This is a genomic window from Chamaesiphon sp. VAR_48_metabat_135_sub (assembly GCF_031418915.1).
In the GTDB taxonomy this organism is placed as follows: domain Bacteria; phylum Cyanobacteriota; class Cyanobacteriia; order Cyanobacteriales; family Chamaesiphonaceae; genus Chamaesiphon.
This window is the reverse complement of sequence record NZ_JANOJV010000039.1, coordinates 1-51,424: the sequence shown is the minus strand read 5'-3', so window position 1 is coordinate 51,424 and position 51,424 is coordinate 1. Positions and strand designations below refer to the sequence as shown.

Sequence of the window (51,424 nt, the reverse complement as noted above, 5' to 3'; positions counted from 1 at the left end):
AATTTAACAATTACACTAGCCTTTTTATTGTTATGCGACCACACCCATTCTTGAGGCGCAATATAATAAATAATTGGCACATCAGGAAACTCCTTCCTAGCATAATTACCGATCACCACATTCGGACTCATATAATCGATTAACACAATTACATCTGGTGGCGTGGTTTTTAAATACTTTTTGGCAACATTCTGAACTTTCACAGTTGGGGCAATATAAGCCACAGCCTCTAGTATCCCGATCGAACTGATCCGAGTAGTGTCAGCTAGGATTGTCGCGCCTGCTGCGGCCATTTTACTACCACCAAGGGCAACAATATTCAGGTCGATCCCTGACTTTTCGCCGAGTTGTTTGAGTGCAGTGACAAGTAATGCTCCTTGAAGATCGCCAGATACGTCTCCAGTGCTGATGAAGATGGTTTTTGAGGAAGGGGAGAGGGGAGACACTGATTAGGGAATAGGGAATAGTTGTAGGTTGGGTTGAACGAAGGCGATACCCAACATCATGCCAGCATAATTGAGAAGATTGTTGGGTTTCGTTCCTTCAACCCAACCTACGAATTTTAATTAATTACTCGCTTTTATTATCGATCGATTTGCCAGGAATAGGGCCTCTACGTTTATGATCTTTCTTACCATCGATCGATTGTTTGAGGAATCTTTGAAGATATTGAACTCTTTCGTAACTAGGGAATAAATCCAAATTGTCTAAAGCTTGGCTGAGAGTTTTGTCGGAGTGGTAAATAGTACGATAAGCTTTTTTGAGAACCGCTAGTTCTTCTGGAGTACAGCCAGAACGTTCTAGCCCAACAAAATTGAGCGAACGAACTCGCGCAGGAGTGCCTTCAACGATTGTAAATGGTGGTACGTCTCTCTGAATCCTAGTCATGCCACCAATCATCGATAATCTACCCACGCGGACGAATTGATGGATACCCAATACACCACTAATTACCGCTTCTGATTCTACATAGACATCGCCAGCTAAAGACGTAGCGTTAGCAATTTTAACATTATCCTCGATCGTGCAATTGTGGGCGATATGGACATAAGCCATCAACAGATTATGATTGCCGATGACAGTAGCTTCGCCGATACCTGTGGCGCGGTTGATGGTTACATATTCCCGAATCCGATTGTAATCGCCAATTTTGACCCAAGTTTCGCCACCTTTATATTTTAAATCCTGACTGTCTAGTCCGATCGCCGCACCCGGGAAAATTTGATTGCCAACACCGATAATCGTCGGCCCTTCAATTATGGCATGGGCACCAACTGTCGTCCCAGCACCAATTTTGACATTTTCGCCAATAATTGCATAGGGACCAATCTGCACAGTCGGGTCGAGATCCGCACTGGGATGCACCACAGCGGTAGGATGAATTCGTGTCATTAACATTGCTACTCCAGCCATCTTGTCATTTTCCTACAGTTGGGTTATCGGTGATGCAGATGCTAGCTGAATCATTTTACAGATGTGAGTCCAATTTTGGAGATCGTATCTGTAGAGGCGATGATACAAGCCTTGTTCAAAGGTTGGGCTGTTGTAAGTCAGTTTTCACCAGTAGACTAGTTCTGTACTTACTATTGTGCCCACGATTGAAGGAGGCTGATACTTTCATCTGCTGTTATCATCGATGACCAACATTTCAATTACACTTCTACTAGAGCAAAGGTGAGATCTCCAGCAGCAGCAAGTTGACCATCGACTTCAGCGCGCGCGTGCATCTTTGCAAATCGACGACGTTTAAACGATTGGAGTTCCACTGTCATGATTAATTGGTCGCCAGGAACCACTTGTTGGCGGAATTTGGCTCCGTCGATACCTGTAAACACGAATAAACCCCCATTATATTCGGGAAGTTGGGTGAGAATAATCCCACCGACTTGAGCCATCGCTTCAATAATCATCACTCCAGGCATTAATGGATGCCCAGGAAAGTGTCCTTGAAAGAAGGGTTCGTTGAAGGTGACATTTTTTAGGCCAACCGCTTTTTCTCCAGGTACAAAGTCGATAATTTTATCGACGAGGGCAAAAGGATAGCGATGGGGTAAGAGTTTGTGAATCTCTTGAAGATTAAAGGTGGTTTTCACTGGCTCTGATGTGTTTGGATGTGCTGGCTCGGCCATAACAGCAACAGTCTCTTGAGATCGATCGAGTGTAGTGGACATTAGACCTAATATTTGTAAATTGGTTGTCTAGTGATAATTGCTAACTTTAACTGTCAACTGTCAACTGTTAACTGTCAACTGAATTTAATATCCCATTTCATGCAACCGTTGCGCCAATCGAACGTGTAATTGATGACTGGCTTTGTATGCGAGGAAATGTGCTTGGGGAAATTTGCCGAGCAGACTCAGATCGCCGATTAAGTCTAATAGTTTATGACGACATGGCTCATTTGGGAATCGTAAGGGCGGATTTAACCACTGACGCTCGTCGCAAACGAGGGCATTATCTAAACTACCACCTTTAATCAAGCCTGCCGATCGCAATTGTTCGATCTGGTGCGCCAAAGCAAATGTCCGCGCGGGAGCAATTTCGGTGCTAAAGTCATCTTTGCCTGGTTGCCAACTATGCCACTGATTGCCAATCGCCGCGACATCAAAATCAATCCCATAGGTAAATCGCAGTACGCTCGATGGTAATGCCATCACAAAGGCATCACCTTGTTGAATCGAGACTGGCTCAATTAGCACTCCAGATCTAGCTAAATTGCCCGTTAGCGGCTCAGTTCTCGATCGAACTATCTCTTCTACCCAAACCTGTGCCGAACCATCTAGCAGCGGCAATTCAGCCCCATCGATTTCAATCCGCGCATCCTCAATTCCCAGTGCGGCTAAAGTGGCGAGTAAATGCTCTACAGTCCTCACCGACGCACCATTTGCGCTCAATTCGGTAGACAAGGTGGTTTGACTTACATTGGCAATGTGCGCGGGAATCTGGGGCGCATCGGGCAAATCTACCCGCACGAAATAACGTCCCGTACCAGGATCTGTCGGCACAATTGTGACGGTGGTAGTTACTCCCGAATGAAGTCCAATTCCTCGAACCTCACAAATATTTGAGACTGTAGACATTGCACTATCGGAACATCCATAAGCGATCGGTGTCAATTATGACACAACCCGCTCGTATTTCGATCTTTTCTACTCACGATCGATGCCAAACTTGCCTTTGTCTGAGGAGAACTGGTATTAGATCGATAATCTCGATCGAGTCAAACGTTAAATATCTATTTGAGTCAAGTGGTGTTTGTGAATGATTCACCACGCAATTTTCATCAACTCCGTTATCATCATGTCAAAGTCTACTCTTGCTAAAATTTCACTAGCTATTATTGCAAATCTATTATTAATAAATTATTCAGCTCTGGCAGCTATAAAAGTCGATCGGACCGATCGATATTGGCATCGAATAAATGCTACTCATCTGCGCGTAGATCGATCGTCTCAGCCAATTGAAGCATCGGTAGATGAGGTACTTGATGATATTGTCATAAATCGAGTCGAGAAATTAAAGAAGTTTGTCGATCGCGGTGGTAGTCCAAATCGTTATCTTCATGCTGCGATTAATTCAGGTTCGATCGATTGTGTGGAATTGATGTTAGCTCGCGGTGCAAATGTCAATCTAGTTGGTGAAGAAGGTTTGACTCCGGTGATGATTTCAGCTAGAGTGACCTATCGTGGTGGTGTGGAAATGACAAAGCTCTTAATTAATAAAGGTGCGAATGTTAATGCCAGAGCTGGCAAAGGCAGTACAGCTTTAATATTCGCCGCTTGGGGTGTAGCCAACCATTATCAAGATGAGTATGTCGAGGTAGTGAAACTATTAATTAAACATGGTGCAAAGGTAAATGTTAAAAATAAAATGGGCGATACGCCTTTGACTATTGCCAAGAGTGGCAACTGGAAGAAAATAGTCGCAACACTAAAGAATGCAGGCGCAAAATCGTAGACTAGAACCAGAATGTACTCCTACAGGTAAATTGTGAGGGTGCCCCTTGTGGGTAGCATCAGATCTACGATATTAATAATGTCCATGTATTTGTGCAAGATATGCATAAAATGATGAACAGATTGAGATTTTAACAGATCGCGGTAGTAAACTATTTTTTATATCGATCGAGTGATTAAGGTGAAACAGCGTTCTAATTATTGGCAGATTATTCCCTATCTCCGTCCCCATTGGCAGATAATTAGTGTGGGTTTATTATGTGTAATTATCTTTAGCCTATTTTCGCCATTGATGGCATCTTTGGCAGGGGATATTTCCAAACATCTGGGAGATGGTAATCTCCAATTATTGATTAAATTTGCCCTGATTGGTGGGTTGGTTTATATCCTACGCGGTATCGCCCAGTATGGGCAAGATGCACTGATGGCCAAGGTCGCATTTACAGTTACATTAGATTTGCGCAAACGGGTTTATGCACATTTGCTGCAAGTAGGTTCGGCATATACACAAACTGTTCAAACTGGTGATTTAGCATATAGATTAACTGAAGATGTCGATCGAGTCGCCGAAGTCATCTACAAGATTTTTCATCAATTTATTCCTTGTGTTTTACAACTAATCCTGATTTTGGGGTATTTGGTATGGGTGAATTGGCAATTAACGATTACGGTATTTATTCTCGTACCCATTATTGCCATCATCGTCGGGTGGTTCGGCGAAAAGTTACAGAAATTTTCGCTCCGTAGTCAAAATCGCACGTCCGATTTAGCTTCATTGATTACCGAATTTACTGGTAATATGCGATCAATTCAAGCATTTGCCGCAGAAGATTATGCAAACTTTAGATTCGGACAGGAAGCGGAATTAAATTATCAAGCAAAATATGGTACGGAACATCTCAAAGCTTTCCAATTTCCGATTATTAGCTTTATTCAAGCAGCAAGTATTCTTTTTCTCTTCGTACTGGCTGGCTGGCAGATTTCACTGGGAAATCTAACTAGCAGTGTTTTTGTCAGCTATTTAATTGCGATCGCTTTATTAATCGATCCGATCGCCATTACCACGGGTAATTTTAATGATATCAAACAAGCAGAAGCTTCAGTCGATCGAGTGTTTGAATTATTTACGATTCCAGTCACAATTACTGAAAAAGCTAACGCGATCGAATTGCCCCGTATTACCGGAAAGATTGACTATCATCATGTCAGTTTTGGTTATACGCCCGACAAACCGATTCTGAAATCATTCGACTTAAATATCAAACCAGGAGAAACAATCGCCCTTGTCGGGGCTTCTGGCGCAGGTAAAAGCACGATTCTGAGTCTATTAAATCGCTTTCACGACGTATCATCTGGTAGCATCTCGATCGATGACATTGATATCCGTGATGTCACGCTTAAAAGTCTCCGTCGTCAAATTGGGATCGTCCCACAGGATACAGTATTATTATCGGGACATATCGCTCAAAATATCGCTTTTGGACAAACTGACTTCGATATTCAAGCAGTAGAAGCAGCGGCTAAAATTGCCAATGCTCATCAATTTATCTCCCAACTTTCACAAGGTTACTATACATACGTCGGCGAGAAAGGAACGACATTATCCGGCGGACAAAAACAACGAATCGCGATCGCCAGAGCAGTGTTATTCAATCCTCGCATTCTCATTCTCGACGAAGCGACTTCAGCGTTAGATTCCGAATCGGAAGCCTTAGTACAAGAAGCACTAGAACGAATCATGGCAGATCGAACGGTATTTATTATCGCCCATCGTTTAGCAACAGTCAGAAAAGCAGATCGAATTTTGGTCATCGAAAATGGCGAAATTATTGAAGCAGGTACACATCCCGAACTACTCGAAAAAACTGGACGCTACGCTCAGTTTTATGCTCGACAATTTAACGAATAAGATGAGGAGATGATAATCTTAGTGTTCCAGCACTCAATTCGATCGATATTCTGTTCGAGTGATGTGGTAATTATTCCTGACTCTACTTACTACAAGTAGGTTTTTAAAAATAGATCGCTGAAAACCCTCGCCATTGCGTCGCCACCACCCGCATTTCCAATTCGCTCCAAGCCATTCTCTCGACATTGTGCGAGATATTCTTTATCCTCTAGTGTGCGATGGATAGCTTGCGCCGCTTGAGTAATCGTCTCGGCGTTAGCTGGTTTGGTACCGATAGTTTGCACTGACGATCCGAGTAGGCGCATTTGCGCTTCAGCGAAAATATAGGTAAACTGAGGCCCAGCACTAGGAATTTGAATAATCGGTTTACCTAAACCCACCGCTTGCTCGATCGCGGTACCAGCCATGCCAGCAACGAGATCGCACTGCTGTAAAATATCTGCAAAGGCATCATAAATGCACCGTAGCCTAATCTGATGTTCGGGATGTGTCAAATAACCTGCGGGGTGATACTCCCACCCTCGTTGCTCGGCTAGCTGTTGCAGAGGAATCGCACCTATGGAATCTGACAAACATAAATTCGGTGTGACGGCGGCGCAAAATTGAATCCCTTCAGGAAATAGGGAAGTTGTCGCAATCGCCAGATCTAAAAGTAACTGTAAATTAGTTCCGGCTTCGGGTAATCTACTCCCTGGTAATAGTGCAACCAAGGGTAGATTGGGTAATAACTGTAAATCTTTCCCTGTCAATTCCAACGCATCCATCGCGGGAAAACCGACAAAGATCGCCTTACCATAACCCTGATTATTTAACATCTGGGCAGTATATCGATCGCGTGTAAATATCTGGCGACAGCGATCGGATTTTAGTAGCCAATCGGTAAGCAGGGGAAACTTCATCCGATGTTCGTAATATGCCGAACTCGACACCATAAATGAGATGTAGGGTTTACCTGTTAGATAGGCACCCAACAATACAACCACATCGCCAACGGCTAAAATTGCCATACAGTCCCGACCGTATTTGCGAATAGCTTGAATCTGTCGCCAGAGTAGGGTAAATAAACCTGATCGAACATCGTCTAGTAACTTTAATCGATCGCCATAAACAAATCCACCTGATGGTAATGCTTCCGTCGGGCCGATAATATTTACATCTAAATTGCGATAAGCATTCCCATATCCAACGATGGGCATTGCACCGATTTCTAGCTGCGGTTGTTGTTGGCGCAATGCTTTTAATATTTGAATGGCGTTGAGATCTTCTCCATGTCCATTACTTAGGAATAAAACTTTTTTTGGTTTTTTGTGTGGATCTAAATCGATCATTTTTTTAACCGCAGCGGTGCAGAGGACGCAGAGAGTTAGAATAATGTAGTGGCAGGTGATTGGTTCGCTTCCATGGTCGGGAAACCCAGCCGGAGCGTATCCGCTTTATGCTAGGGATTAAATACCTGAAAATAAGTCTAAAACGAACCTGCCCTAACCACCCTAGCAAAGATTGCATGTTTCAATTGAGGAGTTTAGCATATAAATCTTCTGTCTTACTTAACATGCAATCGAGTGCAAAATATTCTTCATATCTTTTGCGTCCATTCTGGGCAAATTCATCGACTAGTTCGGGTCGATCGAGTAAATATTGAATCTTATCACCTAAACTATCAACATCCTGAGGTGGAACTATAAAGCCAGTCTCATCATCTGCTACCTGTTCGACAATTCCACCGATACTAGTGCCAATAACTGCCTTTTGTTGCGCCATTGCTTCAGCGCAAGCTAAACTACAGGCTTCTTGTAAGGAGGGCAAAACAAAGAAGTTGAATAAACTCATTAACTCTGGTAAATTATCCATATATCCTGCAAAGATCGTGCGATCGGCAATATCTAAGTCTTGAGACTGTTGTTTGAGTTGTTGTTCTAATTCTCCCACGCCAGCGATAACTAAACGCAAATTTGCTTTGTCCTGCGCCACTCGTGCGAATGCTTGTAATAAGTAAGTCAATCCTTTTGCTTCAGATAGTCTAGCCGCTGTACCGATAATTGTTTGAGTAGTCGGATCTAAATTAAACCGTGTGGCTAAAGATGCGACAATCGATCGATCGATTGTTGGTGTCGCGACACCATTATAGATCATCTCCAGCTTTGCCCGATTCATCCCAAACTTGACTAAGATATCGTACTCAGTTTGACAGACACAAATTACCCTAGTCGCCCACAGATTGGCAAATAAACAGGCTAGCCGATAGCTAATTTCAGCACTAGCTTCATGATAACCATGTACCGTAAACACGATCGGCAAATTGGGAAATAATAGCCGCAGCGGAATCATCAATTCATGTGCGCCATGAACATGAATTAGATCGATCGATTGACGTTTATGAGCAGCTTTAATTCCAGTAATTAATTCTCTCAATCCACTAAAGAAATTTCGATCCCATGATGTAAATTCACAGTAGTTGAGCTGCTTTTCTAGAAACATGGGCAAAGTTTTACCCGTCGGTGCGAATAGTGAAATCTCATATCGATCCTGAAATTCTTCAATCAGACTTAAAGCCTGTTTTTCAGTACCACCCTGTTCTAGATAAGGTAAAATATAAACTAAATGTTTGGTATTTTCCATAATAATACAGCCATATTTTTCTTCTATCTACTTACTATCTTTCTTACTAGAAGAATGATACTTAAATATAATAATGGGCGCATACCCTTAGTCCAGATAATTTCCATCATCATCTGCTAGTAGATCGGCAATCAGATTTTCAACACTTCCTCTTTTTGCTGTACCGTCAGTTGCTCCAATATAGACACTATGCGATCAAATTCGCTGAGATTCAAGATCGATCGAGTGTCAATTAAACATGCGATCGAATGAACAGTATGGATGATATGATAGTTCAATTACAAAGATGTAATGCTAATGACAAAAAATCTATCTCAGCGAAATTCAAGCTTTTAGTCAATAAATTGTTAAAAGACAGAATTTTCCTTACCAACAAACAACTGTAGCGATGATTCGCTGTCCGTAGCAGCCGACGTGTCCACAGTTTTACATACCTCCACCAGATTCGTTTTTATTTTCAGCTTAATTGTGTGGGAATGCCCTGTCTTGTCGTTCTTTTATTCGGGGGGAACCCCCGAATAAAAACGCTGTTTTATGGGTATCCTGGGCATATGCTGCTAATATTTTTCTACTGGTGTGAGCTGTGAGATTGTGCTAGTTTGATTGCAGCACACCTAAACTAGTTTGAATCGGTACGATATTTAGCGTGTCGGGAGTCGCACAGAATTTGAGATCGTCAAAACATTCCAATCGAACTAAACGTTGCCCGTGATTGGCAAGGTAAAATAATTCTAAAAGATTGTCTTTCCACTGTCGATATAAGGCGATCGAAGCTACCAATTCATCATTACCCGCTATTTCTGCTAACGGTACATCTAACTTCGTAATAATACTATCGGCGATCGCGCCCGCACAGACGGTATCCTCTAAAGAGTAATCACCTTCCCATCCCGATCCTACCATCCAGACTGTCTCTGGCCGCTGGGATACGACATAATCGACGATCGCTTGACGATTGATTAGAGCTGCGGCGAGAACGATTTTCGCGTCTTGTACACGCTGCAAGGTGCGAGTACCATTGGTAGTACTGATAAATAACCGTTTGCCTTTGACTACTGCTGGGGTGCAGTCTAGGGGAGAATTGCCCAGATCGCAACCAGCGACCTTCGCACCGCCCCGCTCGCCACCGCGCAAACGTAATTCAGATGGCCACTTGTCACTCACTCGCATCAGTGTATCCATGTCGCTAAATGCTTGAATTGCCTCGGCTCCAGAATTCAGTGCCGCAGCGATCGTCGAGGTAGCTCGTAGTACGTCGATCGCGATCGCGCACACTGGCAATTCGTCTGAGGGGGTTCGTTCGGGAGTATGGTAGGTATATAATTTCACAGTTAAGACAGAAATATTTCTTGATTCGCACGGGTATTATCCACCCTAAGTCAATCTTAATCCTAGTCGCTACACTTTTTACCTGCGATGGGAGAGAGTCAAAATTTTGTCGATCGTTTTCAATTACTTACCAATCGTTCAAATTGAGATTTAGTTCCACTAAAAACGTTTAGATCTACTAAGGTAGAAATCCCCGCAATTCTACCACGTTCGCTATATTGCCAAAACAACCAATGTTTACTGTCTGACAAAGTTGGTAATTTATTAAAGCTATAGAAATCACTAATCCAGATTGAATTATTTGGATATTTATGCTGTAAGTATCGATCGTAAAACTCATAAGTAACGTATAAAATTGGATTCTTATGATAATATTTTTCGACGATCGCCATGAAGGTATTTAGCTCTTTGTCTAAAGTCACTGGAGTAGGTATGGACTTACAATTACCACTAAATTCTAAATCGATAACTGGTGGTAGTGATTGCTTAGATCGAGGTACTGTTTCAATATAATTCTGTGCTTGTTCTCGTCCCGATTTACAAAAAGTGAAGAAATGATATGCTCCAGTAATCGCACCTTTTTGCCGTACATTTCGCCAATTATTTTCAAACAGAGGGTCTTTAAAGTCTCCGCCTTCGGTTGCTTTAATTAGGACGAAATTAATTTGGGATTGATCGAACTTTGCCCAGTCAATTTGCTTTTGGTGATTGGAGATATCAATTCCTCGAATGGGAAACCTTTGGCGATCTGGATCGTTGACATAAATCAGCCCAAAATTAAATAAAATTCCGCTAATTCCAGCAATTGTTGTTGTGATGATACCAATCGATAGCATGATCGATCTGATATTTATTTTGCCATCTTGACGTAGAAATAAATTCCGATTTTTCACAAGTTGTCTGTAGATTGAACTAAGCTGTTAGTCATTTAATTTACTTGTCTTCTCCCCGCTCCCCGCTTTCAAGAAATGAAATCTAGTATGTGATTTAAATGTAAGGGCAGCTTATGAATTGCGAATTACGCGATGATTTTTAATCTGAACGCCACATTCCTGCAGTCTTCGTTCCCATCCTTGTCGATTGCCGATAGTTTTGGTTTCGCTAAATAGTCCAGCTTTTTCTTCGGATTTAGTGAATTTGGCAAACTTTGCGTATAGCGGATGATGCTCGCTCAGAAAAGTTTCTTTGCGATGGAGGATCGGTGGATTCTCTTGTTGAGAGTAGTCGCGGAGTCGCAGGCTTAAATCTCGTAAGTCGATAAGCATTGCCCATTGTAAGGCTGGATGGGCGATCGATTCAAAGTCGGGATAATATAGATAGGAGATACATGGTTTTTCGGTATGAAACTTGATAATGTTCGCATCTTCAGTACCACCAATATTTCGACTAGCACAACCTTCATAGAGTCGGAGTTTTGGATCGATTTCGTTTAGCGCAGAAATGTGCACGTAAAGAGCAGCAGGCAATAGTTTACCGATTTTACTCTGTTGACAAGCTTGTTTGATTATACCTGGTTCGCCAATCTTAAACAGCAATCGATCGGCAACTTCACAGGCTTCATCATAGCTACCAAAAAAGGCTTTAATATCTGCACGAATTGATGGAGATAGCTTCTTGATACTGCGTCCTTTTCCAAAATGAGCCAGAGCTAAATAAACTTGTAAATCTAACGATCGCTGGTAAGCAATTACATCCCATTCTTCCTCGTCAGTAGCAGTTAAAATAATCTGAAATGCGCGTTTTAAACTGCCAAATTCTTGATTCAATTCAGCTTCTACGTCTAGTTCTCCTTTAACTGGAATTCGTCCCCGCTCGCTGACGAATTCCATCAAGGGTGCGAGTTGTTCTTGATAGTCTTCAAATCGCTTACTCTCAACCCGCACGCACGGTGTAGACATGCGAGTATAAAGTCTCACTGCTCGAAAAGTCTCGGCTTGAGCTTCATCCCGAAATACTAGAAAAACCCCTAACCCAATCGGCACTGCATCGACAGTCAGAACGCGATCGATATACTCCTTTAATTCTACTTGCTGATAGTATTTTTGAAACGTATTCCGCTTAGTTAAAATTCCATCCCCATAAGCCAACACACCGCGTAAATCGTTGACTAAAATCTGCGCCGCAACGATTAATACTTGCCCCGTCAATTGCCACGCCTGGATTAATGCTCGATCGCGTTCGTTAGGATCTTCAATGACATTAATGATATAACTTAAATTGACTATATCTGCCGATCGAATCTCAACATCAGGAAAATAATATGGGTCCCAACCCTCACAATTATAACCCGATGACTTTAATCTTTGAACATCCCCACCAATGCCACAACCATAGTCAAAAATAGTTGTTTCCGTCGTAATAATACCAGACTCGATCGCTAATCTCACCGGACGAGATAATTCAATCCGTGTCATAGCAGCGCGATGTCTTTCAACTTCTAATCCAATTGGTATTTGCATAAGTCGATCCTCCTCAACTAATTACTAGTGGGGTTTGGGCGGGTTTGAATTAAATTTTTTGTGCAATCTATATTTTTGGCATAAACCCGCCCCTACGAATCTCGATATTATTTCCCTGTTTGAATTAATTCAATTTTATAGCCATTTGGATCTTCGACAAAAGCAATTATCGTCGTTCCGTGTTTCATCGCACCTGGAGCGCGAGTAACCTTCCCGCCCTTAGCCGTAATTTCATCACAGGTAGCATAGATATCATCTACCCCAAGTGCGATATGACCATAGGCATCGCCGATCGTGTAGGCTGAGGTATCCCAATTGTGGGTTAGTTCGATGACAGTATGGTCGGATTCATCCCCATAACCGACAAAAGCAAGAGTAAACCTACCCTCTGGAAAGTCCTCTCGGCGGAGTAACTGCATCCCCAACACCTCACAATAGAAGCGGATAGATGTATCTAAATCGCCGACTCGCAACATTGTATGTAGAAAACGCATAGCTTTATTTGAATAATTTTTAAAATTTGGTGACGAAAATTGCTATTTAGGGTGTCTTCAGGACGTATGATAACGTGTTGGCAGCAGTTGTTGCCGAGGAACGGATAATTGGGGTGTTACGTTACATTAGTTTAAGGAAGGATCGATCGCGATCGAAGGATGAGGGAATAACTATGAATATGCCAGATATGGCGATTGCGGAAATTAGAGCTAGAGAGATTCTCGATTCTCGCGGTCGCCCGACAGTAGAAGCCGAAGTATACTTAGCCAATGGTGGATTTGGGCTAGCTCAAGTTCCCAGTGGCGCATCGACAGGTAGTTTTGAAGCCCACGAGTTGCGGGATGACGATCCCAGTCGCTATGGCGGTAAAGGTGTTCTGAAAGCTGTTGCTAATATTCAGGACAAAATCGCACCAGCACTAGAAGGAATGGATGCTTTCGATCAAATGGCGATCGATCGATCGATGATTGAGTTAGATGGTACGCCCACTAAGTCTAAATTAGGGGCTAATGCTATTTTAGCGGTATCTTTAGCTAATTCTAAAGCTGTCGCGAATGCCCTAGGAGTCCCACTCTACCGCTATTTGGGTGGCCCTTTAGCAAATCTGTTGCCCGTACCACTGATGAATGTCATCAATGGTGGTTCTCACGCGGCAAATAACATCGACTTCCAAGAATTTATGATCGTGCCTGTGGGTGCGACTTCCTTCAAGGAAGCTCTCCGCTGGGGAGCCGAAGTATTTGCCGCTCTGAGCAAAGTATTGGATGAAAAGGGTCTTCTGACTGGAGTAGGCGATGAAGGCGGCTTCGCGCCTAATTTAGCCTCCAATCAAGCATCATTAGAACTGCTAATGGCAGCGATCGAATCCGCAGGCTACAAACCTGGGGAACAAGTCGCCCTCGCGCTCGATGTAGCTGCGAGTGAATTCTACAAAGATGGCAACTATATCTACGACGGTAGCAGCCATACCCCTGGAGAATTTATCGATTACTTAGCCGATCTTACTACCAAGTATCCGATTATCTCGATCGAAGATGGATTGCATGAAGATGATTGGGCAAACTGGCAATTACTCACCCAAAAAATTGGCTCGAAAGTCCAATTAGTCGGCGACGATTTATTCGTGACTAATTCGGTTCGTTTGCGTCAGGGGATTAAGGAGAAATCGGCAAATGCCATTTTGATCAAACTCAATCAAATCGGTACCCTCACGGAAACGCTCCAAACGATCGATCTCGGTACCCGCAATGGTTTCAAATCGATTATCAGTCATCGTTCTGGTGAAACTGAAGATACCACGATCGCGGACTTAGCAGTCGCGACTCGGGCGGGACAAATTAAAACTGGTTCTCTGTGTCGGAGCGAACGGGTGGCAAAATACAACCGTCTGTTGCGGATTGAAGATGAACTAGGCGATCTCGCTGTCTATGCTGGTTTGGAATAATCGACTAGAGTATTCTTTGATTTTGCAAAAAGCAGTAGGGGTAACTCATAAATTACCCCTACTGCTTTTGAATTTTGCCGAGAGTTCAGCCTCGATATACCAACGTGGCAATTCAATAATTCCTAACTGCTGGAATGCCTCTTCGTAGCTGAAACTAGAAAAACTTTTCTGGCGTTCTGGCGTTGATTGAATCATCAGAATATTGCTCTATCATTGTAGCTATAAGTAGGTGGCAAATAATTGTATCAACCTACGTTACTTAGATTCAGGGTGAGCATCAAGACAAGTACTGTCGCCCATTTGATTAATCCTGTCAATCATCCGATCCAATCTGCCAAAATCGCGCCTGTCAAATTTGAATACCAGCCGAGGCAAATCTATAATAGTAGGATCGTCTAATTCATCATCTAAAGCAGTTGTTTGCACGATCTTCCCACTAGCGACGAGATCGCTAAACTCTCGATTGAGCAGATCGAGATCTCGATCGCAAATTGCCACCTTCAATCGCATGACAAACTCATCACCCACATACCGACTAGAGTGATATACCCGATAAAAATTCCGAATTATCTCAGTCGCCACCTGAATATCGTCGGTAATCGTATACAAATTCAGATCCTCTGGACTGATCAAACCAGTTGTGGCTAGATTTTTGCGCAAATAACTGTCCCAGTCATGCCAATAAGAACCACCTGGTCGATCGATTAGCACCATCGGTACGGGGCCATATCGACCAGTTTGACACAGTGTCAGCGTCTCTAAAGCCTCATCCTGAGTACCGAATCCACCTGGGAAAAGGGCAACGGCATCGCTCTCGCGGAGGAAAAATAACTTGCGCGTAAAGAAATACTTAAACGCGATCGATTTTGGATCGCCAGCGATATATTTATTTGCCCCCTGCTCGTAGGGGAGTTGAATATTCAAACCAAATGAATTCTCGGCACCAGCACCAGCATTCGCTGCAGCCATAATCCCCCCACCAGCACCCGTAATCGCCATAAATCCCTGCTGGGCGATCAGGTGGGCGAAGTCATAGGCAAGTTGATATTCTGGCGCGCTGTCATTCGTCCGCGCCGAACCAAATATGGCTACCTTGCGAATATGTCGATAGGGATGAAATACTTGGAATGCTCTTTCCATATCGCCGACAGCAGCACTGAGAATCTTCCAGTCTAACCTGTCGATCTCTGCTTCAGACAGTCGTAAAATCGCCTCTAAAGCACGTTGAATCCACTTACCATTATTCATGGTCGGCAGACGATCGATCGTGGCGATTAGGTCATTTTTTAGGGTAGATAGAACATCCATAGATTTATTTCAAAATTACTTGGCACTTAGCTAATATGCCCTGTTCGCCAGTTACTAACCATACATTTATGTAAAAAGCGTCTCTAGACTAATCTAGTCTGAGACGCTCCCCAATCGGGCAAAAATCTTGATTTAGTCGATTGCCTTACGATTAGGACTCGTTGGACAAAATGAACATGATCGGCACTGCCCACCATTTAGGTTTTAGACAGTGCAACCGAACCCAGCAGATGTTTTAAATAATATTTATGCTCTTCTGCTGATGTAAATAGTAGTTTTAGAGATACTTTTCTACGGTATTAGAAAGAGTTGCTTTGGGAACTGCACCAACAACAGTATCAACTTTCTGACCACCCTTGAAAATCATCAATGTCGGGATACTCCGAATGCCATACTGACTGGCAACATTTGGATTATTATCAGTATTTAGCTTAAATACTTTAATTTTGCCTTCATATTGAGCCGCGATTTCATCAACTACAGGCCCGACCATTCTACAAGGCCCGCACCAAGGTGCCCAAAAATCTACCAAAACTGGAATTTCACTATCAAGGACATCCTCTTTAAAAGAACCGTCTGTAACTTCTACTGCTGACGACATGGCTCTAATCCTTCTCTTTTCGTAGGTTTGCTGGGTTTGTATGCAATTTTACCATATGAGTTAGAGGGTAGAGGGTAGGAGGTAGAGGGTAGCAAAACAATTCGTAATTATTAGCTACCTTTTACTCTCTACTATCTACTGTCTACCCTCTACCCTCTAATTTAGTAGGTTTCAACGTGCCAACGACCAGCACGTTTCATTTGGCTGCGGTATTCAGCCCATTTCACATCAGACTTGATAGCTGCATTAGTCAGTGCAGCATCGATGCCTGTTTCCATGCCTTTGAGTCCACAGATGTAGACATGAGTTTTCTCTTGTTGAATCAACGACCATAGTTCGTCAGCGTTTTCAGCGATGCGGTCTTGGATGTACATTTTGCCACCCTCAGCATTTTTCTGTTCGCGACTAACAGCATAAGTGAGTTTGAAGTTGTCGGGATATTTCTCCTGAATTTCTTCAAGTTCGCCTTTGTAGAGGATGTTGGGAGTTGTGGCGACCCCAAATACCAGCCAAGCTAAACCTTTGAATTGATAATCGGGGTTAGCATGACGTTCGTTGTCTTTAAACATCCGCCAAAGGTAGGCGCGGAATGGTGCGATGCCAGTACCCGTTGCCATCATAATAACGGTAGATTCAGGATCTTCTGGCAGCAGCATTTCTTTCCCCGTCGGTCCAGTAATTTGGACATCATCACCGGGTTTGATATTGCAGAGGAAGGTGGAGCAAACGCCTTCGACTTCTTTGCCAGTTTTCTCGTCTTTGTACTCTAGTTTGCGGACGCACAGGGAGACAGTTTTGTCATCGACATCATCGCCGTGACGAGTGCTGGCGATCGAGTACAGCCGAATTTTGTGATTTTTACCTTTACCATCTTTACCAGGGGGAATAATCCCGATACTTTGTCCTTCAAAGTACCGTAGATCGCCAGCAGAGATATCAAATTTGACATGTTGAACCATGCCAATCCCGCCTTCAGCGAGAAGTCCATCGTTGGATACGCATTTACCTACGAATGGTGCATTCGGGCGATAGATATTGACCGGAACATCTGCATGTTTTTTCGCCGCAGATACGGGCGCGGCTGGTGTAGCTGCCACTGGTATGGGGGTTTCGCTACTTGCAACTGGAGTTGGTTCGGCGGTGGACATCAGCGGGCGAATGCTGAGAATTTTGCCACCTAAGTTGGCAATGCGGCGCATTTCCTGATTCATCCGCTGGTAAGGTACGGTAATGAATTTACTACCGCTATTACGGATTGTCTCGCTGGTGGAACCTGACGATCGATCGTCTCTCAACCCGATAACTTCATAAACAAACAGACGATTATTAGCTGATGAACTACCAGCATTACCGCTCAGACTTGGATTGTACATTGGTATTTTATATCTCCGAACCCCAAATAACAGGTGACATTATAATTTAAGTTACTTCACAGAGCACAAGCGATTTCTGTTAGCAGCAAAACTTAGACATGCAGACGACCTGCACTTTATAAACATATTCCAGCCAGAATACCGTAGCTGCGCCCCATTGCACAAGAGCGAATCGGTCGATTTCTCAAATTTGGACAATCGAGCGGGTAGATTGTAGATCCAAGCCATTTGATGGAACTAATTCGGAGAAAATAGCGCAATTTGCTCATACCGATTAAAGCTATAATATTGGCTGGATATCGTTTTACATCACCACCGCGCGCGATTGAGCTTCCTTGAGAGAATAACTAATTTAATGGCAACTATCAGCATAAAATGTATTAAAATTTACAATTTGCTAACCTGTCGATCGCAATCGTCGACCAATTCAAGCGATAATTACACCAGGATCGATGAAAACCGATTGAAAAATTAGTCTATGTCCAGTTCGATTGGGACGGCGGATTGAGGTAAAATTTTATTTCAAAGAACTAGAACTAAATATCTACAAAGAATTTCGATATAAGAGGATAGCTATGACCAGTAAGGTGGATCGTGTGGTGATAATTGGCGTTGCTGGAGATTCCGGCTGCGGTAAGTCAACGTTTTTACAACGGATTATCGACTTGTTTGGGGAGGATTTTGTCACGGTAATCTGTTTGGACGACTACCATAGTCTCGATCGATACCAACGGAAAGAGCAAAAAGTGACAGCACTCGATCCTCGTGCGAACAATTTCGATTTGATGTACGAGCAAATTAAGGCTCTCAAAGCTGGCGAAGTTATTAACAAGCCAATCTACAATCATGAAACTGGTTTAATCGATCCTCCTGAGAAAGTCGAACCCAATCATGTTGTCGTAATCGAAGGATTACATCCGCTCCATGATGAGAGAGTACGCGGATTGATCGACTTTAGCGTGTATCTAGATATCACCGATGATGTGAAGATTGCTTGGAAAATCCAACGCGATATGGCAGAACGCGGTCATAGCTACGATGATGTCTTGGCCGCGATCGAATCTCGTCGTCCTGACTTTGAAGCTTACATCGAGCCTCAACGCGGTCATGCTGACATCGTAATTCAAGTTCTCCCGACTAAGCTGATTGATGATAAAGAAAGCAAGCTTCTGCGTGTGCGTCTGATGCAACGTGAAGGTATCGCTGACTTTGAGCCTGTCTACTTATTCGATGAAGGTTCCACCATCGATTGGAGACCTTGCGGACGGAAACTTACTTGTAATTTCCCTGGCATCAAAATGTTCTACGGACCAGATACTTACTACGGACATCCTGTATCGGTACTCGAACTTGATGGTCAATTAGAACAACTAGAAGAAGTAAGCTACATTGAGAGTCACCTCAGCAATATTTCGACCAAGCATAAGGGCGAAATGACTAGTCTCTTGCTCCAACACAAAGAATACCCTGGTTCCAATAATGGTACTGGTTTATTCCAAGTAATGGTCGGTCTGAAAATGAGAGATACATACGAACGTTTAACTTCTAAAGCTAAAGTGGCAGCTAAAGTTTAGCTGAAAGTTAAAAGTTAAAAGTTGAACTTGAAAGAGAGGGAGTTAAATACTACCCTCTCTTTTCTTAGGCGGATAGCTACTATCCCATCAGTCTGTAAAATTAGATTAGATCTTGTTAAAATAGAATCGATCCGATCGATTGATTCAAAAAGCCAGTAGTTATTTAACTGGGGATGCAAACCCCACTTACTTTCATCCCTATGACTAATTCGGTATCTTTAAATAATATTCCTGTTACAGTTCTGACTGGATATCTTGGAGCTGGTAAGACAACGCTCCTAAATCGAATCCTAAGTGAAGATCATGGCAAAAAAATTGCGGTGATCGTCAATGAATTTGGTGAGATTGGGATTGACAATCAGTTGATTGTTGATACCGACGAAGAAATATTTGAGATGAATAATGGGTGTATTTGTTGTACCGTGAGGGGCGATTTGATTCGGATTATTTCTAAACTAGTTCGCCGCCGGGATAAGTTCGATCGGTTGGTGATTGAAACCACTGGTTTAGCAGATCCAGCCCCAATCATTCAAACTTTCTTTGTCGATGAGGATGTCCAAAATCAGACTTATTTGGACGCGGTTGTTACAGTTGTCGATGCCAAGCATATTAGCCAACATTGGGACGCAGATGAAGCTGTCGAACAGATTGCATTTGCCGATCGAATCTTGTTAAACAAAATAGATCTAATCGGTCCCGAAGAATTAGATGTGCTAGAAAAACGAATTCGTCAGATGAATGCGATAGCGAAAATTTATCGCACTCAAAATTCAGAAGTAGATTTAGATAGTATCCTAGGCGTAAATGCTTTCGATCTAGATCGGGCATTGGAAATCGATCCAGAATTTCTCGGCGAAGAAGCTCACGTTCACGATGAAACTGTCGGTTCGATCTCCTTGGTGGCTGAGGGTTCGATCGATGTTGAAAAATTAAATATCTGGATTAGCGAATTACTCAAAACGCAGGGACAGGATATCTTTCGGATGAAGGGAATTCTGAATATTACTGGCGACGATTGCCGCTTTGTATTTCAAGGGGTACATATGATTTTTGATGGTCGCCGCGATCGACCCTGGCAGGCTGCGGAAGCCCGTCAAAATCAATTAGTGTTCATCGGCCGCAATTTAGATGAAACAGCTCTTCGCAGGGCATTTATGGCTTGCCTGAGCTAGGTTATACGATCTTTTATTGTCGATCGTTAGAGACCTAAACTAGACATCAATCGATCGATCTCGAAATGATTGCCAAATAATTCGCGGGCACAATTAATTTTAATCGCTTCTTGGAGTCGCACCTGACCGAAAGCCCGATCGATAATCTCGACGGTTGTAAGAGTATCCAAATCTACCGATAGGATCGGAATTTCCAGGTCTTCAGCACGGCTGACGATGAAGGGTTGAGGCGGAAGGTGTCCGGTCAAAATCAAGCACTGTGTCGAGGTTTCTAGCGCGGCTAGTTGAATATCTGCCCGATCTCCGCCAGTGACTACGGCCATATTATTTCCCCGCCGAAAATACTCTAGGGCAGAATTGACATTCATCGCGCCGATCGACAGGCTCTCGACCATCAAGTCCAATCGGTCGGGACGACATAACACTTCTGCGTCGAGTTGTTCGACCAGTTGCTTGACGGTGACACTACGCAGCAATCCATTACGATGGACGATCCCAAATACAGGGATGCCAGACTGTTCGAGATAGGGCACCAAAGTGGTCTGGACGGTCTCTACCCGATCGCGAGGGATATCATTGATGATACAGCCCAAAAGTCTGTTACCAAGCTGCTGTTGGGCCGTTAGCAGCAGATCGATGCTCGATAATGGATCGTAACGATTGACCAGCAATACGCCAGCATCCAAAGTTTCCGCTACTTGAGCGGCTGCTAAATTGAATAGGCTCCCTTCATGAAGATTGGCACCACCTTCGAGAATGACCAGATCTCCAGGGAATTGCTGGATATTTTCCTTGAGTAATTTAGCATAGTCTTGGCGATCGATCCCTGTCAATCGATCGATCGAGCGAGCTGCATCTAAGACTAGCAATGGCAAGCCCAGTCGCTCTGCGGGTAGGGATAATGCTTGCGCCATCAATTGGACATCATTATCGATTCTCGTTTCGAGTGTCTGCTGGCGATCACTAGTGCCGAGCGGGTTGCTCCGAACGGAGTCAAAAGAATCCGAAGTATTGCAGTCAAAGTTTACCAAAGTTAGTGGATCGATTGCATTTCCAGTAACTAACGGTTGAGTATAGGCGATCTGGATTCCTTTGTCTTGTAATCGATCGGCAATTCCCAGAATTGTTGCCGATTTGCCACTACATGCTTCAGTCGAAGCTACCAGCAAGTATTTCATAGCTATCCCCACACACCTACCCCTAGTAATTTAACTGAATGCTGCGGAATTCCCCGCGCAATTAAGATCGGATCGGCAACCAGTCACCAACTATATAGTGTACAACGATCCCTCTCTGAGCCTGTTTTAACAGGATACAACGGTTGTTTCCTCAACGGGTCAACAAATAGTAACTAATTTCAATATTTAGATGGTGTGGGGGGTGTGTGGGGGCGTTGGGGTATGGGGGTGTTGGGGTGTGTTTTGTAACGATGTTACTCCCCTACTCGGTTACTCCCCAACCATCCCTAGTCCTCCATTTTCATTAGTTTGTGGTAAAAGTACTGGGGGAAATCAGCAGTATTTGTATCGCGGATATTAATCAGCCAGTCAATGAGGTAACTGATTAGCTCTGAATTCATCAAATTGAGATCGTAGGTGAGATCCGAATTATCGTCAAACATCATCGTGCATCTGGTGAGATCGCCTGGTAAATTTTGAATTACCCAGTTGATGACATACGGGATTTTCTCTCCACCTTCGATCGACCGATGGCCGCCGAGACCGCCTTTGTAATAAAGCGTAATTGCTTTAGGCAAAACGTTTCGTCTGGCAGCAGACTTCATGAAGTACGGAGCATATAAATTCACTTTGTCTGGTTGCGCTGGAATGATTTCATCAAATAGGTTCATCGATCTAGGGGTTAGGGGTTAGGCTTTAGGCTTTAGGCTTTAGGCTTTAGGCTTTAGGAGTTAGTTACTGAGCTTAGTGTTCACAATTCTGACTGGAGATTTACGATTTGTACAAAAAAAACCAGTTTCTCAGGGAAACTGGTTTTTTCGAGGCTAGAAATGACTATTTAGTTTCAGAGAATTCAGCGTCAATTACATCATCAACACTGCCGGTCGTACCACCAGGAGGAGGAGTACCTGCGTCGCCATCATCACCGCCACCAGCGTTTGCGCCTGCTTGGGCGTAGATATTACTACCAATCGCCATCAGGGTTTGTTGGACTTCTGGAGTCAGACGTTGGATTTCTTTATCATCGTCTTTCGCAACAGCTTCTTTGAGTTCTTTGATTAAGCCTTCCAGCTTGGTTTTATCTGCCGCTGGGACTTTATCGCCGAGTTCTTGGAGTTGTTTTTCAGCTTGATAGGTGAGGGAATCAGCTTGGTTCTTGCGATCGATTTTGTCACGATTTTCTTTGTCGTTGGAAGCATTGTTCTCAGCTTCTCGTACCATCCGTTCGACTTCGGTTTTGTCGAGAGTCGATGCACCAGTGATACTGATGGATTGCTCTTTGCCAGTGCCTTTGTCTTTGGCGGTAACGTTTAAGATGCCGTTTGCATCGATGTCGAGGGTGACTTCGATTTGGGGTACGCCGCGAGGTGCGGAAGGAATTCCGTCGAGACGGAAGGTTCCCAGGCTCTTATTGTCGCGAGACATTTCGCGTTCGCCTTGGAGAATTTGAATTTCGACATTGCTTTGTCCATCCACCGCTGTCGAGAAGGTTTCAAACTTCTTGGTAGGGATGGTAGTGTTGCGGGGGATGATTTTGGTCATTACGCCACCAAGAGTTTCAACACCCAAGGAGAGCGGCGTAACGTCGAGCAAGAGGATATCTTTGACTTCACCAGCCAAAACACCTGCTTGTACCGCCGCACCAACTGCAACTACTTCATCAGGGTTAACAGTCTCATTAGGCTCTTTACCGAGAATCCGTTTGACCAGTTCTTTAACTGCTGGAATCCGCGTAGAACCACCAACCAGCACGACTTCATCAATTCGTGTTTTGTCGATTTTCGCGTCTCTAACTGCATTTTCAACCGGAATGCGGCAACGATCGATTAAGTCGGAACAGATTTCCTCAAACTTAGCACGAGTCAGGGTCAGTTCGACGTGCTTGGGGCCGTCCTGAGTGGCGGTGATGAAGGGGAGGTTGATTTCGGACTGAGTAACGCTAGAAAGTTCGATCTTGGCTTTCTCAGCCGCTTCAGTCAAACGTTGGAGAGCTTGACGATCCTTGCGGAGATCGATACCTTCGTTCTTCATAAAGGTAGTCGCCAAGTGATCGACGATTTTCTTGTCGAAATCGTCTCCACCTAAGTGACTGTCGCCAGAGGTTGCGAGTACTTCAAACACGCCATCGCCGACTTCGAGTACAGATACATCAAATGTACCGCCCCCAAGGTCAAAAACGAGGATCGTTTCATTACTTTTCTTATCTAAACCATAAGCTAGTGCAGCCGCAGTAGGTTCATTAATAATCCGCAGAACTTCAACGCCGGCAATTTTACCAGCATCTTTTGTCGCTTGACGTTGAGAGTCATTAAAATAAGCTGGTACGGTAATTACGGCTTGGGTCACAGTTTCACCCAAGTATTTACTCGCATCATCGACCAACTTTCTCAGCACCTGAGCGGAAATTTCTTCTGGTGCAAATTTCTTGCCCAAACCAGGTGCTTCGATTCTAACACTGCCACCATCATTGATTACTTTATAAGAGATTTCGGTCGCTTCTTGATTTACTTCGTCAAACTTGCGTCCGATAAAGCGTTTGACAGAAGAGAACGTGTTCTCAGGGTTCATTACCGCTTGACGTTTAGCGATTTGTCCTACCAACCTGTCGCCATTTTTCGCAAATGCAACCACAGAAGGGGTAGTGCGGAAGCCCTCGGCGTTGGCGATTACAGTGGGTTTCCCACCTTCCATTACCGCAACGCAGGAGTTGGTAGTTCCTAAGTCAATGCCAACAACTTTTCCCATAATACTTTAACTACTTCCTAAATAATGACAACAGTTTGGATAATGACAACGAATGCTGGATCGCTCTCGTGCGATTAATCGATATTACATATTAATCCCTATATTTGCGCCATTTGAGACTTTGTACAAAGGGTGGTTTTCCGTACCCTTTTTATCGCTAACGGTTTATGGTCGGCTGGCTCATTTGGTACCTCTCTACTGTAGGTGAATTATCCCGCTGCCGAAATTGAGGCGAACCGTATATAGTAGTGGTGCTTACCGAAGGAGGGGGCTGTTGTGGCACCATTACTGAATACTAGCAGCCTGCTAGTGACTTTTTTGAGGATGATTCGATCGAGTTTGTGGGTATTCTATAAAATATTCAACCCCATTTCTCCAAGAATTCACAAGCTGAAATCGAACTAAAATTTTCACACCCATCTTTAATAAATCTCAAAATTTGGTGTGAAATTCACATCCACCTTTGCTTTTGCGTGTTTTACCCTCCCTCTGGATCGCAAACAAGCGTCTTATCGTTTCTATCCCCCTGTTACATTCCCCAATCCCAAAAATTTCTCTACTGACAATCGCTTGTGATAATCTAGCGTTGGCAGACAAATAGCCTCCCCCGAAGAATCCCGTTGTGAGTAAATTAAATAGAATTGTTATTGTTAGTGCGATCGCCCTGTTATCCTTATCTGGCGAGGTGTCGATCGCCAAAGAGGGTCGTCAAAAGACCGAACGTAAACCAAATTTAGAATGTATCGCCGATACCGCTCGCGAGACCATTCGCGATTTAATTAATTATCCTGGAGCTTATGAATCTGGCTATCAACAGGGGACTCGAACGAGAATGAGATCTGGCAATTTTCAGCCGCCCGCTAATGGCGAATTCGGACGGGGCTATACTGATGGTTACTATCTCAAACCCTATGCTGGTCAAGGAACCACAGTTTCCACCTACAATAAAGTTAAATGTGGCTGTCGCACCCGCATTCTCAAAGATGCTGTCTTTGATGAGGAGATCGAAGCTAGTTGTAAGGTCGATCGAGAAGAGATCCCATCAGCCAGTAGTGATGCTTATAATCCTAGTGCGTACACTGATGGCTATCTCGAAGGTATCCGCAGTAAAACCAAACGAGAAACCTATCAAGCTCGATTTGCTGGTGGTGAGTTTGCTAGAGGTTTTGAAGATGGATATTTTGGTAGACGAAGTACGGGTCAGCGATATACTGAACTACCAGTTAAGGACTATAAATGTAAGTGCCGTCTAATCATCAAACACAACGATGTAGACGCAGCACCTTAATCTAAAACGATCGATGGACTAATCTATGAGATCGAATCGATCGGGATCTATACTTTGCAAAAGGGAATGGGACTTGGGAGACTAAGATGGGTTAGTGGAGGTATTTTCAGTGGAGATTGATAGAATATCAATACTCTATTAGTTGATGACCAAAGATGCGATCGATATGATTTAACAATCGTTTCTTGTTAACATTATTAGACGTACCTATCACGACTAGATTAAGAAAAGTTTCAGGATTAACTTTGGTCAAGACAAACATTGGCACCAAAAGCGATCCTAACATAATTAATATTCCAATTAGGTACGATCCACAAAGCATGGTGACTATCGCAATAATCGCCGCTAATTTCCAGGGGTTTTGACCTGGAACCAGAACGCGATTTTTTATGCCATTTAACGTCGGAAGTCTAGATTTAAAAATGCAAGTATCGATAATCGCCCCATTTACATTAGTATTGTGATAGAAGTATTGTGCTAGTTCATCAATCCAAACTGCCACGCAATTCTCCCTAATCTTAGTTTGTGCGTAGACAACAGTTATTAAGTGTCCTTGTCTAATCTGACCTGTCACAGCATCATCAAGTTCTAGATATTCTTCTTTACCATTGGATCGACGCAACCATATTTTCTGGGTTCTTTCTGTTATGGTATTCTTGCCAGATCGGGTTATATGGTTTCTATCCTGAGATCTAACTACTCGACCTGTCACCGATCTAAATCTAATTCCACTAAATTCACTTAAATTTGTTGAGATTGAAAATTCAGTGAAATTGCTGTTATTGCTCGATCGATCCGATGTATTCTGCGGGTTTGGAGCGGCTATTCTCTGACTATCGAGAGAACTCAATGCCTGCTTGACTTCATCACAATTGCGGAGAAATAGATCGAGTCGATCGCACTGAAACTCTACCTCATGAGCAGCTTGATTGCGAACATAGCAAATAAACTTGAGCTTTTGATTTATTTCGAGTGTAAGTAAGTGCTTGATACCGATCGATTTTTGACCTAATCCGGTACCTTCGGCTCCAAGATTGTCGAGGATTTTCTCAAGTTCTGCGCTATGTTGAATAACAGTATCTCGGTCGCTCATGAGGATTGATTGTTGTCTAAGTCTAATGATGAGCCGATTTTAACTTAATAAATTTTGAAATAGTGAAAGTTTGAAAAAGATCGGCCAATTGTGCTGTTCGAGTTAACATCAGATCGATCTTACATATTAATACTGATGGCAAATGCCATCATAAAATCGATCAACACCATCAAAACGATCGATTGGCCAAAATGAGATCGGTCTTGAGTATTGCCGCTGTGGGTAATATGATGACCGAGTGACTCCTAATTTTCCCTGACTATATTTATGACTACTTTCAGCCTCAATCTCCCCAACTCGCCCCTATTTGGTACCGATGGCATTCGCGGTAGAGTCGGAGATATTCTGACGGCTAACTTAGCTCTCCAGGTGGGCTACTGGGCGGGAATGGTATTGCGTGACGCGGCTGCTGATGTCGGGCCGATTATTGTCGGGCAAGATTCGCGAAATTCTAGTGATATGCTGGCTAGTGCCCTGGCTGCGGGGATTACCTCGGCGGGGATTGAGGTCTGGAATTTAGGGTTGTGTCCGACTCCTGGGGTGGCGCATCTGACAGCGACTAGCGATGCGATCGGTGGTGTAATGATTTCTGCCAGTCACAATCCGCCTGAGGATAATGGAATTAAGTTTTTTGGGGCAAATGGGACAAAGTTGTCTAAGGACTTGCAGGCGGCGATCGAGGCGGGCATACGTGGGCAATCTGGATCGATCGTCGAACCGGAAAAGTGGGGTTATCTCTATTTCACGCCAGAATTAATCGTTCAATACATGGAAGCGATGCAGGAATCGCTCCCGCCAGAGGCTAGTTTGGCGGGAATGAAGATCGTGTTGGATCTCGCAGCGGGTGCGGCGGTGAAAGTTGCTCCAGAAGTTTTTAAAAAGTTAGGAGCTGAAGTGACGTGCCTTCATGAGGAGGCGGACGGAGATCGCATCAATGTCAATTGTGGTTCTACTCACATGGGAGCCTTGCAAACCGCTGTTGCGCTACATCAGGCGGATTTGGGGTTTGCTTTCGACGGAGATGCCGATCGAGTCTTGGCGGTAGATAATCGTGGGCGGAAGGTGGATGGTGACTATATTCTCTATTTCTGGGGACAATACTTGAGCAAACAGGGGCTACTCCCCAAGGATGAAATTATCACCACAGTCATGGCAAATTTGGGCTTTGAGCGGGCTTGGCAAGCTTTGGGGGGTAAAGTAGTTCGCACGGCAGTAGGCGACCAATACGTCCAAGCAGAGATGGTTACTAGTGGCGCGATGTTGGGTGGCGAACAGTCGGGACATATTCTCTCGCCTCAACATAGTGTGAGCGGGGATGGTATTCTGACTGCGTTGCATCTAGCGGCGATTGTCCAGCAGTCGGGGAAATCTCTAGCTGAGTTGGTAGATAGTAGTTTCCAGACGTATCCTCAAATCTTGCACAATGTGCGGGTGGACGATCGCGAAGCTCGGTTAAACTGGGAGAAATGCCAACCCTTACAAGATGGCATCGCCGAGGCGGAAGCCGAGATGGGTGATACCGGACGGGTATTGGTTCGCGCTTCCGGTACCGAACCATTAATTCGGGTGATGGTGGAAGCTGAAAGTATGGAAAAGACTAAATACTGGACAGAATATTTGGTTTCGATCGTTGAAAAACACTTCTAGCGCAATTCTGAGAAACGTAGGTTAAGCCAATTAACTGGTAGCGGCAATTCATGAAGCGGCGGTTTGATTCGGGGGTTCCCCCGAATCAAAAACCGACAAAACAGCGATTCGCGCTCGTCGGCAGAGCCGACGGTTTAGCGAATCATGTCTGTATTGTACCAATTAGTAAATTCAAACCCCAAAAAACCGCTCCACAGCAGTAAGAATCTGTGCAGAAGCAGTTCCATTTCCAAACGGATTTATTGCTGTTGCCATTGCTTGATAAGCTTGAGGATTGCTAAGTAATTCACTCGCGGCGGCGGTAATTCTGGCGGTATCCGTACCGACTAACTTCGCCGTTCCGCCTGTAACGGCTTCAGGACGCTCGGTAGTATCTCTTAATACCAATACGGGTTTACCCAAGCTCGGAGCCTCTTCTTGAATCCCACCAGAGTCGGAGAGGAGCAGATAACTGCGTTGGATCGCACCAACGAGTTGACTATAATCGAGGGGTTCGGTGAGAAAGACACGCGGATGATCGCCCAAAATTTGGGTCAGGGGTTCCCGCACGGTAGGATTGCGATGTAGGGGTAGTAATAGTGCCGTATCGGGGAATTTCTCTAAGATTTGCAGCATTGCAGCGGCGATATGCTGTAATGGTTCGCCCCAATTTTCGCGACGGTGAACGGTGGAGAGGATGGTACGATATTTGCTCCAGTCTAAGCCAGGGATATCGCAAGCAGGCTGGGATTTGGCGACGGTGAGGAGTGCGTCAATGACGGTATTTCCCGTCTCGTGAATTTCGCCTGTGACTCCAGATTTTTGAAGATTTTCGACAGCTAGATAGGTGGGAGCAAAATGTAATTGGGCAATTTGGGAAATTAATCTGCGGTTGGCTTCTTCGGGAAAGGGGTTATAGATATTATCCGTCCGCAATCCGGCTTCGACATGTCCGATCGGGATTTGTTGGTAAAATGCTGCTAGGGCGGCAGCAAAGGCAGTAGTAGTATCACCTTGAACGATGACCAGTTGGGGTTCGATCTCTTTAAATAATTTTTCCAACCCCTGTAAACTGCGCTGGGTAATATCTGTCAGCGTTTGTTGATGCTGCATAATATCCAAATCTCGATCGGCTTTCAAGTCAAAAATCTCCATTACCTGCGCTACCATCTCCCGATGTTGCCCAGTTAACACTACCTGTGTTGTAAATTTACTCGATGACTGAAATGCCCGAATCACAGGGGCTAGTTTGATTGCCTCAGGACGAGTTCCGAGTGTAAAACAGATGCGAATCATAAGCTAGTAGGTAGTGCGGATTAGATAACTCAGTGAAATCTTCGACCTTGTAGTAGTGACTTAGAAGAATCTAAGTTTACATATTAATATCATCCTACCTTGGACATATCCCCAACTTCTTGAAGAAGTCGGGGACATATATGACTATATGGTAAAAAAGAACACAAAAAAGCTCGGATTGTTGCCGAGCTGGAGGTGAGATAGATGAGAGGAATCGATCGACAGGAAGATACTGTTAAGAATCAATATCACAAGTCAGTGGGCAGGTGGCATAGACAGTTGTACTAACAGGATTTGCATCACCGTGCAACCAACTCAACCAGCGGACTTCCTGAGGATGAATACCTTTGGCGGTGAGGACTCCAGCCCCAACGACTACAGCGAGAATGTTTAGCGCGATCGTGCCACCAGCGACTAGTAAAACCGCACTGACAGGAAGAATCGGGTGTAATGTAATTGAAAGTAACGCTCCAACAGTAGCCATCAACACAACTAATGGGAAACCAACTACTAACAGGGTCACTGTCAGCGCAAAACACCAAATCAAGAAGCTCTTGGCTGTAGCGACGTAACGACTTTTAGGGATGGTGCGATTGTGAGTTAACTGCATTTTATTGGCTCCGGCTATCTAGATGGATACTGGCTAAAACTGATACGTTTTGGTCAATCCCATGTCGGGGATCAATTTAAGCTGGTCTTATTAATATAGATAATCTGTCTAAAAAAAAGTATATCTGTTCAAAAAACTTTACATTATTATTAATCTATTCGGTCATAAATGCCGATCAAAATCTGCTACTAATTTCGGTTGACGCTGGAGATCCCTAGCTTGGTAACGTAAGTTGCTAGTTATAACCAAGGTTAAAGATTTGGGTATTAGGTATTGGGTATTAGGTATTAGCGATGGGATAAAACCTAATACCTAACAGCTAAAACCTAACACCCATCTCACTAAAAACCTATAACTAGCAACTTGGGCTAATTAGTCGGAGGCATAATCACTCGATCGATGATGTGAATCACACCGTTACTAGTTTTGAGATCGGCTTTTGTGACATTAGCATTATTAATCATCACCTTTTTGCCTTTAATCTTGACCGTAATCTGACTGCCTTCAACTGTGTCAACTTTACCTGACTTGAGCATCTTCGAGGTTACAGCACCAGACACAACATGGTAAGTAAGAATTTGCTTGAGTTGCTCTTGGTTGGCAGGTTTGAGCAGTTTTGCAAGAGTACCTTTGGGTAGTTTTGCAAAAGCCTCGTTAGTAGGTGCAAATACGGTATAAGGTCCTTCGCCAGATAAGGTTTCCACTAAATTTGCTGCTTTGAGTGCTTTCACCAATACGGTAAAAGATTTATTCCCAGCGGCAACATCAACGATCGTTTTCCCAGCAGGAGCTGTTGTTGTGGGCGTTGTGCTAGGCTGGGACATCCCACCATCAGGCATTGTGCTAGGCTTTGACATTCCTCCTGTTGGAATTTTCGTCCCGTCTGGTTTGCCCATCGAACCATCGCTAGGCTTTTGGGTGGGGGTTACCGTTGGGGTAGTCGTTGTTCCAGAGGTACCATTTTGGGCATGGCTGGACATACTACTGAAAATACCAGCCGAAACGATTGCGATACCTAGAGTTGCGGCGATTGCAAGGCGTTGCTTTGAACCGCTCGATTTTGGAAATGTATATTTAGACATAGATTAAAGAACCCTAATTAAAAGCATGAAGACTTATAACAGTTCATGACTTTTAATTAAGTTTTGTGTTCCCATTCTACTTTGAGTTTATACTTTACCGCGTAACATCATTGCCATTTCATTCGCTGTTGGCGAGAGTTCCAGGGCGGTTTCCTCTGTGATGCGACCTTCTTGATAGAGGGCGAATAGGGATTTATTCATGGTGATCATCCCGTCAAATTCACCGTCTGTCATCAATGGGGCGATTTCATCGTATTTACCGTCGCGAACGTAGTCTTTGACAGTTTCGGTATTAACTAAGATATCGTGATAAGCTGCTCGCTTACCATCGGTAGTCCGACACAGACCTTGTGAGATCACTGCAACTAAAGATTCTGCCAGGGAGACACGCATCACGGCTTGTTCTTCTGGCTTAAACAGATTGAGAATCCGCTCGATGGTTTTAATCGCACTGTTGGTGTGCAAAGTACCGATGACTAAGTGACCAGTTTGTGCGGCTTTGAGCGCGGTATTGACCGTCTCTCGATCTCGCATTTCCCCGACCAAGATCACATCAGGATCTTCTCGTAGTGCGGCTTTCAATGCCGTATCAAACTTGAGTGTGTTTGCACCAACTTCCCGATGTTTGATCAAGGCACGTTTACTTTTGTGAATAAATTCGATCGGATCTTCGATCGTGATAATGTGACGCGGCATCTCTTTATTCATATAGTCTACCATCGCCGCCATCGTCGTCGATTTACCCGAACCTGTCGGCCCCGTGACGAGAATTAGACCTTTATGATAGTGACAGACATCGCGGAAAACTGCGGGTAAACGCAATTCTTCAAGAGTCGCAATTTGCATCGGAATTAGTCGCATGACCATGGCATAGCCATAGAGAGAGTCAAATACATTGATCCGCACCCGTGCAAACTCATACTGGGTCGCCCCATCAAAGTCTAAACTAGCTTGAAATGTGCTAATTTCTGCTTCACTCAAAACTTCATGCAACCAAGCCATAAAAGTGGGCAGATCGGTTTCGGGGTAATCAGTTGTTTCAATTTCACCACGATTGCGAAATCTTGGGATTTCCCCAACGCCAACATGGACATCTGAATAACCAGCATCAAAAGCTTGCGATACCAACGCGCCAATACTCGGTTGTCCTGGGGGTAGGTGGTAGGTGATGGGGGGAGTGGCTACCATCGTTGGACTCGGTGGTAATGGGGGAAAATGAGCGGATAAACTGGGACTTGGTGGCGGTGGGGCTGGAAAGTTACGGGAATTTACCATAGGATCGATCGACTCAATAATTTTGGGCTATACTCTTGCTTAGATTGCCCAAATTTTGGCGATCGATCCACTCTATCTGCCAGAAAGATCCGTGTCCTTTTTGCTGGCAGTGTCCTATGGAGAAAACTAATAAGTTTGCCTAAATGTTTTGGTATAATTAGACTGGATTAGCGATCGGCAAAGTTTCTGTGTTGATACTTTCTACCTGGAATAGAAACTTTTTTCGCCCCGCCAAAATATTTCGCCTCCAGATGCGGGATAATTAAACCCGAATTAATCGTTCAAAAATTGGAAGAGTTATTGCGATCGGCATAACAGATCCCAGATTAAACCATTTTATACATGTCAGGAGTTGCTAAGTTGGCTAGAGGTGAACATCAAAATTATACTAAACGATTACTACCTGGTAAAACACTATGGCTAGCGATCGCCGCCGTTTCTTGTGCAGTAGTCGCAATACTTCATGCTATTTTTAGTGGTGTACCTGCGGATGCGTTGATTGCCAATACAGGCATTGCCAAAACTGTGGATGTGACCAGCACAATTGCCAGCAGCATCCCGATGAACTTTGATGTCCCCAACAGCTTTCAAGCCAAAACTATCAAAGACGCGCCTGTAGCAAATGCACAGAAAGTAATCGCGCTGACCTTCGATGATGGCCCTTGGCCAGAAACTACCGAACAAATTTTAGCAACTCTCAAGCAAGAAAATATTAAAGCGACTTTCTATATGATCGGTCAGCCGCTGAAGTCTTTCCCCGAAATCGGCAAGAAAGTCCTCGCAGATGGTCATGTTATCGCCAATCATACTCTCCACCACTGGTATCACAAGATGAGTCCCCTGGTCGCTCAACGAGAAATCGAAGATACTGCCAAAATCATCAAAGATGTCTTAAATGTTGAGACAGCCTACTTCAGACCACCTGGTGGTGCATTGACCAATGGTTTAGTTGCCTATGCTCAACAACACAAATATTCCGTTAATATGTGGTCGGTGGATACCGGTGATAGTCGCCCAACGCGTCCGACCCCAGAAGCGATGCTCAAAACGGTTCTCGCCCAGGCTACTCCTGGGGGAATTGTCCTAATGCATGATGGTGGCGGTAGTCATTCTAATACGGCTAAAGCTGTACCCCAAATCATCGCTAAACTTCGTGCTGAGGGCTATAAATTTGTAACAGTTCCCGAACTCCTCGAACTATCCTCTGCACCTGCAGAGAGTCCATCAGCGCAAGTCTCGCCTTCGACGATCGAAACCGAAAACCCAGCTTAAAATTTGATGTAGAGATTAGGGAATGGAGGGTAGAGGGTAGAAGGAAAAATGCTTGTATTTTTCCGAACCCCGAACCCCGAATCCCGAATCCCGAACAACTCGTACCATTTCACAGGAAATTAGTTATGACAGATTTAACCCAGCAAAAATGCGTCCCTTGTCATGGTGGTGAAGCTGCGGCTACGCCTGCGGAAATTGCTGCTTTTCAACCGCAGATTCCCGATTGGTGTCAGTTTGAAGTCAATGGCGAACAACGGATTGAAAGATTGTATAAATTCAAAGATTTTAAAACTGCACTCGCATTTACTAATGCTGTTGGCGATGTTGCTGAAACAGAGGCTCACCATCCCGCACTGTTGACAGAGTGGGGTAAAGTCACGGTGACATGGTGGACACATACAGTCGGTGGTCTACATCTTAACGATTTGATTATGGCAGCGAGAACAGACTCGATTGCCAAACAATTCAGCTAAACCCAGAACCCAAACCCGAATCCCAAGTTCCGAATCTCTAACTAGAAGCACTCGTATAGAATCTCAGTGCAAACTGCCAAAAGCGATTTGACAAAATTAGCAGTACAACAGCCAAACAGCCACCACTAAAGATCCATACCGGATCTCCACGGCCTAAGAGAGTCTGGGCAGGCACAGTAGTTAAAAACGTAACTGGAACCACAAAGGTGAAAAAGAAGCGGTAAGCGGGCGGATAAGCCCCGATCGGGAAGCGTCCGGCATCCAGTAAACCTCGCAAAACTTCCGTAATGTTGTAAATCTTGGTAAACCAAATACTCGTCGAGCCGAGGATAAACCAGAGGCTATAAAGAATTAGCATCCCAAATAATAGTGGCACAGCACTGATTAGATAAGCACCGACACTTACGCCCAACAGACTCCCAGCATAAAAGATAATCGTCAACCCAAACAGCATATCTGGCAATCCCCACAAGGAGAAACTATGAAAAGACAGCCAAAATTGCGAACTAATCGGCTTGAGCAACACAAAATCCAGAGTGCCATTTTGGACGTGTTTGACAATTCGGTTGAGATTAGGTGATAGAAATGCACTAGAAAATCCCTCTAGAAAGGTGAAGATACCGACAACAATTAATGCCTCTTCCCACCGCCAGCCATGAAAATTATAGCCTTTTTGATAAAACAAAAATAAACTGAATAAACTGCCAGCAAGTCCACCCAAGCTACTCAGTGCTGCAAAGACAAAATTCAGTCGATATTCTAGTTCTGCGGCGATCGCTGTTTTCCAAAAAATCTGAATTAAGTTAAAGTATCTATTCATGAAAACGCCTTGCTGATGACACAATTAGCATGTAGGGTGATTGATAGGTACCCACTGGTTCTGGCTGCGATTATCAAGATCTAGTGGGAGGATAAATGGCATACTGCCGCAGGGTAAATCGACAGTGAACCGACTACCAACATTAATTTCACTGGTGACACTAACTCTTCCACCGTGCAATTCGACAATCTCCCGTACCAGATTTAAACCCAATCCTGTCCCCCGAGCTTGGCGGTTAAAAGCACTATCGATTTGGACAAAGGGCTGAAACAGTCGATCGAGATTATCCGGTGCAATCCCCATGCCTGTATCACTTACAGCAATTTGAATCCACTCGTGATCTGTCGTTTCAGTGGCAACTATATGGATTACTTCTAGGCTAACACACCCATTTTCTGGTGTGAATTTGACAGCATTGTTGAGCAAGTTAATCAAAACTTGGCGCATCCGGCGTTCATCCAGTAACACAGTAGGCAGATCTTCAGGGAGATTTAGTTCCAGTTGAATCCGTTTTTGGAAAGCCTGCTGCTTGACAAATACGAGACTGGAATTACATAGATGACGGAGATTGGTTGATTCGCAATGTAGTTCTAGCTTTCCAGCTTCCATTTTTGCCAAATCGAGCAGATCGTCGATCAATTCTAGCAGATGAGTGCCACTACTGTTGATGATTTGGAGGCATCGTAGTTGCTTTTCGGTAAGAGCACCATGTACTTGTTCTTGCAACCCCTCTGACATGCCCAAGATGGAGTTGAGAGGTGTACGGAGTTCGTGACTAATGTTGTTGAAGAAACTAGTCTTGGAGCGATTTGCAGATTCGGCTGCTTCCTTAGCAACTTTGAGTTCGGCGGTGCGCTCTTCAACTTTTTGTTCGAGTAGTTCTACTGCTCCTTGCAATTGACGGTAAAGTTTGGCATTCTCGATCGAAATAGCCGCTTGGTTGGTGAGTATTTGCAGCATTTCTACTCGATCGCTAGTAAATGCAGCAGTTGTGAGATGATTCTCTAGATATAAGATCCCGATCGACTGACCTTGATGTAAGATCGGCATACAGAGGATGCTTTTAGGCTGAGATTGCTGAATATAAGGATCTCTGGAAAACTGCCGATCCTGGAGTACATCGCCGATTGTGATTGGTGTCAAATTATTCTGCACTATATTTATCATACTAATCGGCACATCTTGACTAAATGCTAGTGATGTTGGTGTCAATAGTTGCGGATCTTCCACTCCTTCTACCAGTGCGACAACCTGCAACTCCAACTCTTGTTTGAGTAGCAAGACACACTTATCGGCTCCAGCATTAGTAATGATGATGTTGAGTAGAGTTCCCAATAATCGGTCGAATTCAATTTCCCCTGCAACGGTTTGGGAGGCTTTGAGTAGACTATCAAAATCTAAAAATTCAGAGTTGTTAGCCCCGAAAGTCGCACTAGTAGACATCTCCACGCAGGAAATTTCAGCGCGATCTGGATGCAGGATCGTTTCGAGGAGTTGAGGATAGAGTGCGATTAACTGCGCTATTTTAGCTTTTGCACCCCAACGGACATAACAGTAATACGCCTCCATCATATACACCTGAGCCAACTTTTCTCTTCCCTCGTCTAGATAAAACTTGGCAGCTAGTTCGTTGGTAAGGGCTTCTTCCTGGACAAATTCATGCTCTTTGGCACCAGCAATCGCGAGGTCGTAATGTTCGATTGCACCATCTTTATTGCCCAATACCCGTTGTTTTTCGGCTTCAATGAGATGCCATTTATGATGATAATTCATCGGCGCATTTTTGCCCCATTCTTCGATCGTGCCTTGATGGATCTCTACTTGGACGAGTGTTTCTGCGCGATCTTGTTCTGACTGTTCCGCAAACAAGGCTAAATGTGTCAAAGCTGCGTAAAAGTGGAACACCGGAATCGGAATCATCCCTGAGACTGCCATCAAATATTGTTGCCCTTGGGTAATATTCTCTCGCGCAGCCTTGTAACTATTAAATAAGTACGCCAGCATCAATTTGTAGATATGGGCATAAGCGAGGGCCGTCAGATCGCCATCTTCCAGATGTTTGGGAATCATCACCGTTTCATCGTAAGCATCTCCAACCAGACAGTCTGGCTGACTCCCACCCACCATCAAGTTTTGTGCTATCTGCCGCTTCATCTCCAGATAAGCTCGCGCTGAATATTGTTTCACTCGCTCTAATTCTTGACTGTAAGGTAATATTTCTGCTTCCCAAGTATCCAGTTCTGCCCCAGAAAGCCAATTGGCATCAAAATAACAACTGATGCTATAGCCAGCGTTGAGAAAGTCACCAGTTTCCATAAAAACGGTATACCCATACTTCAATGTTGGCATCACCATGCGGAGAAATTCACTGCGATGTTGAATCCAGTTGGCAAATAGAAATGAAGTCGTGCTATGTACTTTTGGCTCATCAAAGCGATTCATTAAAGCCAGTGCCAACTTACCAAAACGATAACCAGTTTGCACATCTGCGAAAAAGCTAGTCAGCACTAAGCTATGGTTGATATACCCTAACGCCGATGTTGCTGTATTGCCGAACTGGAGTGATAGACTCACCATTTTAGAGCTAAGAATAGGCATTAACGCTGGCATACTAATAAAAATAGGTGCGCCTAAATCGGCTAACAGTTCCATCGTTTTTTGAGTTTGGAGATCGCTCGTCACAGGTAGATCTACAATATCTTCAATTCTTCTGCCTTCGAGTTGACTCTCAAGAATTTGTAGCGATTCGCCAGTCTTTGCTGCGTCAGGGGTAATAGGTATTTCAATTCCCAATTGAGAGAGTGCCCCAATCCCTTTGGAGATTGCCTCCTGCATTTTGCCATTGGCAGTATGTGCGGCAACTTGAATTTTGTAGATTTCAACTTTATCTAAAATTGTCTGTGCAGATTCCATTACTACCATCGCGATCTCTTCCATCCGATCGAGATTGCCTGCCAAATAAGCAGCTTCAGCAGCCGCAACATGGAGATCTAGAGTCAACTGATAGTGAGTTTCCCAGCAATCATCGGAGAGCAGTTCGATCCCTGTTTGAAAGTAAATATTTGCCGCAGCATAAGCTATAGAATTTCTTGCTTTTTTACCCGCACTAAAGTTAAGATCGACAAAGAATTGTCGATCGCTTGGTGTGGTAATTAATTCTTTCGCTAGATTTAAATGCCCCACTAAATCGAACAGCTTTTCTGCTAAGGGAATCTCTGTACTATCTTCGAGTAACCGTCCAATTTTGAGATGAGTTGCTGGTTTTTCGCAATCGGGAATCAAAGAGTAAGCTGCTTGTTGGACGCGATCGTGCAGGAAGCGATAAACTGGATTTGCCGATAGATCGAACATTAATTCGGCATCTGATGGTGTAAAAAACTTATACATCTCCGTAGTCGGAATCAGCAAGCCTGTTTCTAATGCTTTCCAAATCGATACAGCCATATCTTGGAAGGAATTTTCCGAAACAATGACTAGAGTTTTGAGATCGAATTGCGCCCCGATGCAGGCAGCCAGCTTTAGTAACTCCTGAGTTGGCTGCGGTAAAAGTTTCAACTGCAATGCCATAAACTCTACTACATCGTCAGTGAGAGCTTCGGATCTGACTCGAGTCAGATCGCACTGCCAACCACCGATCTCAGATCCCAGACTTCTTAAAGAAGTCTGGGATCTGGGGGCAAAGGTAATGTGTCCACTTTCATATAGTGCTTTCAAAAATTGGGTGGCAAAGAAAGGATTGCCATGAGTTTTTTGTTCGACCAATTTTGCTAAGGGTTCAGCCAGATCTAGATTGCAATTTAAGGTGTCTGCAACTAATCGATTAAGATCGGGAAATTTGAGAGGTTGAATCATAATTGTATTCACCGTTGCCCCAATTTTTCGGATTTCATCTACCGTTAATGTCAATGGATGAATCTGCGAGACTTCATTATCCCGATAAGCCCCTAGCACTAGAAGAAATGAAACATCTTGCATCAACAATTTGAGGAGATTTAGCGACGATAAATCTGCCCATTGTAAATCGTCGATAAAAATCACTAGAGGATGTTCTATGCTAGCAAATACGCGCACAAATTTCTGAATCGACACATTAAAGCGTTGCTGGGCTGCACTGGCAACTAATGCTGGCACAGGAAGTTGCTTCCCGATAATGAATTCTAATTCGGGAATCAGATCGATTAGTACCTGCCCATGTTCGCCAACTGCGTCGAGAATTTTTGTTTTCCATATTTCTCTTTGGCAATCTGATTCCGATTGTAATTGCCAAACTAAATTGCGGAAGGCTTGGGCAAAAGCTGAGAAGGGAATATTCCGCTGAAACTGGTCGAATTTACCTTTGATGAAGTAACCCTGCTGACGCAGTATTGGTTTGTGAATCTCTTGGATTATAGCAGTTTTACCAATTCCTGAATAGCCAGCTACTAACATCATTTCAGCCTGACCATTGCTGACTCTTTCAAAAGCATTTAATAATACTGAAATCTCCAATTCTCGACCGTAAAGTTGTTCGGAAATAATAAACCGATCGTTTAGATCTCGATCTCCCAAAGCAAATGATGCAATCTTTCCTGTCTCTTGCAATTGAGCCAAACAAGTCTCTAAATCGTATTTTAATCCCAGTGCATTTTGATAGCGATTCTCAGCATTTTTTGCCATCAACTTACTGACAATCTGGGAGATAATTGCGGGGATCTCCTGGTTGATGAGATGCGCAGGGATTGGTTCCCGCGCAAGATGACAATGCACCAATTTCATCGGCTCATTGGTATCAAAAGGCAACTCTCCCGTCAATAGTTCGTATAGAGTCACACCTAATGCATAAAAATCGCTACGATAGTCAATCCCACGATTCATGCGTCCGGTTTGCTCCGGTGCCATGTATGCTAGTGTCCCTTCCAGTGCAGTGACATTTTGAATTGATTGAGTTTCTCTGGGTAAGAATGAGGCAATACTGAAATTAATCAGTTTTAGTTGTTGTGTCTCTGAATTGAATAAGATGTTATCGGGTTTGATATCTTTGTGAACGATCCGATGATGATACAACCCAGCCAATCCCTCCGCAATTTGAATCGCAATCTTCAGGAATAGGGTCAATGTTTGCGAATTAGATCCCAGTCCACCCTGGCGATACAATAGATCTTTGAGTGAAATACCTTCAAAACCCTCTGTGACTAGGGCATAAGAGTTATGGAAGGTTTCCAGTGCCAGAGTTTTGATGATGTTGGGGAGATCGAGATTTTTGGTAATCGTGTATTGATTGCGGAGTTGGAGCAGCTCTTGAGATCGGGGAAATGGATTGCTCAAGACCTCGATCCTGACTGGATATCCATCTCGATCTCGCATTCCCAGATAGACGGAGGTCCGAGTGCCGACACGCAGTTCTTTTGAGACCGAATATCCTGCTAAGTTGATTGTGGTAGTCATCATCCAGTCCCCAATATACAGTGATACTAACTACAGCAAATAGATTAGTCTTACTTACAAGCTCCCAATTTGGTGGAAATGTATTATTTAGTAAGTTACTACGGCTTTTAGTATATATTTTATATTCTGCCCAAAATACTGGGTGTAATGTCGATCGAGTGTAAGTAATATTAAATATTTTTCGGTTAGACCAATATTTGCACTAATTTTAACGTCCGCGTAGCGAAAAGTGTCGCTGACTAATAAAAAGCGGATTGAAAGACCCCCTACAAAGAATTTTGCTGGGGGTCTAATCTGCCTCTAGATTGCAATAATGGGTTAAAGGATAAATTTAGACAGTTACTGGCGATGCACCATAGCAGAGACGATATAAACCATCAAGGAAGCTCCATGACGCAACACAAGCCCGATCGATTCCTTGTCTTGCTGCTGCTACGCCTTCTTCTGAATCAGCAACAAAACGAGTAATAACAAGAGATTCATCGACATGATCGATCTCTAATTCTTCATGCAGTGTCAGCCACAGGACTGTAGAAAGATCCACAGTTGTTTTCCGAAATTCCTGACCCAACCACAGCGTGAACTGCTTACCATGAACTTCCATCATAAGACCTGCTCCCACTCCTAAGTAGGGATTGGAATCTAAATAAATTTCCTCTAGACATTGATTGAGTTTTTTTCCTGGCACCAGCATTTCGTTGGTGAAAGACTTCATTCGCCAAGAATCGATCCCAGTTATCATTTGCTCAAAGAGCTTTCTGTGAATCCTTTCGATATTTCCAGATCCTAGTTCATCGTTTAACTCCTTGACAAGAATGCAACGAATCCGCTCATCATCAATCCGAGCAATAATATTGGCGAGACGACGGCTAAAGTGACTGGCCGCTTCACGAAGATTCATTAGTATCAGCCAGATATGCTGTTGATTAACTGGTTCTCGTTGCAATCGTTGCAAGAATGGGTGGTCGGCTATTGAATAGTTTTCATAATGCCAGACTATCTCTTCCAGAGATGGTAAGCATCGTACTGATTGTGAGGTAACTTTTGCGTTTGGAGATCTAACTGCATTTACTTCTGGATTCAGGTAAACAGTTACTCGTCGTTGCTGCTTCTCTTGACGTAATGAAATATAGGAATGCATTCCCATTCCTGCTTCCAGAGGACGTGTTGCAAAGGTTTTGAGTGCAGAGCTGTAGATAGCGACTGGAAGACTATGCTGGATTAAATATAGATCGAGACAATCGCATACAGCTCGATCGTCAGGAGCATAGCTAGAGATTGGTAAGAACAGTGTTCCAATTGATGGAGTGGCATCATTCCCTTCAATCCAGGAAAAAGAGGAGATTGCTGGCTTGGCTGAGAATGAGCTTTGACCCGCTGCCATCGCCTGACAGAATTCTGTTGCAGCTCCTACAACATAATTATCAGCTAAACTCAATGCTCTTTCCAGATCCGCTACCGTAGCATCCTTATGACGCACATAGACTTTGACCCGCGCCTTTGAATTGGCAGCCAGATCTATAGAGAAGTATGGGAATTCGTCTTGGTCGGGGCCGCGTTGAGCAGCGATTTCAGCCAATCCTGGCCAAGCATGAAGGAAACCTAAACGGACTAGAGATTCTTCAACCACCGCAGCCGCTCGGCTCTGTTGCTGGGCTTGGGGATTGAGATAGAGCTTGAATGCTGGCTCTTTGTCGGGATAAAAGCAGGCAGCGTGCCACATCGAGAATTTTGCAGCGGGATTTGTCGGCACAAATAAGTCTTCAATTTGCCCAAAGCGATCGAGACTAACATTAAAGTGGGTTGCTAAATCTTGATTGAGAGCTAGTCCGGCTTGCCAATTGGACTGGAGATTGGGATCGCTGCCTTGGGCTTCTACCAAGATGCGGAGTTCTGCCTGTTTGGGGTCTAAGGCGATCGAAAATTCAAAGGGGGAGCCATCATCGGAGACATCACACGGCCAATTAGTAGTCTCACCAATTTGGCGTTCGCCCCAAGAGGAAGTCATCACCCGAAAAACTTCGACAACTTGGGCAGTTTTTGCAGTCATGTCCAGCGCATTACATAAGGCTGTTATTTTCTCGACACCGACTTCAAAATAGGTTGGTTTGTTGGATATTAGTTGTTCTGGATCGAATCCTACTTGGGAATGACGCTCGATCTCAGGTTGATTTTTTAATGGATCGATCGACCTCGATGCTGCAAAGATGTTCTCAGAATTAATCATGGTAAACCCCAATATTTAGATGAACAAATTTTTATTTTTCGGTCTTTAAAACACTTGATGCAATCTTAGCACATGAATATAAAAACAAAACACTTGTTGTTTTTTTTACCAAGTATCCTCATCTTGGAACTTATCTAAATTTGACATGCCAGATCGATCGATCTCATTAAATCTTTTACTGAGAGTGCTTTTGATGGATTAAAATTTATATTTTTACATTTAAAAAGTATTTAGATTAAGATTGACAACTACGTATAGATGTAAAAAAAGATAACCGATCGACAATCGGTTATCGATAAATAAATGATTAAGTTAACTTTTTGTAACAACTGGTACAAAAAAATTGCGCGATCTAACAATGATTTGATAGAAAAACTTATGCTAATTGCGCTTTTTTTGAGAGATATGTATAGATTGACACGCTGTTAATCGTCGCGTAGTAGTGTTTCGATCGTTGAAACGAGTTGACCCAGTTTGACAGGTTTCGTTACATATTCGCTGGCTCCAGCATCTAGGCATTTTTGGCGATCTTCGGGCATCGCTAGGGCTGTCAAGGCGACGATCGGCATCTGGGCACATTCAGGGATCTGGCGAATGCGTCTAGTTGCCTCAAACCCGTCCATTCCTGGCATCTGAATGTCCATCAAAATAATGTCGGGACAGTCGATCTGCAGCCGATCGTTGGTGCTGTCTTCCAGCATAGAAATTGCCTGCTGTCCATTTACTGCCTCCATCAGACGATAGCCACGACTTGTCAAATAGCCTGTCATCGTTTCCATATTTGCCTCGTTATCTTCCACCACCAAAATTAGTGCTTTGGGTCTAATTGTCGGAGTGTCATCAGCCGCTGGAGGGAGGGAATAGACTAGGGGGGGCAATGATGGGGAAACAACCATCTCGGAGCTAGGATGGAAAGGTAACGATACCCTAAAACAACTGCCCAGATTTACTGTACTATCGACTGTAATCTTACCACTATGCATTTCGACAATCCGTTTGACCAATGCCAACCCCAATCCTGTCCCCGCGTACTGGCGACTGAGATTACTATCGATTTGGACAAAGGACTGAAATAGCTTATCCATATTTTCGGAGGCAATGCCGATACCTGTATCAATCACAGAGAAAACAATTCGCCACGGCGTTTGTGTCAAAGAGTGTTGCTCAACTGAGATCGCATCTTCCCCAACTCCCCCACTCTCCACCACCCGCACATCCAACGAAACACTCCCCCCTTCTGGCGTAAATTTAACCGCATTGCTGAGTAAATTAATTAAGACTTGACGGCAGCGGAGATCGTCTACGTGAATATTTAGCTGTTCGAGATACTCGGGCAATTGGATCTGGACTCGAATTTGCCGCTGGTGGGCGAGTTCTTTGATAAATAACAGACTATTCTGGCAGAGAGAGTGAATCGATACATCTGTCAATTCGAGCTGAAATTTATTGGCCTCGATCTTAGATAGATCGAGAATGTCATTAATTAAAGTCAGTAGGTGATTGCCACTTCTTTCGATCGTGGCGATCGAATTGCGTTGTCGATCGTCGATGGGTCCGAATGCTGATGCTTGCAGGGCTTCAGACATACCGAGAATGGCATTGAGCGGGGTGCGAAGCTCGTGACTCATGCTCGCCAAAAACTCATCCTTGAGCCGGGTAGCGCGGGCAAGTTCTTGGTTGCTTTCACGCAATTGTGATTCTGCTTGCTTGCGTTCTGCCAATTCTGCTTGCAACTGCTCGAATAGACTTGCCTGGTGAATCGCGATCGCTAATTGGTCGGCAATTTGCTGGAGTAATTGGGCTTCCGCAGGTTGCCAGTGACGATGGGAACCACACGAATCGACGATCAGTAGTCCCCATAGCTGGGTGTCACCACTAACCCAGCGAGGAGTTTCGCCATGTCCAGATGGTAGTAAAATCGGTGCGACAATTTTGGACTTAACTTTTGCCATCGTTAGATCTTCTTGCCAGCTTGACGACCAGGTATCTTGGCTCACATCAAAAACAGTGCGGGCTTTACCCTGCAAATAGAATGCAAATGCTTCATTACTGAATCCGTCATCGTTCCAACTCATCCTCAGCACTTGAGGATATTTGGGCGAGACGGCTTCTTCGATTGCCCGAATTTTACCATTAGGCAATAACTTAGCTACCGTCGCCCGATCGACCATCATTAATTCTTTAACTTGCCTGGTGGCTGTCGCCAAAATTTCTTCTACTTTTAGCGAGTTACGGATTTGTTCGGCAATTTCCCCTAATATTCGCTGCTGGCGCAATTGGTGGGCCATCGACTCTTCTGCCTGCCAGCGGATTTCTAGTTCTGACTGGACTTTTTCATAGAGGGTAGCTTGTTGAATGCCAATCCCAATCTGTTCGGCAATATGGTTAATAAAATTAATCTCGATCTCTTGCCAAGCTCGATGTGCCGAACAGTGATGGATACAGAGCAAACCCCACAATTTTGGGCCATTGAGCAAGGGTACGACTAAATTGGCTTGCACCTGAAAATTGGCTAAAATCTGAATCTCGCCATCTAGCAATCCCGCCGTATGGATATCTTCGACAATATTAATTTTGTCTTTTTGATAGTGACGCGCCAATTTGTCGCCAAAATCAGGATCGTGAATTTTTACGCCCAAAATCGGTTCAAATTCGTCACCTACTGATTCAGCCACGAATTCACCATCATCAAAGTTGGAATCGGATTGGAATCTAAAGATCCCAACTCGATCGGTTTTCATAAATGCGCGGATCTCTGCTACAGCAGTCTCAAACACGATCGACAGATCCAATGATTGACGAATCCGTTGGGTAATTTCTCGCAATACAGCCTCCATTTCCGCTGTTCTGTGTAGCTGGGTTTCGGCGTGCTTGCGATCGGTAATATCTTGATAAGTCCCCAAGATGCCGATCGTCTCACCGTTGACATTTCGCAACGGGATTTTGTTGGTTTCAACCCAAATCGAGGTACCATCTGCCCGCATCTGGGTTTCGATAATCCCCAATTTTGGCACACCTGAGTCGATTACTTGTCGATCGTCAGCGCGGTAGCCATCAGCTTCAAATGCGTCCCAAGCTAGATCGTAGTCAGTCTTGCCAATGATTTCTGCGGGCGATCTCAAATTGGCATCTCGAGCAAAGTTGTGGTTGCAACCCAGAAAGCGAGATTCTCGATCCTTCCAAAAGACTGCGAGTGGGAAGGTTTCGATCGCAGTTTGCAAAAATTGCTGGGATTCTTTGAGAGTTAATGCTGCTTCTTGACGCACTACTTCGGCTGGAGAATCTAAGTCCAGTAGGAGCAATTGATGACTTGAACTTACTGCCTTGGTTTCTAATTGCAATACTTCTGCGGTTAAAGCCTTAACTAAATGACGTTGGAGCTGTTCGGCAGTTAATAGCCCTAGTAAACAATTTCGATCGTCAACAACTGGTAGATGGCGAATCTGATGTCGATCGAGTAAATCGATCGCAACTACCAGATCGGTAAAATCCGCTGCCCTAAGTGTAACTGGATTGGCTGTCATCACGTCGCGAATTGCTAGACTCCCCAAATCCCGCTGTGTGGCGATCGATCGCACGATATCTCCTTGAGTCAGAATACCCAGGAGTTGCCCTTCCTCGACGATTAAAACACAACTGGAACATGGCTGGCTCTGTAATTCCGCTAAACGCACTCCACTGATGCCACTCAGATGGAGCATCGCATCCATCACCGTCAGATCGGGTGTTACCACGATCGGATGACAGACAATCTCCAAGACCGATTCAGATTGCACGGGCAGCGGGATAGAGTTCAGCATGTATTTGTGAAGAGGATGCTGAACTTAGAATGCCCTCAATTAAACTCAAAATGACTAGACAAAGAGTTAACATCAGCATTGGAATGGGCATTCTAGAGAAAATATAACAAATTAATTCAGATGAGTGAATATTCGATCTTAGTCGTTGATGATGAACCAGACAACTTTGACGTGATTGAAATACTGCTGACTAGTGAAAACTATAAATTGCACTATGCCAATTCTGGCGAAGCCGCCATCGCTGCTCTGGATAAATTCCAGCCCGATGTGATCTTGCTCGATCTCATGATGCCTGGTATCGATGGGATTGAAGTATGCAAGCGGATCAATTTGATGTCTGAATGGTCTGCTGTACCGATTATTATGGTGACAGCTTTAACTAGCAGAGAAGATTTAGCCCGTTGTCTAGCCGCAGGTGCTGACGATTTTGTCAACAAACCAGTTAATGGTCTCGAGCTGCGTGCGAGAGTCAACTCTATGCTACGGATCAAAAAACAACACGATCGAATTCAATCTTTTTCTAAACTTCAGCGCAACAATATTCATTCCTTATCAAATAATTTGAATGAAATTCGCTTAGATTTGGCGGTTGGTTTTCCTAATGAATTTAATTCACCCTTGAGTACGATCGCCGAAAACATAGAATACTTGAAGCAAAATATCCAAAACCTGAGCTTGCCAGAGACGCTTCAACTTTTGGAGTCGAGCGATCGATCTGTGGCACATTTACATACATTAACTCAGAAATTTTGGTTTTATTTACAACTAATCGTAGATACACCGACCCCAAATCGCGACGATCTCTCGATCCCGAAGTCGATTATCGCGCAGATATTAAAGGCTAGATTTGCTGGAGTCCCGCGACCCAGGGATCTTACTTGTGAAATTGAGGATGCAAAGTTGGCAGTAAATGTCGATCTAGCTGAGTGGTTATTCAATGAACTATTCAATTATATCCTCGATCGTTATCAAACTAATCTTCGCTTAAAAATTCACGGTAAAATCATCGACAATGCATTTCATTTGTCATTATCTAGTTTTCAAGATAGTCACCAGAATACGCCACATTCAGAAATCTCTAATTTTATCCAATTCAAATTATCGGCAGATGAAAATCCAGAATTGGCAATAGGTTTAAAAATTGTCAAAAAGATTATTGAAATTTACGATGGAGTATTTTTGATGTCTGGAGCCGAAGCAGAGGATCTATCTATCTATGTAACATTACCACTGGCATCGGCAAAAATACCCACCACAGAAACAGCTACCATCTCCATCCAAAACTAGGGTTGATGTCCAGATGTCAAACATTGTATCGTGCAGGCTGTAAATTACTCTGTACACTTCGATCCCCGACTGATGGATAATAAATGATGGCGATCCAATTTGCTACTGGATGACCTTAAAACATCATTTTTTAACATAAACTTATTTTTAAGTTGGGCGCGATTTATGGAGCAGATGCTGCTAGATACAGGGTGGTTGATACCTGGCTATGGCTTGCTGGGAGCTATTCTTAGCATTCCTTGGATGACTAGACTGGTACGGCGGACTGGACCAAGACCAGCAGCCTATTTGAATATTTTGATGACAACGATCGCGTTTATTCATGGGACTGCTTTATTTCGGTTGGTCTGGAATCAAACTCCTTATCATATTGTCTTGAATTGGTTGACGGTGGCGGGCTTGGAGTTGAATCTGACGTTTGAGCTGTCAGCGGTGAATGTCGGCGCGATGGAGGCGGTGACGGTATTGAGTCTGATCGCTCAGGTATTCGCCCTGGGCTATATGGAGAAGGATTGGGCACTGGCGCGATTTTTTGCGTTGGTGGGCTTCTTTGAGGGCGCGATGAGTATGGTGGCGATTAGTAATTCACTGTTGGTGAGTTATGGGTTGCTGGAATTGCTGACGCTGTGTACTTATTTGCTGGTGGGCTTTTGGTATGCTCAACCGCTAGTAGTCAAGGCGGCGCGGGATGCTTTTTTGACGAAGCGAGCTGGGGATATTGTCCTGTTTGCGGGAGTAATTGCGCTGTCGAGTATTGCGGGTAGTCTGGATTTCGACGATCTGTATAAGTGGTGCGATACGACGGATATCTCGCCCACAACGGCGACGCTGATTGGTTTGGCGTTGATTGCAGGGCCGATCGGCAAGTGTGCTCAGTTTCCCTTACACTTATGGTTGGATGAGGCGATGGAAGGCCCAAATCCAGCTTCGATTCTCCGAAATTCGGTGGTAGTTACGGGTGGGGCATATATTTTAATTAAGGTTCACCCGATTCTGTATCTTTCCCCAGTTGTGACGACGACGTTGATGGTAATTGGGACGGTGACAGCAATTGGGGCTACACTAGTTTCGATCGCGCAAATCGATATCAAGCGGACGATCTCTTATTCCACCAGTGCTTATTTGGGATTAGTATTTATTGCGATCGGGGCCAAGTGGATTAGTTTCGCTCTATTCTTATTATTTGCCCATGCGATCGCTAAAGCTCTAATTTTTATGAGCGTGGGTTGTGTAATTCTGACCACCAATAACCAGGATGTCAACGAATTCGGCGGTCTAGCTAAGAGTATGCCTGCGACGACAATCGCGTTTATCGTTGGTACATTGGCAATGACAGGCGTTTTCCCTTTGGGTGCGTTTTGGGCGTTCCAGGATGGCTTTAAAGGGCTGTGGCTAGAATATCCATGGGCGATTGGGGTGATCTTACTGGTGAATGGTTTAACGGCTTTTAACCTCACCCGCGTGTTTGGCTTGGTATTTCTCGGCAAAACTCAGCCTAAAACCAGACGAGCACCCGAAGTTCCTTGGCCATTAGCCTTACCAATGGTGTTTTTAACAGTTTTTACATTACTGATCCCTACGGTGATGTGGCAGTTGTCGTTGTTACCAGATTTAGACGATATTAGCCTGTTGGAATATAGCTCGATTAGTTTATCTACAGTACTAGGGTTTGTCGTTGGTGGACTGTTGTATTTTAGATCCGATCGCACCCCGATTAAACTCTCGCTACCTTGGATTCAAGAGCTACTAACTTATGATTTTTATGTAGAGAAAATTTACGATAACACGATCGTTTGGCTGGTTGTAAAACTATCTAAAGTGACGGCTTGGATCGATCGATATGTAGTCGATGGTTTCGTCAATTTGGTCGGGTTTGCGACAATTTTTAGTAGCGAAGGATTGAAGTATGGCACATCGGGTCAGATGCAAACCTATGCACTGACAATTACTGTTAGTGCCGGAGTTTTGGGTTTAATGATTGCTTGGTTATTTTGGAAGTTTTAACAATTAAATCTGTAGGGTGTGTTCGCGATCGAGCGTAGCACACCAAAACAATCATTGCAGCCTTACATTCATTATAGGTTTTAATATTTCAAATTATTTAATTATGTTGAGTATTTTATTAATAGTTCCTTTGTTAGGAGCTGCTTTAGCAGCTTTTTATCCCAGTCAAACCAGATCGATCGCATCGTGGGTATCCGTCGCGGTAATTGGTTGGACTGTGTTGTTATTAACAAAGTTCGATCTCAGCAATCCTAGTATGCAATTCGTCGAGAATTTCCAGTGGATTGATGCGTTAGGTTTATCCTACCGATTGGGTGTAGATGGTTTATCATTGCCTTTAGTTGCACTGAATAGTTTATTGACTTGGGTGGCAATTTATAGTAGCGATGAAAAGATCGATCGACCCCGACTTTATTACAGTCTCATTCTATTATTAAATGCGGCGGTGTCTGGCGTATTTTTAGCCCAAGATTTGCTCCTATTCTTTATCGCCTACGAGCTAGAATTAATTCCGCTGTATCTATTAATCGCGATTTGGGGTGGTCAAAAACGTGCCTATGCAGCGACAAAGTTCTTGATTTACACCGCTCTTTCTGGTGCGTTAATTTTAGCCGCCTTTCTCGGATTAGCTTGGTTTGGCGGTAGCAGTAGCTTTACTTACAATCCCGAACTAGCTCACGCATTACCATTGAGTCAACAGTTCTTACTATTAGGCGCATTATTACTCGGCTTTGGCATCAAAATGCCATTGTTCCCCTTCCACACCTGGCTCCCAGATGCCCACGTAGAAGCTTCCACCCCGATTTCGGTCTTACTAGCTGGAGTACTGCTCAAACTTGCCACCTACGGCATCCTGCGCTTTTGTGTGGGACTATTTCCAGCGGCTTGGCAGATTGCCGCACCTTGGCTCTCATACTGGGCAATCGCTAGTGTATTGTACGGTGCTTTGATGGCGATCGCGCAAACAGATATGAAGAAGATGGTGGCGTACAGCTCCGTCAGTCACATGGGTTATATCTTACTCGCCGCCGCTGCGAGTACGCCCCTAAGTTTTGCCGCCGCGATGATTCAGATGGTCAGTCACGGCTTAATTTCGGCGGCTCTATTCTTGTGCGTCGGCGTGGTATACAAGAAGACTAAGACTCGCGATATTAATGTTTTACAAGGTTTGCTCAATCCAGAGCGGGGAATGCCTGTAATTGGCAGTTTGATGGTATTGGCGGTGATGGCGAGTGCGGGAATTCCAGGGATGGTAGGCTTTGTGGCTGAGTTTCTAATTTTCCGCAGTACTTTCCCTGTCTTCCCCGTGCAAACCCTACTCTGTATGATTGGTACAGGTTTGACGGCTGTTTATTATCTGTTACTGATTAACAAAGCCTTTTTTGGACGACTATCAGAAAAGGTCCAAAATTTAGAAGGTGTATCCTGGCGCGAACGCTATCCAGCCATGATCTTAACAGCCGCGATCGTCATTTTCGGATTTCAGCCAGGCTGGATTACCCGCTGGAGCGAACCCACTATTCTCGCAACTCTACATCAACCAACGGCAATTGTTAATACTGTTCCTGGGCAAGTTCAAGTAATTGTAGAAATGCCGGAAATTTAGATATTGGCAAATGTCTGGAGATGTTGGGTTTCATTCTTCTGCTTGGTGCGCTAAACCGTCGGGGAACCCGACGAGCGCG

General features: G+C 44.1%; 37 protein-coding genes and 1 pseudogene. 12 read left to right on the top strand and 26 right to left on the bottom strand.

The features are described from left to right. The 4 genes and pseudogenes from RMO55_RS02960 to lpxC all read right to left on the bottom strand — a co-directional run. Positions 1-446: pseudogene (locus RMO55_RS02960) on the bottom strand (lipid-A-disaccharide synthase); the annotation flags it as partial. 124 nt (positions 447-570) lie between these two features. Beyond that, entirely contained in the window at positions 571-1,413 is an 843-nt protein-coding gene (gene lpxA, locus RMO55_RS02955; RefSeq protein WP_310423249.1) for an acyl-ACP--UDP-N-acetylglucosamine O-acyltransferase, read from the bottom strand. A 239-nt stretch (positions 1,414-1,652) separates the two neighbouring features. Beyond that, the gene (gene fabZ, locus RMO55_RS02950) at positions 1,653-2,129 is read right to left on the bottom strand and encodes a 3-hydroxyacyl-ACP dehydratase FabZ (RefSeq protein WP_310423258.1); all 477 of its coding nucleotides are present in this window, start codon (positions 2,127-2,129) and stop codon (positions 1,653-1,655) included. A 126-nt stretch (positions 2,130-2,255) separates the two neighbouring features. Beyond that, a complete protein-coding gene (gene lpxC, locus RMO55_RS02945) occupies positions 2,256-3,080 on the bottom strand; it encodes a UDP-3-O-acyl-N-acetylglucosamine deacetylase (protein ID WP_310423246.1) in 825 nt (274 codons plus the stop codon). Between the two features lie 220 nt (positions 3,081-3,300). Here lpxC and RMO55_RS02940 point away from each other — a divergent pair, with 220 nt between their 5' ends. Then, positions 3,301-3,957 (top strand): ankyrin repeat domain-containing protein, encoded by a 657-nt coding sequence (locus RMO55_RS02940; protein ID WP_310423243.1) that lies wholly within the window; start codon positions 3,301-3,303, stop codon positions 3,955-3,957. Positions 3,958-4,137: 180 nt separating this feature from the next. Beyond that, entirely contained in the window at positions 4,138-5,865 is a 1,728-nt protein-coding gene (locus tag RMO55_RS02935) for an ABC transporter ATP-binding protein (protein WP_310423241.1), read from the top strand. An 89-nt stretch (positions 5,866-5,954) separates the two neighbouring features. On the opposite strand, the gene RMO55_RS02930 is transcribed toward RMO55_RS02935, so the two are convergent. The 6 genes from RMO55_RS02930 to gloA all read right to left on the bottom strand — a co-directional run bounded on the left by RMO55_RS02930 (position 5,955) and on the right by gloA (position 12,766). Further along, positions 5,955-7,193: a lipid-A-disaccharide synthase-related protein gene (locus RMO55_RS02930; protein WP_310423238.1), complete on the bottom strand. Its 1,239-nt coding sequence runs from the start codon at positions 7,191-7,193 to the stop codon at positions 5,955-5,957. Positions 7,194-7,374: 181 nt separating this feature from the next. After that, positions 7,375-8,484: a glycosyltransferase family 4 protein gene (locus tag RMO55_RS02925; RefSeq protein WP_310423235.1), complete on the bottom strand. Its 1,110-nt coding sequence runs from the start codon at positions 8,482-8,484 to the stop codon at positions 7,375-7,377. Positions 8,485-9,078: 594 nt separating this feature from the next. After that, positions 9,079-9,813: a 2-phosphosulfolactate phosphatase family protein gene (locus tag RMO55_RS02920; RefSeq protein WP_310423233.1), complete on the bottom strand. Its 735-nt coding sequence runs from the start codon at positions 9,811-9,813 to the stop codon at positions 9,079-9,081. A gap of 119 nt (positions 9,814-9,932) precedes the next feature. Next, positions 9,933-10,706, bottom strand: a complete 774-nt coding sequence (locus tag RMO55_RS02915; protein ID WP_310423230.1) for a GH25 family lysozyme — start codon at positions 10,704-10,706, stop codon at positions 9,933-9,935. A gap of 111 nt (positions 10,707-10,817) precedes the next feature. Continuing rightward, positions 10,818-12,272 carry a DNA phosphorothioation-associated putative methyltransferase gene (locus RMO55_RS02910; protein ID WP_310423227.1) on the bottom strand — a complete coding sequence of 485 codons (1,455 nt, stop codon included), beginning with the start codon at positions 12,270-12,272 and terminating at the stop codon, positions 10,818-10,820. 107 nt (positions 12,273-12,379) lie between these two features. Further along, positions 12,380-12,766: a lactoylglutathione lyase gene (gene gloA / locus RMO55_RS02905; protein ID WP_310423224.1), complete on the bottom strand. Its 387-nt coding sequence runs from the start codon at positions 12,764-12,766 to the stop codon at positions 12,380-12,382. A gap of 179 nt (positions 12,767-12,945) precedes the next feature. Between gloA and eno the strand changes: the two genes are divergently transcribed. Then, complete coding sequence (eno, locus tag RMO55_RS02900) at positions 12,946-14,211, top strand: phosphopyruvate hydratase (RefSeq protein ID WP_310423255.1); 1,266 nt, start codon at positions 12,946-12,948, stop codon at positions 14,209-14,211. 45 nt (positions 14,212-14,256) lie between these two features. Here the strand turns inward: eno and RMO55_RS02895 are convergent, their stop codons facing one another. From RMO55_RS02895 to petH, 4 genes are all read right to left on the bottom strand, one after another. Beyond that, positions 14,257-14,406, bottom strand: coding sequence for a hypothetical protein (locus RMO55_RS02895; protein ID WP_310423221.1), 150 nt, complete (start codon positions 14,404-14,406; stop codon positions 14,257-14,259). A 60-nt stretch (positions 14,407-14,466) separates the two neighbouring features. Beyond that, positions 14,467-15,519 (bottom strand): LOG family protein, encoded by a 1,053-nt coding sequence (locus RMO55_RS02890; RefSeq protein WP_310423218.1) that lies wholly within the window; start codon positions 15,517-15,519, stop codon positions 14,467-14,469. Between the two features lie 277 nt (positions 15,520-15,796). Next, entirely contained in the window at positions 15,797-16,162 is a 366-nt protein-coding gene (trxA, locus tag RMO55_RS02885) for a thioredoxin (protein WP_310423252.1), read from the bottom strand. 119 nt (positions 16,163-16,281) lie between these two features. Beyond that, positions 16,282-17,493: a ferredoxin--NADP reductase gene (gene petH / locus RMO55_RS02880; protein ID WP_310423215.1), complete on the bottom strand. Its 1,212-nt coding sequence runs from the start codon at positions 17,491-17,493 to the stop codon at positions 16,282-16,284. Between the two features lie 575 nt (positions 17,494-18,068). Here petH and RMO55_RS02875 point away from each other — a divergent pair. Both RMO55_RS02875 and RMO55_RS02870 read left to right on the top strand, forming a co-directional pair. Beyond that, the gene (locus tag RMO55_RS02875; protein ID WP_310423212.1) at positions 18,069-19,067 is read left to right on the top strand and encodes a phosphoribulokinase; all 999 of its coding nucleotides are present in this window, start codon (positions 18,069-18,071) and stop codon (positions 19,065-19,067) included. Positions 19,068-19,267: 200 nt separating this feature from the next. Beyond that, positions 19,268-20,239 carry a GTP-binding protein gene (locus RMO55_RS02870; protein ID WP_310423209.1) on the top strand — a complete coding sequence of 324 codons (972 nt, stop codon included), beginning with the start codon at positions 19,268-19,270 and terminating at the stop codon, positions 20,237-20,239. Positions 20,240-20,265: 26 nt separating this feature from the next. Here the strand turns inward: RMO55_RS02870 and RMO55_RS02865 are convergent, their stop codons facing one another. The 3 genes from RMO55_RS02865 to dnaK all read right to left on the bottom strand — a co-directional run bounded on the left by RMO55_RS02865 (position 20,266) and on the right by dnaK (position 24,162). Continuing rightward, on the bottom strand, positions 20,266-21,417 hold the full coding sequence (locus RMO55_RS02865; RefSeq protein WP_310423206.1) for a phosphotransacetylase family protein: 1,152 nt from the start codon (positions 21,415-21,417) through the stop codon (positions 20,266-20,268). Between the two features lie 287 nt (positions 21,418-21,704). Continuing rightward, a complete protein-coding gene (ebsA, locus tag RMO55_RS02860) occupies positions 21,705-22,088 on the bottom strand; it encodes a type IV pilus biogenesis protein EbsA (protein WP_310423201.1) in 384 nt (127 codons plus the stop codon). A gap of 163 nt (positions 22,089-22,251) precedes the next feature. Further along, the gene (dnaK, locus tag RMO55_RS02855) at positions 22,252-24,162 is read right to left on the bottom strand and encodes a molecular chaperone DnaK (protein WP_310423198.1); all 1,911 of its coding nucleotides are present in this window, start codon (positions 24,160-24,162) and stop codon (positions 22,252-22,254) included. Between the two features lie 622 nt (positions 24,163-24,784). Here dnaK and RMO55_RS02850 point away from each other — a divergent pair. Beyond that, positions 24,785-25,450: a hypothetical protein gene (locus RMO55_RS02850; RefSeq protein WP_310423196.1), complete on the top strand. Its 666-nt coding sequence runs from the start codon at positions 24,785-24,787 to the stop codon at positions 25,448-25,450. A 127-nt stretch (positions 25,451-25,577) separates the two neighbouring features. On the opposite strand, the gene RMO55_RS02845 is transcribed toward RMO55_RS02850, so the two are convergent. Next, positions 25,578-26,543, bottom strand: coding sequence for a hypothetical protein (locus RMO55_RS02845; RefSeq protein ID WP_310423192.1), 966 nt, complete (start codon positions 26,541-26,543; stop codon positions 25,578-25,580). Between the two features lie 267 nt (positions 26,544-26,810). Between RMO55_RS02845 and glmM the strand changes: the two genes are divergently transcribed. Continuing rightward, positions 26,811-28,190 (top strand): phosphoglucosamine mutase, encoded by a 1,380-nt coding sequence (gene glmM / locus RMO55_RS02840; protein WP_310423189.1) that lies wholly within the window; start codon positions 26,811-26,813, stop codon positions 28,188-28,190. A gap of 171 nt (positions 28,191-28,361) precedes the next feature. Here the strand turns inward: glmM and wecB are convergent, their stop codons facing one another. The 4 genes from wecB to RMO55_RS02820 all read right to left on the bottom strand — a co-directional run bounded on the left by wecB (position 28,362) and on the right by RMO55_RS02820 (position 32,432). Beyond that, positions 28,362-29,465 carry a non-hydrolyzing UDP-N-acetylglucosamine 2-epimerase gene (gene wecB, locus RMO55_RS02835; RefSeq protein WP_310423186.1) on the bottom strand — a complete coding sequence of 368 codons (1,104 nt, stop codon included), beginning with the start codon at positions 29,463-29,465 and terminating at the stop codon, positions 28,362-28,364. A 235-nt stretch (positions 29,466-29,700) separates the two neighbouring features. Beyond that, positions 29,701-30,075: a hypothetical protein gene (locus RMO55_RS02830; RefSeq protein ID WP_310423184.1), complete on the bottom strand. Its 375-nt coding sequence runs from the start codon at positions 30,073-30,075 to the stop codon at positions 29,701-29,703. A gap of 368 nt (positions 30,076-30,443) precedes the next feature. Beyond that, the gene (locus tag RMO55_RS02825; RefSeq protein ID WP_310423181.1) at positions 30,444-31,157 is read right to left on the bottom strand and encodes a fasciclin domain-containing protein; all 714 of its coding nucleotides are present in this window, start codon (positions 31,155-31,157) and stop codon (positions 30,444-30,446) included. An 87-nt stretch (positions 31,158-31,244) separates the two neighbouring features. Beyond that, on the bottom strand, positions 31,245-32,432 hold the full coding sequence (locus RMO55_RS02820; protein ID WP_310423178.1) for a type IV pilus twitching motility protein PilT: 1,188 nt from the start codon (positions 32,430-32,432) through the stop codon (positions 31,245-31,247). A gap of 342 nt (positions 32,433-32,774) precedes the next feature. Between RMO55_RS02820 and RMO55_RS02815 the strand changes: the two genes are divergently transcribed. Then, positions 32,775-33,704: a polysaccharide deacetylase family protein gene (locus RMO55_RS02815; protein ID WP_310423176.1), complete on the top strand. Its 930-nt coding sequence runs from the start codon at positions 32,775-32,777 to the stop codon at positions 33,702-33,704. 125 nt (positions 33,705-33,829) lie between these two features. Then, complete coding sequence (locus RMO55_RS02810; RefSeq protein WP_310423173.1) at positions 33,830-34,177, top strand: 4a-hydroxytetrahydrobiopterin dehydratase; 348 nt, start codon at positions 33,830-33,832, stop codon at positions 34,175-34,177. Positions 34,178-34,214: 37 nt separating this feature from the next. Here the strand turns inward: RMO55_RS02810 and RMO55_RS02805 are convergent, their stop codons facing one another. The 4 genes from RMO55_RS02805 to RMO55_RS02790 all read right to left on the bottom strand — a co-directional run bounded on the left by RMO55_RS02805 (position 34,215) and on the right by RMO55_RS02790 (position 46,448). Further along, positions 34,215-34,997: an ABC transporter permease gene (locus RMO55_RS02805; protein ID WP_310423170.1), complete on the bottom strand. Its 783-nt coding sequence runs from the start codon at positions 34,995-34,997 to the stop codon at positions 34,215-34,217. A gap of 24 nt (positions 34,998-35,021) precedes the next feature. After that, the gene (locus RMO55_RS02800; protein WP_310423167.1) at positions 35,022-40,424 is read right to left on the bottom strand and encodes an AAA family ATPase; all 5,403 of its coding nucleotides are present in this window, start codon (positions 40,422-40,424) and stop codon (positions 35,022-35,024) included. A 328-nt stretch (positions 40,425-40,752) separates the two neighbouring features. Next, complete coding sequence (locus RMO55_RS02795) at positions 40,753-42,648, bottom strand: tryptophan dimethylallyltransferase family protein (RefSeq protein WP_310423164.1); 1,896 nt, start codon at positions 42,646-42,648, stop codon at positions 40,753-40,755. 425 nt (positions 42,649-43,073) lie between these two features. Then, on the bottom strand, positions 43,074-46,448 hold the full coding sequence (locus RMO55_RS02790; RefSeq protein WP_310423162.1) for a GAF domain-containing protein: 3,375 nt from the start codon (positions 46,446-46,448) through the stop codon (positions 43,074-43,076). Between the two features lie 120 nt (positions 46,449-46,568). On the opposite strand from RMO55_RS02790, the gene RMO55_RS02785 reads away from it, so the two are divergent. From RMO55_RS02785 to RMO55_RS02775, 3 genes are all read left to right on the top strand, one after another. Beyond that, a complete protein-coding gene (locus RMO55_RS02785) occupies positions 46,569-47,735 on the top strand; it encodes a response regulator (RefSeq protein ID WP_310423159.1) in 1,167 nt (388 codons plus the stop codon). Positions 47,736-47,900: 165 nt separating this feature from the next. Beyond that, positions 47,901-49,739: an NAD(P)H-quinone oxidoreductase subunit F gene (locus tag RMO55_RS02780; protein ID WP_396134152.1), complete on the top strand. Its 1,839-nt coding sequence runs from the start codon at positions 47,901-47,903 to the stop codon at positions 49,737-49,739. A 103-nt stretch (positions 49,740-49,842) separates the two neighbouring features. After that, entirely contained in the window at positions 49,843-51,345 is a 1,503-nt protein-coding gene (locus RMO55_RS02775) for an NADH-quinone oxidoreductase subunit M (RefSeq protein ID WP_310423151.1), read from the top strand. The last annotated feature ends 79 nt before the right edge of the window (positions 51,346-51,424 follow it).

Excerpts from the sequence above, each read along its gene's own strand:
- lpxA (WP_310423249.1), bottom strand. The coding sequence starts at position 1,413 with ATGGCTGGAGTAGCAATGTTAATGACACGAATTCATCCTACCGCTGTG.
- fabZ (WP_310423258.1), bottom strand. The coding sequence starts at position 2,129 with ATGGCCGAGCCAGCACATCCAAACACATCAGAGCCAGTGAAAACCACC.
- lpxC (WP_310423246.1), bottom strand. The coding sequence starts at position 3,080 with ATGTCTACAGTCTCAAATATTTGTGAGGTTCGAGGAATTGGACTTCAT.
- RMO55_RS02940 (WP_310423243.1), top strand. The coding sequence starts at position 3,301 with ATGTCAAAGTCTACTCTTGCTAAAATTTCACTAGCTATTATTGCAAAT.
- RMO55_RS02930 (WP_310423238.1), bottom strand. The coding sequence starts at position 7,193 with ATGATCGATTTAGATCCACACAAAAAACCAAAAAAAGTTTTATTCCTA.
- RMO55_RS02925 (WP_310423235.1), bottom strand. The coding sequence starts at position 8,484 with ATGGAAAATACCAAACATTTAGTTTATATTTTACCTTATCTAGAACAG.
- RMO55_RS02910 (WP_310423227.1), bottom strand. The coding sequence starts at position 12,272 with ATGCAAATACCAATTGGATTAGAAGTTGAAAGACATCGCGCTGCTATG.
- gloA (WP_310423224.1), bottom strand. The coding sequence starts at position 12,766 with ATGCGTTTTCTACATACAATGTTGCGAGTCGGCGATTTAGATACATCT.
- eno (WP_310423255.1), top strand. The coding sequence starts at position 12,946 with ATGCCAGATATGGCGATTGCGGAAATTAGAGCTAGAGAGATTCTCGAT.
- RMO55_RS02895 (WP_310423221.1), bottom strand. The coding sequence starts at position 14,406 with ATGATTCAATCAACGCCAGAACGCCAGAAAAGTTTTTCTAGTTTCAGC.
- RMO55_RS02890 (WP_310423218.1), bottom strand. The coding sequence starts at position 15,519 with ATGGATGTTCTATCTACCCTAAAAAATGACCTAATCGCCACGATCGAT.
- petH (WP_310423215.1), bottom strand. The coding sequence starts at position 17,493 with ATGTACAATCCAAGTCTGAGCGGTAATGCTGGTAGTTCATCAGCTAAT.
- RMO55_RS02875 (WP_310423212.1), top strand. The coding sequence starts at position 18,069 with ATGACCAGTAAGGTGGATCGTGTGGTGATAATTGGCGTTGCTGGAGAT.
- RMO55_RS02870 (WP_310423209.1), top strand. The coding sequence starts at position 19,268 with ATGACTAATTCGGTATCTTTAAATAATATTCCTGTTACAGTTCTGACT.
- RMO55_RS02865 (WP_310423206.1), bottom strand. The coding sequence starts at position 21,417 with ATGAAATACTTGCTGGTAGCTTCGACTGAAGCATGTAGTGGCAAATCG.
- ebsA (WP_310423201.1), bottom strand. The coding sequence starts at position 22,088 with ATGAACCTATTTGATGAAATCATTCCAGCGCAACCAGACAAAGTGAAT.
- dnaK (WP_310423198.1), bottom strand. The coding sequence starts at position 24,162 with ATGGGAAAAGTTGTTGGCATTGACTTAGGAACTACCAACTCCTGCGTT.
- RMO55_RS02845 (WP_310423192.1), bottom strand. The coding sequence starts at position 26,543 with ATGAGCGACCGAGATACTGTTATTCAACATAGCGCAGAACTTGAGAAA.
- glmM (WP_310423189.1), top strand. The coding sequence starts at position 26,811 with ATGACTACTTTCAGCCTCAATCTCCCCAACTCGCCCCTATTTGGTACC.
- wecB (WP_310423186.1), bottom strand. The coding sequence starts at position 29,465 with ATGATTCGCATCTGTTTTACACTCGGAACTCGTCCTGAGGCAATCAAA.
- RMO55_RS02830 (WP_310423184.1), bottom strand. The coding sequence starts at position 30,075 with ATGCAGTTAACTCACAATCGCACCATCCCTAAAAGTCGTTACGTCGCT.
- RMO55_RS02825 (WP_310423181.1), bottom strand. The coding sequence starts at position 31,157 with ATGTCTAAATATACATTTCCAAAATCGAGCGGTTCAAAGCAACGCCTT.
- RMO55_RS02820 (WP_310423178.1), bottom strand. The coding sequence starts at position 32,432 with ATGGTAAATTCCCGTAACTTTCCAGCCCCACCGCCACCAAGTCCCAGT.
- RMO55_RS02815 (WP_310423176.1), top strand. The coding sequence starts at position 32,775 with ATGTCAGGAGTTGCTAAGTTGGCTAGAGGTGAACATCAAAATTATACT.
- RMO55_RS02810 (WP_310423173.1), top strand. The coding sequence starts at position 33,830 with ATGACAGATTTAACCCAGCAAAAATGCGTCCCTTGTCATGGTGGTGAA.
- RMO55_RS02805 (WP_310423170.1), bottom strand. The coding sequence starts at position 34,997 with ATGAATAGATACTTTAACTTAATTCAGATTTTTTGGAAAACAGCGATC.
- RMO55_RS02800 (WP_310423167.1), bottom strand. The coding sequence starts at position 40,424 with ATGATGACTACCACAATCAACTTAGCAGGATATTCGGTCTCAAAAGAA.
- RMO55_RS02795 (WP_310423164.1), bottom strand. The coding sequence starts at position 42,648 with ATGATTAATTCTGAGAACATCTTTGCAGCATCGAGGTCGATCGATCCA.
- RMO55_RS02790 (WP_310423162.1), bottom strand. The coding sequence starts at position 46,448 with ATGCTGAACTCTATCCCGCTGCCCGTGCAATCTGAATCGGTCTTGGAG.
- RMO55_RS02785 (WP_310423159.1), top strand. The coding sequence starts at position 46,569 with ATGAGTGAATATTCGATCTTAGTCGTTGATGATGAACCAGACAACTTT.
- RMO55_RS02780 (WP_396134152.1), top strand. The coding sequence starts at position 47,901 with ATGGAGCAGATGCTGCTAGATACAGGGTGGTTGATACCTGGCTATGGC.
- RMO55_RS02775 (WP_310423151.1), top strand. The coding sequence starts at position 49,843 with ATGTTGAGTATTTTATTAATAGTTCCTTTGTTAGGAGCTGCTTTAGCA.